55 protein-coding genes (1 of these 55 only partly in view) are annotated in these 56,550 nt (G+C 71.5%); 23 read left to right on the top strand and 32 right to left on the bottom strand.

Features of this window, described 5'->3' with window-relative positions; genetic code table 11:
- From metH to IM767_RS05095, 5 genes are all read right to left on the bottom strand, one after another.
- On the bottom strand, nt 1-2,493 hold the 5' portion of the coding sequence (metH, locus tag IM767_RS05115; RefSeq protein WP_109211382.1) for a methionine synthase. 1,227 nt of this gene lie to the left of the window's left edge; 2,493 of the gene's 3,720 nt are visible here — the first part of the coding sequence; its start codon is at nt 2,491-2,493; its stop codon lies off the left edge, out of view.
- Nucleotides 2,494-2,787: 294 nt separating this feature from the next.
- Nucleotides 2,788-3,585, bottom strand: coding sequence for an LLM class F420-dependent oxidoreductase (locus IM767_RS05110; protein ID WP_109211383.1), 798 nt, complete (start codon nt 3,583-3,585; stop codon nt 2,788-2,790).
- A 72-nt stretch (nt 3,586-3,657) separates the two neighbouring features.
- Nucleotides 3,658-4,605 carry a permease prefix domain 1-containing protein gene (locus IM767_RS05105; RefSeq protein ID WP_109211384.1) on the bottom strand — a complete coding sequence of 316 codons (948 nt, stop codon included), beginning with the start codon at nt 4,603-4,605 and terminating at the stop codon, nt 3,658-3,660.
- A gap of 38 nt (nt 4,606-4,643) precedes the next feature.
- A complete protein-coding gene (locus IM767_RS05100; protein WP_109211385.1) occupies nt 4,644-5,615 on the bottom strand; it encodes a permease prefix domain 1-containing protein in 972 nt (323 codons plus the stop codon).
- A 1-nt stretch (nt 5,616) separates the two neighbouring features.
- The gene (locus IM767_RS05095) at nt 5,617-5,952 is read right to left on the bottom strand and encodes a PadR family transcriptional regulator (protein WP_109211386.1); all 336 of its coding nucleotides are present in this window, start codon (nt 5,950-5,952) and stop codon (nt 5,617-5,619) included.
- A 98-nt stretch (nt 5,953-6,050) separates the two neighbouring features.
- Here IM767_RS05095 and IM767_RS05090 point away from each other — a divergent pair, with 98 nt between their 5' ends.
- A complete protein-coding gene (locus IM767_RS05090; RefSeq protein WP_162564353.1) occupies nt 6,051-6,215 on the top strand; it encodes a hypothetical protein in 165 nt (54 codons plus the stop codon).
- Nucleotides 6,216-6,242: 27 nt separating this feature from the next.
- Nucleotides 6,243-7,244 (top strand): o-succinylbenzoate synthase, encoded by a 1,002-nt coding sequence (locus IM767_RS05085; RefSeq protein WP_109211387.1) that lies wholly within the window; start codon nt 6,243-6,245, stop codon nt 7,242-7,244.
- 11 nt (nt 7,245-7,255) lie between these two features.
- Here the strand turns inward: IM767_RS05085 and IM767_RS05080 are convergent, their stop codons facing one another.
- Both IM767_RS05080 and IM767_RS05075 read right to left on the bottom strand, forming a co-directional pair.
- The gene (locus IM767_RS05080) at nt 7,256-8,131 is read right to left on the bottom strand and encodes an oxygenase MpaB family protein (protein ID WP_109211388.1); all 876 of its coding nucleotides are present in this window, start codon (nt 8,129-8,131) and stop codon (nt 7,256-7,258) included.
- Between the two features lie 61 nt (nt 8,132-8,192).
- Entirely contained in the window at nt 8,193-8,822 is a 630-nt protein-coding gene (locus IM767_RS05075; RefSeq protein ID WP_109211389.1) for a TetR/AcrR family transcriptional regulator, read from the bottom strand.
- Nucleotides 8,823-8,954: 132 nt separating this feature from the next.
- Here IM767_RS05075 and IM767_RS05070 point away from each other — a divergent pair, with 132 nt between their 5' ends.
- The 3 genes from IM767_RS05070 to IM767_RS05060 all read left to right on the top strand — a co-directional run bounded on the left by IM767_RS05070 (nt 8,955) and on the right by IM767_RS05060 (nt 14,662).
- Nucleotides 8,955-11,963, top strand: a complete 3,009-nt coding sequence (locus IM767_RS05070; RefSeq protein WP_109211390.1) for an MMPL family transporter — start codon at nt 8,955-8,957, stop codon at nt 11,961-11,963.
- Complete coding sequence (locus tag IM767_RS05065; RefSeq protein ID WP_109211391.1) at nt 11,960-14,029, top strand: YhgE/Pip domain-containing protein; 2,070 nt, start codon at nt 11,960-11,962, stop codon at nt 14,027-14,029. The genes IM767_RS05070 and IM767_RS05065 overlap by 4 nt, the downstream gene beginning before the upstream one ends.
- Before the next feature lie 135 nt (nt 14,030-14,164).
- Nucleotides 14,165-14,662, top strand: a complete 498-nt coding sequence (locus IM767_RS05060) for a nitroreductase/quinone reductase family protein (protein WP_109211392.1) — start codon at nt 14,165-14,167, stop codon at nt 14,660-14,662.
- 40 nt (nt 14,663-14,702) lie between these two features.
- Here the strand turns inward: IM767_RS05060 and ccsB are convergent, their stop codons facing one another.
- The 6 genes from ccsB to IM767_RS05030 all read right to left on the bottom strand — a co-directional run bounded on the left by ccsB (nt 14,703) and on the right by IM767_RS05030 (nt 20,480).
- Entirely contained in the window at nt 14,703-15,812 is a 1,110-nt protein-coding gene (gene ccsB, locus IM767_RS05055) for a c-type cytochrome biogenesis protein CcsB (RefSeq protein WP_109211393.1), read from the bottom strand.
- Nucleotides 15,813-15,817: 5 nt separating this feature from the next.
- Nucleotides 15,818-17,560 carry a cytochrome c biogenesis protein ResB gene (gene resB, locus IM767_RS05050; RefSeq protein WP_109211394.1) on the bottom strand — a complete coding sequence of 581 codons (1,743 nt, stop codon included), beginning with the start codon at nt 17,558-17,560 and terminating at the stop codon, nt 15,818-15,820.
- A gap of 28 nt (nt 17,561-17,588) precedes the next feature.
- On the bottom strand, nt 17,589-18,467 hold the full coding sequence (locus IM767_RS05045; RefSeq protein ID WP_109211395.1) for a cytochrome c biogenesis CcdA family protein: 879 nt from the start codon (nt 18,465-18,467) through the stop codon (nt 17,589-17,591).
- Entirely contained in the window at nt 18,464-19,063 is a 600-nt protein-coding gene (locus IM767_RS05040) for a TlpA family protein disulfide reductase (protein WP_109211396.1), read from the bottom strand. Before IM767_RS05040 ends, IM767_RS05045 begins: the two co-directional genes overlap by 4 nt.
- A gap of 44 nt (nt 19,064-19,107) precedes the next feature.
- Nucleotides 19,108-19,737: a histidine phosphatase family protein gene (locus tag IM767_RS05035; RefSeq protein ID WP_109211397.1), complete on the bottom strand. Its 630-nt coding sequence runs from the start codon at nt 19,735-19,737 to the stop codon at nt 19,108-19,110.
- Between the two features lie 68 nt (nt 19,738-19,805).
- Complete coding sequence (locus IM767_RS05030; RefSeq protein ID WP_109211398.1) at nt 19,806-20,480, bottom strand: DedA family protein; 675 nt, start codon at nt 20,478-20,480, stop codon at nt 19,806-19,808.
- A 166-nt stretch (nt 20,481-20,646) separates the two neighbouring features.
- Between IM767_RS05030 and aspS the strand changes: the two genes are divergently transcribed.
- Nucleotides 20,647-22,005, top strand: coding sequence for an aspartate--tRNA(Asn) ligase (gene aspS / locus IM767_RS05025; protein ID WP_109211432.1), 1,359 nt, complete (start codon nt 20,647-20,649; stop codon nt 22,003-22,005).
- Nucleotides 22,002-22,817 carry a tyrosine-protein phosphatase gene (locus tag IM767_RS05020; RefSeq protein WP_162564354.1) on the top strand — a complete coding sequence of 272 codons (816 nt, stop codon included), beginning with the start codon at nt 22,002-22,004 and terminating at the stop codon, nt 22,815-22,817. Before aspS ends, IM767_RS05020 begins: the two co-directional genes overlap by 4 nt.
- A 54-nt stretch (nt 22,818-22,871) precedes the next feature.
- Here the strand turns inward: IM767_RS05020 and IM767_RS05015 are convergent, their stop codons facing one another.
- The 5 genes from IM767_RS05015 to IM767_RS04995 all read right to left on the bottom strand — a co-directional run bounded on the left by IM767_RS05015 (nt 22,872) and on the right by IM767_RS04995 (nt 24,950).
- Nucleotides 22,872-23,123, bottom strand: coding sequence for a glutaredoxin family protein (locus tag IM767_RS05015; protein ID WP_109211434.1), 252 nt, complete (start codon nt 23,121-23,123; stop codon nt 22,872-22,874).
- Nucleotides 23,124-23,136: 13 nt separating this feature from the next.
- Nucleotides 23,137-23,430: a rhodanese-like domain-containing protein gene (locus IM767_RS05010; RefSeq protein WP_109211399.1), complete on the bottom strand. Its 294-nt coding sequence runs from the start codon at nt 23,428-23,430 to the stop codon at nt 23,137-23,139.
- Nucleotides 23,431-23,548: 118 nt separating this feature from the next.
- Nucleotides 23,549-23,647, bottom strand: coding sequence for a 30S ribosomal protein bS22 (locus IM767_RS05005; RefSeq protein WP_003792170.1), 99 nt, complete (start codon nt 23,645-23,647; stop codon nt 23,549-23,551).
- A gap of 83 nt (nt 23,648-23,730) precedes the next feature.
- Nucleotides 23,731-23,922, bottom strand: a complete 192-nt coding sequence (locus IM767_RS05000; protein WP_019182077.1) for a helix-turn-helix domain-containing protein — start codon at nt 23,920-23,922, stop codon at nt 23,731-23,733.
- A gap of 98 nt (nt 23,923-24,020) precedes the next feature.
- Nucleotides 24,021-24,950: a TetR/AcrR family transcriptional regulator gene (locus tag IM767_RS04995; protein WP_109211400.1), complete on the bottom strand. Its 930-nt coding sequence runs from the start codon at nt 24,948-24,950 to the stop codon at nt 24,021-24,023.
- A 105-nt stretch (nt 24,951-25,055) separates the two neighbouring features.
- Between IM767_RS04995 and IM767_RS04990 the strand changes: the two genes are divergently transcribed.
- The gene (locus IM767_RS04990) at nt 25,056-26,000 is read left to right on the top strand and encodes an ATP-binding cassette domain-containing protein (RefSeq protein WP_109211401.1); all 945 of its coding nucleotides are present in this window, start codon (nt 25,056-25,058) and stop codon (nt 25,998-26,000) included.
- Complete coding sequence (locus IM767_RS04985; RefSeq protein ID WP_109211402.1) at nt 25,997-26,809, top strand: ABC transporter permease; 813 nt, start codon at nt 25,997-25,999, stop codon at nt 26,807-26,809. The genes IM767_RS04990 and IM767_RS04985 overlap by 4 nt, the downstream gene beginning before the upstream one ends.
- 170 nt (nt 26,810-26,979) lie before the next feature.
- Here IM767_RS04985 and IM767_RS04980 read toward each other — a convergent pair whose 3' ends face one another.
- The gene (locus IM767_RS04980) at nt 26,980-27,387 is read right to left on the bottom strand and encodes an ArsR/SmtB family transcription factor (RefSeq protein ID WP_109211403.1); all 408 of its coding nucleotides are present in this window, start codon (nt 27,385-27,387) and stop codon (nt 26,980-26,982) included.
- A gap of 162 nt (nt 27,388-27,549) precedes the next feature.
- Between IM767_RS04980 and IM767_RS04975 the strand changes: the two genes are divergently transcribed.
- Together IM767_RS04975 and IM767_RS04970 are read left to right on the top strand one after the other, a co-directional pair.
- A complete protein-coding gene (locus IM767_RS04975) occupies nt 27,550-28,929 on the top strand; it encodes a TrkH family potassium uptake protein (RefSeq protein ID WP_109211435.1) in 1,380 nt (459 codons plus the stop codon).
- A 4-nt stretch (nt 28,930-28,933) separates the two neighbouring features.
- Nucleotides 28,934-29,593 carry a potassium channel family protein gene (locus IM767_RS04970; RefSeq protein ID WP_374226639.1) on the top strand — a complete coding sequence of 220 codons (660 nt, stop codon included), beginning with the start codon at nt 28,934-28,936 and terminating at the stop codon, nt 29,591-29,593.
- Nucleotides 29,594-29,609: 16 nt separating this feature from the next.
- On the opposite strand, the gene proC is transcribed toward IM767_RS04970, so the two are convergent.
- The gene (gene proC / locus IM767_RS04965; protein ID WP_109211404.1) at nt 29,610-30,455 is read right to left on the bottom strand and encodes a pyrroline-5-carboxylate reductase; all 846 of its coding nucleotides are present in this window, start codon (nt 30,453-30,455) and stop codon (nt 29,610-29,612) included.
- 78 nt (nt 30,456-30,533) lie between these two features.
- Here proC and IM767_RS04960 point away from each other — a divergent pair, with 78 nt between their 5' ends.
- The 4 genes from IM767_RS04960 to IM767_RS04945 all read left to right on the top strand — a co-directional run bounded on the left by IM767_RS04960 (nt 30,534) and on the right by IM767_RS04945 (nt 33,981).
- A complete protein-coding gene (locus IM767_RS04960) occupies nt 30,534-30,926 on the top strand; it encodes an ArsR/SmtB family transcription factor (protein WP_109211405.1) in 393 nt (130 codons plus the stop codon).
- Between the two features lies 1 nt (nt 30,927).
- Nucleotides 30,928-31,593 carry an SRPBCC domain-containing protein gene (locus IM767_RS04955; protein WP_109211406.1) on the top strand — a complete coding sequence of 222 codons (666 nt, stop codon included), beginning with the start codon at nt 30,928-30,930 and terminating at the stop codon, nt 31,591-31,593.
- A gap of 157 nt (nt 31,594-31,750) precedes the next feature.
- Nucleotides 31,751-32,863 carry an alpha/beta hydrolase gene (locus tag IM767_RS04950; protein WP_109211407.1) on the top strand — a complete coding sequence of 371 codons (1,113 nt, stop codon included), beginning with the start codon at nt 31,751-31,753 and terminating at the stop codon, nt 32,861-32,863.
- A gap of 188 nt (nt 32,864-33,051) precedes the next feature.
- Nucleotides 33,052-33,981 (top strand): LLM class F420-dependent oxidoreductase, encoded by a 930-nt coding sequence (locus IM767_RS04945; RefSeq protein ID WP_109211436.1) that lies wholly within the window; start codon nt 33,052-33,054, stop codon nt 33,979-33,981.
- Between the two features lie 19 nt (nt 33,982-34,000).
- Here IM767_RS04945 and IM767_RS20720 read toward each other — a convergent pair whose 3' ends face one another.
- Together IM767_RS20720 and IM767_RS04935 are read right to left on the bottom strand one after the other, a co-directional pair.
- Nucleotides 34,001-34,726, bottom strand: coding sequence for a DUF2306 domain-containing protein (locus tag IM767_RS20720; protein WP_109211437.1), 726 nt, complete (start codon nt 34,724-34,726; stop codon nt 34,001-34,003).
- Between the two features lie 133 nt (nt 34,727-34,859).
- Nucleotides 34,860-35,291 (bottom strand): nucleoside deaminase, encoded by a 432-nt coding sequence (locus IM767_RS04935; protein WP_109211438.1) that lies wholly within the window; start codon nt 35,289-35,291, stop codon nt 34,860-34,862.
- A 169-nt stretch (nt 35,292-35,460) separates the two neighbouring features.
- Here IM767_RS04935 and upp point away from each other — a divergent pair, with 169 nt between their 5' ends.
- The gene (upp, locus tag IM767_RS04930; protein WP_109211408.1) at nt 35,461-36,093 is read left to right on the top strand and encodes a uracil phosphoribosyltransferase; all 633 of its coding nucleotides are present in this window, start codon (nt 35,461-35,463) and stop codon (nt 36,091-36,093) included.
- A gap of 60 nt (nt 36,094-36,153) precedes the next feature.
- Here upp and IM767_RS04925 read toward each other — a convergent pair whose 3' ends face one another.
- The 4 genes from IM767_RS04925 to IM767_RS04910 all read right to left on the bottom strand — a co-directional run bounded on the left by IM767_RS04925 (nt 36,154) and on the right by IM767_RS04910 (nt 42,444).
- Complete coding sequence (locus IM767_RS04925) at nt 36,154-37,449, bottom strand: type III PLP-dependent enzyme (protein ID WP_109211409.1); 1,296 nt, start codon at nt 37,447-37,449, stop codon at nt 36,154-36,156.
- A complete protein-coding gene (locus IM767_RS04920; RefSeq protein WP_109211410.1) occupies nt 37,446-38,012 on the bottom strand; it encodes a hypothetical protein in 567 nt (188 codons plus the stop codon). Before IM767_RS04920 ends, IM767_RS04925 begins: the two co-directional genes overlap by 4 nt.
- A 243-nt stretch (nt 38,013-38,255) precedes the next feature.
- Nucleotides 38,256-38,576 carry a DUF3467 domain-containing protein gene (locus tag IM767_RS04915; RefSeq protein ID WP_109211411.1) on the bottom strand — a complete coding sequence of 107 codons (321 nt, stop codon included), beginning with the start codon at nt 38,574-38,576 and terminating at the stop codon, nt 38,256-38,258.
- 94 nt (nt 38,577-38,670) lie between these two features.
- A complete protein-coding gene (locus IM767_RS04910; protein WP_109211412.1) occupies nt 38,671-42,444 on the bottom strand; it encodes a TM0106 family RecB-like putative nuclease in 3,774 nt (1,257 codons plus the stop codon).
- A 409-nt stretch (nt 42,445-42,853) separates the two neighbouring features.
- On the opposite strand from IM767_RS04910, the gene IM767_RS04905 reads away from it, so the two are divergent.
- Nucleotides 42,854-44,932, top strand: a complete 2,079-nt coding sequence (locus IM767_RS04905) for an NAD(+) synthase (RefSeq protein WP_109211413.1) — start codon at nt 42,854-42,856, stop codon at nt 44,930-44,932.
- Nucleotides 44,933-44,977: 45 nt separating this feature from the next.
- Here IM767_RS04905 and IM767_RS04900 read toward each other — a convergent pair whose 3' ends face one another.
- The 3 genes from IM767_RS04900 to IM767_RS04890 form a co-directional block, all read right to left on the bottom strand.
- Nucleotides 44,978-45,556, bottom strand: a complete 579-nt coding sequence (locus tag IM767_RS04900; protein ID WP_109211414.1) for a hypothetical protein — start codon at nt 45,554-45,556, stop codon at nt 44,978-44,980.
- 160 nt (nt 45,557-45,716) lie between these two features.
- Nucleotides 45,717-46,145: a hypothetical protein gene (locus IM767_RS04895; RefSeq protein ID WP_194398817.1), complete on the bottom strand. Its 429-nt coding sequence runs from the start codon at nt 46,143-46,145 to the stop codon at nt 45,717-45,719.
- Nucleotides 46,146-46,255: 110 nt separating this feature from the next.
- A complete protein-coding gene (locus tag IM767_RS04890) occupies nt 46,256-47,425 on the bottom strand; it encodes a phosphotransferase (RefSeq protein WP_162564355.1) in 1,170 nt (389 codons plus the stop codon).
- Nucleotides 47,426-47,515: 90 nt separating this feature from the next.
- Here IM767_RS04890 and IM767_RS20980 point away from each other — a divergent pair, with 90 nt between their 5' ends.
- The 4 genes from IM767_RS20980 (at nt 47,516) to IM767_RS04870 (ending at nt 52,857) form a co-directional block, all read left to right on the top strand.
- Nucleotides 47,516-49,018, top strand: a complete 1,503-nt coding sequence (locus tag IM767_RS20980; RefSeq protein ID WP_109211417.1) for a sensor histidine kinase — start codon at nt 47,516-47,518, stop codon at nt 49,016-49,018.
- A gap of 9 nt (nt 49,019-49,027) precedes the next feature.
- Nucleotides 49,028-49,684 (top strand): response regulator transcription factor, encoded by a 657-nt coding sequence (locus IM767_RS04880; protein ID WP_109211418.1) that lies wholly within the window; start codon nt 49,028-49,030, stop codon nt 49,682-49,684.
- Between the two features lie 98 nt (nt 49,685-49,782).
- Nucleotides 49,783-51,249 carry a phytoene desaturase family protein gene (locus IM767_RS04875; protein WP_109211419.1) on the top strand — a complete coding sequence of 489 codons (1,467 nt, stop codon included), beginning with the start codon at nt 49,783-49,785 and terminating at the stop codon, nt 51,247-51,249.
- Nucleotides 51,250-51,366: 117 nt separating this feature from the next.
- Complete coding sequence (locus tag IM767_RS04870) at nt 51,367-52,857, top strand: lipase maturation factor family protein (protein WP_109211420.1); 1,491 nt, start codon at nt 51,367-51,369, stop codon at nt 52,855-52,857.
- Here IM767_RS04870 and IM767_RS04865 read toward each other — a convergent pair.
- Nucleotides 52,829-54,367 carry an MFS transporter gene (locus IM767_RS04865; protein ID WP_239453427.1) on the bottom strand — a complete coding sequence of 513 codons (1,539 nt, stop codon included), beginning with the start codon at nt 54,365-54,367 and terminating at the stop codon, nt 52,829-52,831. The two genes, IM767_RS04870 and IM767_RS04865, sit on opposite strands and share 29 nt — an antisense overlap.
- Before the next feature lie 121 nt (nt 54,368-54,488).
- Here IM767_RS04865 and IM767_RS04860 point away from each other — a divergent pair, with 121 nt between their 5' ends.
- Nucleotides 54,489-55,046, top strand: coding sequence for a phosphorylase family protein (locus IM767_RS04860; RefSeq protein ID WP_109211422.1), 558 nt, complete (start codon nt 54,489-54,491; stop codon nt 55,044-55,046).
- Nucleotide 55,047: 1 nt separating this feature from the next.
- On the opposite strand, the gene IM767_RS04855 is transcribed toward IM767_RS04860, so the two are convergent.
- Complete coding sequence (locus IM767_RS04855) at nt 55,048-55,227, bottom strand: hypothetical protein (protein WP_109211423.1); 180 nt, start codon at nt 55,225-55,227, stop codon at nt 55,048-55,050.
- A gap of 9 nt (nt 55,228-55,236) precedes the next feature.
- On the bottom strand, nt 55,237-56,265 hold the full coding sequence (locus IM767_RS21145; RefSeq protein WP_339327384.1) for an SbcC/MukB-like Walker B domain-containing protein: 1,029 nt from the start codon (nt 56,263-56,265) through the stop codon (nt 55,237-55,239).
- A gap of 6 nt (nt 56,266-56,271) precedes the next feature.
- On the opposite strand from IM767_RS21145, the gene IM767_RS20705 reads away from it, so the two are divergent.
- Nucleotides 56,272-56,550 (top strand): hypothetical protein (locus IM767_RS20705; protein ID WP_242061422.1); only part of this gene is annotated, 279 nt, incomplete at its 3' end.

Here is a 56,550-nt window from a genome sequence, read left to right as displayed (position 1 = left end):
GCCGTGCTCCTCGGCCGCCGCGATGATGTCGGCGATCGGCTGCTTGATGCCGAGGTTGATGACGTCGTAGCCGTTGTTGGTGAGGATGATGTCGACGAGGTTCTTGCCGATGTCGTGCACGTCGCCGCGAACCGTCGCCAGGACGATGCGCCCCTTGCCCGAGGCATCCGACTTCTCCATGTGGGGTTCGAGGAGGGCGACCGCGTTCTTCATGACCTCGGCCGACTGCAGCACGAACGGCAGCTGCATCTCGCCGGCGCCGAACCGCTCGCCGACGACCTTCATGCCCTCGAGCAGGTGGTCGTTGATGATCTGCAGCGGCGCGAGCCCGCCCTCGCGGGCGAGGTCGAGGTCGGCCTCCAGCCCCTTGCCCTCTCCGTCGATGATGCGGCGCTCGAGGCGCTCCCCGACAGGAAGCGCGGCGAGCTCGGCGGCGCGCTGGTTGCGCAGAGCCGCCGTGTCGACACCGGCGAAGAGGTCGAGCATGCGAGCGAGCGGGTCGTAGGTGACGTTGCCGTCGGCGTCGTACTCGCGGCGGTCCCACACGAGGTCGAGGGCGACTTTGCGCTGCTCCTCGGAGATCGACGCCAGCGGCACGATCTTCGCGGCGTCGATGATGCCCGAGGTGAGGCCGGCCTCGACCGCCTCGTGCATGAAGGCGGAGTTGAGCACGCTGCGGGCGGCCGGGTTGAGGCCGAACGACACGTTCGAGACGCCGAGGGTCGTGTTGATGCCCGGGTACTTGGCGGTGATCTGCCGGATCGCCTCGATGGTCTCGATGGCGTCGCGGCGGGTCTCCTCCTGGCCAGTGGCGATCGGGAAGGTCAGGCAGTCCACGATGATGTCGCTGACGCGCAGGCCCCACTCGCCGACGAGCTCGTCGATGAGGCGCGAGGCGATCGCCACTTTGCCCTCGGTCGTGCGCGCCTGGCCGTGCTCGTCGATCGTGAGGGCCACGACCGCGGTGCCGTGCTCCTTGACGAGCGGCATGATGCGGCCGAAGCGAGAGGTGGGGCCGTCGCCGTCCTCGTAGTTCACCGAGTTGACGACCGGGCGCCCGCCGATCAGCTCAAGGCCCGCGGCGATCACCGCGGGCTCGGTCGAGTCGACCACGAGCGGCAGCGTCGAGGCGGAGGCGAAGCGCGAGACGACCTCGCGGATGTCGGCGACCCCGTCGCGCCCGACGTAGTCGATGCACACGTCGAGCAGGTGCGCGCCGACGCGGATCTGCTCCCGCGCGATCTCGACGCAGTCGTCCCACCGCTCCTCGAGCATCGCCTCGCGGAAGGCCTTCGAGCCGTTCGCGTTGGTGCGCTCGCCGATCGCCAGGTACGAGGCGTCCTGCTGGAACGACACGTGCTGGTACAGCGACGCGACACCCGGGTCCTCGGTCGTTGAGCGAGGGAGCGCCAGCGACCGAGACGAAACGCCCTGGACGTCCGACGGTGCTTGGGGGCGTTTCGTCTCGCTTCGCTCGCTCGACGAACGGGAGGGGACCGCTCGGAACTCAGCCAGGCGCTCGACGACCGCGGCGAGGTGCTCGGGCGTCGTGCCGCAGCATCCGCCGATCAGTCCCAGTCCGAACTCGCGCACGAACTGCTCGTGCGCGGTCGCGAGCTCGACGGGCGTGAGCGGATAGTGCGCGCCGTTCGCGCCCAGCACCGGCAGCCCCGCGTTCGGCATGCACGCGACCGGCACCGTGGCGTGCTTGGAGAGATGCCGCAGGTGCTCGCTCATCTCGGTCGGCCCCGTCGCGCAGTTGAGGCCGATCGCATCGACCCCGAGCGGCTCGATCGCGGTGAGCGCCGCGCCGATCTCGGACCCCATGAGCATGGTGCCGGTCGTCTCGACGGTCACCTCGACGAAGATCGGAAGACGGATGCCGCGGCTCACGATCGCCTGCCGGCACCCGTTGATGGCGGCCTTGGTCTGAAGAAGGTCCTGGCTCGTCTCCACCAGGAACGCGTCGGCGCCGCCGTCGATGAGGCCCTCGGCCTGCAGCGCGAACGTCTGCTTGAGGTTGTCGTAGGTCGTGTGACCGAGGCTCGGGAGCTTGGTGCCGGGACCCATCGAGCCGAGCACCCAGCGCACGCGCCCGTCGGCGGCCTCGGCCGCCTCGACCCGCTCGCGGGCGATGCGGGCGCCCACTTCGGCGAGCTCTGCGATGCGATCGACGATGCCGTAGTCGTCGAGGTTCGACCAGTTCGCCCCGAACGTGTTGGTCTCGACCGCGTCGACGCCCACCTCGAGGTAGGCGTCGTGGATGGCCGCGACGACGTCAGGGCGGGTGACATTGAGGATCTCGTTGCAGCCCTCGAGGCCCTGGAAGTCACCGTCGACGGTGAGGTCGTACCGCTGGAGCATCGTGCCCATCGCGCCGTCGGCGATGACCACCCGCTCGCGCACGCCGTCGAGCAGCTGCTGCGAGCGCTCAGGACGCGGCACGCCGTCGATGTCGAGGGCGAACCGGGGTGCGGGCGGTGCTGCGGTCACCCCGCGATTTTAGTCGCGGGCTGCCGCGGTGTTCCGGTTCGTGACGGATGCCGCCACCCGGCGTCCGCCCCGGCCTGCGGCATCCGTCCTCCGCCCGACCGTGAGACGACAGTCGACAGACGAGACCCTCGGGGAACCCCCACGGTCTCGTCCGCCCCGTGTCGTCTCACGGGACGGGCTGTGGATCGAAAGGGACCGAACGACCGCGCGGGCGACGTCGCCGGCGACCGCGCGGGCGACGGATGCTGCAGCCCGGGCGCAGCGCGCCGGGTGGCAGCATCCGTCAGCGAAGCGTCAGGCGTTCTTGGCGTCGCGCCAGCGCAGCCACGACCGGATGAGGTCGTAGTCCCAATCGGGGCCCTGGAAGCCGATGGTGAACAGGCGCACGCCGGCGTCGTAGAGCGTGTCGGCGTGGGCCTCGTCGCGCTGGTGCAGCTCGTTCGAGATGACGAGGTTCGAGGTGTCGCGCTGCTCGCGCTCCGCCCAGCGCTCGATGACCTCCAGCTTGTGGGGCATATCGGTCGCGCGCACGTAGCTGTGCCAGATGTCGGCATGCCGCGCGACCAGACGCAGGGTCTTCTGCTCGCCTGCGCCGCCGATCATGACAGGGATGTCGCGGGTCGGGGCAGGGTTGAGCTTCTGCCAGCGCGCCTCGATGCGCTCGAGTCCGGCGGCGAGGTCGTCCAGGCGGGACCCTGCGGTGCCGAACTCGTAGCCGTACTCCTCGTAGTCACGTGCGAACCAGCCGGAGCCGGTGGCGAAGACGAAGCGGCCGACGCCGTCCTTCGCAGAGATGTGGTCGACCGTGCGGGCCATGTCGGCCTGCAGGTCGGGATTGCGGTAGCTGTTGCAGTTGACCAGAGCGCCGAACTCCACGCGCTCGGTCTGCTCCGCCCAGGCGGCGAGCATGGTCCACGACTCGAAGTGGAGGCCGTCGGGCTCGCCCGTCAGCGGGAAGAAGTGGTCCCAGTTGAAGAGGATGTCGACGCCCATCTCCTCCAGTCGGAGAACCGCGTCGCGGAACGCGGAGTAGGGAGCGTGCTGGGGCTGCAGCTGCACGCCGAGGCGCACAGGAGTGTCGAGGAGGGGCATGGCGTTCAGCCTAGGGGCGCACGAGGGACCTGGACGCGGGAGGACGCGATCGCCCGCGCCCTCCCGCGCCGCTCAACGGCGTCGGAGCCGGCGGAACGCGTCGTACACGCTCCACCCGGTCAGGCCGATCGTCGCCGCGACGATGCAGACCGCGATGACGAGCTGCGCGTCGCGGTCGAGGTCGAGGAACTGGACGAACGCGGGATCGAAGAGCTGCCCCGCCATGAGGAGGCCGACGATCAGCGCGGCCCACACCACGGCGATGACGGCGGTGGCCACCGTCACGCCGATCCCCCACCGACCAGCCGCGCGCGCACGCACGTTCACGATCGTGCCGGCGAGGATCAGGATGAGACCGACGATCAGGCTCCACGGCCACAACTGAGGGTTCACCACCGACATCGTTCCCGCCCCCGGCCAGAACCACGGGACGGTGACGATGACGAGGCCGAGAACCGCGGCCGCGACCGCGACGACGCCGATGATCTTCTCGGCCCGGCTGACCGGCGCCCCATCGTCTGAGGTCAGCACCGGCAGGTGGTCGACGGTCCACGGTTCGGCGGCCGCCCCGCCGCGATCGATCGCGGCGAAGACGAGCGTCATGACCGTGAAGATCGCCGAGCCGACACCGAAAGTGACCGCGACGGTCGGTCCGACGACCCCCCAGAACGGCCGGCCTTCGAGCACCATACCGATCGCGACGCCGAGGGCGACGAACGGAAGGGTGCTCCACAGCACGATCCGCATCACGCGCCGCCAGGTGCCGAACCAGCGGGGACCGATGAGCTGCAGCGGCCGGTCGGCGTATCCGGCGGCGAGGCCCTCGGGATCCCCCATGCCGTTCAGCACGGCGACCTCGGCCGCCGCACGCGGCTCGCCGCGGTCCACGCGGTCCTCGATCAGCTCCTCGATCGCGCCACGCAGCTCGGCGGCGTAGTCGCTGCGCTGATCGGACCGCAGCGATCGGGTCGCGACGTCGACGTAACGTTCCGTGTAGTCGCTCGGAGTCAGGGAGTGCATGTCTCGTCTCCTCTCGTGTGTGATGCTGTCGATCCCGCTCAGCGCGCCCGGCGCGCCTTGAGGAACGCGTCGACCGTGTCCCACACCGCGATCGCGACGATGCCGAACCCGAACAGCGCCTGGACGATGCCGGTGACGGTCTCCGACGAGTCGGCGGGCGTGACGGCGGGGAAGAACGCCGGGTTGATCAGCTGCTGCTGCGAAAGCAGCCACAGCGCTCCGCCGGCGACGATGAGGTTGAGGAACAGGTTGATGGTGGCCGAGCGCATGTCCCACCGTCCCTTGGCATAGACGAAGATCGCCAGCAGGGCCTCGAGCACCATGAGGACGAAGAGGGCGCCGACCCACCAGGGCCAGAGTGCCGGGGCGAGGAACGGCATCCACCCGGTCTCGGGCGTGTAGACGAACCCGATGAAGTGGTCCCACAGGATTGCTCCGGCCGCGATCGCGAGGAAGACGAGCGAGGCGACGAGGTCGCTGAGGCCCGCACCCTTCTCGCGGGGTTCGGGAAGGTCGTCGGGCGTCCACCTGCCGACGAGCCCGACGTCGGTGTTCCGCGTCGACCGCTCGACGATGAAGAAGACCAGGGTCGTCCAGAAGCCGATGTGCACGATCACGCTGAGCGCGACGCTGACGACCGAGCCGATGACCTCGCCGACATCGGCGCCGGACAGGGCCTGCCCGATCGCCACGCCGGCGGCCGCGCAGACCGGGACGATGGCCCACAGCAGCTTCGTCAGTCGCCACCAGGTGAGGTAGTAGCGCGGACCGACGAGCCACAGCGGGCGATCGGTGTACTGCGCCGCGAGGATGTCGGGGTCGCCGAGGTCGGAGAGCACCGCGCGCTCGGCGTCATCGGGCGACTCGCCCTGCTCGACGCGAGCCTCGACCTGATCGTCGATGGACGCGCGCAGCTCAGCGGCGAGGTCGTCGCGCTGCATCTCGGGGACGGTCCGCATGGCGGCGTCGACGTAGCGGTCGGTCAGGGAGGCGGAGGTGGTGGCGTGCATGTCAGTTCTCCTCGGGGAGGGCATCGATCGCCGTGGCGATCGCGTGGAATTCGTCGGTGAGGGAGGCCGCGAGGCGCGCGCCTGCGGCACTGGTGCGGTAGAACTTGCGCGGACGCGATTCGTCGGTGTTCCACTCGCTGGCGAGATACCCCTGCTTCTCGAGGCGGCGCAGGAGGGGGTACAGCGTGTTCGCATCGGTCGGGAAGCCCCGACCGCTGAGCTCCTCCAGGAGTCCATAGCCGTATCCCGGCGTCTCGAGCAGCCGGAGACAGGCGAGCACGACGGTGCCGCGTCGCAGCTCCTGCAGGTGCGTCTCGAGGATCTCGGTTTCGCTCATGTCTCACACCATACTGTGTGTCACACAGTATCGTCAATGACACTTTGTAGTTCTGGTCAGACCTGCGATGCTGAGGCCAAGCGCGAGAGGGGTCGATGATGTCCGAGCAGCCGAGCCGCTGGATCCGCCTCAAGTGGGCGCTCTTCGGCAAGCCCGTGAGCCACGAGGAGTACCGGAACGCACAGTCCTCCGTCTATCGCGACGCCCGCGTCGTCGGCCACTACGAGACGCGCGACGCCCGATTCCACGCCGGTGGGTTCTGAGCCGAAGCGGGCGGGCAGACTGAGTACGTGACGACTCCTGCCCCACTCCCCGCGCTCGACGAGATCGTCGCGTCTGCCCACGTCGTGGCGCTGCCGCTTGTGACCCGCTTCCGCGGTGTCGACGTGCGCGAGGCGCTCCTGTTCGAAGGCCCCGAGGGATGGGCGGAGTTCTCCCCCTTCGCCGAGTACGCCGACGGTGAAGCATCGACGTGGCTGGCTGCCGCCATCGAGGATTCGCGGATGCCGCGGCCCGCTGCGCTGCGCGAGCACGTGGGCGTCAACGCCACCGTGCCGGCGGTGGCCGCGGCATCCGTCTCGGCCGTCCTCGAACGCTTCGACGGCTGCCGCACCGCGAAGGTCAAGGTGGCCGAGCCCGGGCAGGTGCTCGCCGACGACGTCGCACGGGTGCGCGCAGCGCGCGAGGCCTTGGGGCCCGAGGGGCGTGTGCGCATCGACGCGAACGGCGCCTGGAACGTCGACGAGGCCGAGCGAGCGCTCCACGCCCTCGCCGAGTTCGACCTCGAGTACGCCGAGCAGCCCTGCGCGAGCGTCGACGAGCTCGCCGAGCTGCGGCGGCGCGTGAAGTACATGGGCATCCCGATCGCGGCGGACGAGAGCGTGCGCAAGGCGACCGACCCGCTCGCGGTGGCCCGGGCGGGCGCGGCCGACCTGCTCGTGATCAAGGCGCAGCCGCTCGGCGGCGTGCGTCGAGCCCTGGAGATCGTCGCCGAGGCCGGGCTCCCGGCGGTCGTGTCGAGCGCTCTGGACACCTCGGTGGGGCTCTCGATGGGCGTCGCGCTGGCAGCCGCACTCCCCGAGCTCGACTACGACTGCGGACTGGGCACGGCCTCGCTGTTCGCAGCCGACGTCGCCGATCCCCCGCTCGTCGCCCGGGCCGGCGCCCTGCCCACCGGTCGCGTGACCCCCGACCCGGAACTGCTCGCCGCGCACGCCGCCCCCGCCGCGCGGCGGGAGTGGTGGCTCGACCGACTCGGACGCTGCCACGCGGCGCTCGCGTCACGGCGCTGAGCACCCACGCATCAGAAGAGCGGACGCCCCGCGGCCAGGCGCCGTCGCACGTCGCGCAGCTGACGTCGCAGCGGCGCCTCGCGCACGGCGGCGGGCGCGACGCGCATGAGGCGCGCCAGACGGCGGTCGAAGCGCTCGAAGAGGCGGGCGTCGGCATCCGTCCAGGGCAGCTGCATCAGCGCGCGGAACTCCGGTCCGAGATAGCCGGCTACCAATCGCTGCCGCAGCCGCAGCACGCGCACCGGGATCCGGCGGCCGAGGTACTCGAGCCGCACGATGCGCGAGAGGTAGTCGCGCGTGCGCTCGTCCATCGTCAGCCCGGCGACCTCGGTGCGCCAGTAGGCCTCGAAATCGTCGCGCGTCGGCGGCCACGACTCGGGCGGCAGCTGGAGCGTCGTGCCGAACACGCGGCCCTGGCGGTAGAAACGCTCCCGGAACTCGCCCTCGAGCGGACCGTTCACGCGCTCGTAGGCGTGCTCGGCGCCGAGGTACAGGCACGCCGTGACCCAGCGCTGCACCGCGGGGTCGAACGCGTCGTAGCCGACCGGATGCCCCGGCTCGGAGCGGACGCGCGCGTGCGAGGCGTTCGTCGCCCGGCGCATCGCCGCACGCTCCTCGGCCCCGCCCAGCATGGTCACCGCGATGTAGGCCATCGTGGTGCGCGCCCGCCGCTTCGGGTTCTTGAAGAGATTGCCCTCGTCGACCTTGCTCTCCATGACGCCGTAGGCGACGGCGGGCCGTGAGAGCTGCATGATCACGTTCGACGTGCCGGCGGCGAGGATGAACCAGTTCGCCGCCTGTCGCAGCGCGTCGTTCTCCATGGCGTCCAGCTGCTGTCGCCGCTGCGCCTTCGTGGTCGAGCCTCCGGCTTCGTCGCCCGTGGTCATGGACGCACCCTAGCGCACCTTGTGAACCATCGTTCACAAATTCGTCGAGGCTCCGCGGCGGTCAGTCGGCGATCGGGTCCACCAGCGCCGTCGCCAGACGCGCGGTGCGCTCGTTGACGAGCCGGTGCATCTCGGTCGTTCCCAGGCCCGTCATGATGGCGAACGCCGACGTGTCCTCCCAGGTCTGCAGGATGAGACCGGCGAACTCCGTCGCCGGCACCCGCAGCCGGAACCGGTAGGTGAGGGCGAGCTCCTCGATGAACGAGCCCACCCGCTCCACCATGCCGGTCTGCCACGCGACGTAGGTCTCGGCGAGCCGCGGATCGCGCATCGCGCGCGTGCGGATCTCGCTGGTCAGGAGGATGCCCTGCTTCTTCTCGAACGCGACGTCGAGCAGCTGACGAACGAGCGCACCGGGTTCGAGGTCCTCGCCGCGCGCCTGCAGCACCGCGACGCGCTCGGCGACCTCGTCGATCTTCTCCCCCGCGACGCGCTCGGCGAGGGCGAGCATGAGCTCGTCCTTGGTCTCGAAGTTCGAGTAGAAGGCGCCGCGCGTGAACCCCGCGCGCTCGCAGATCGCCTCGACGGATGCCGCATCCACGCCCACCTCGGCGAACACCAGAGCGGCGGCATCCAGCAGCTTCTGCCGGGTCGCCTCGCGCCGGGGCGATGTCACGGTCGTGTCGGTCAACGCATCCTCCTTCGTCAGTCTCACACGCACTACTCAGTTTCGGGGCCGTACCGGGCCATACGATACACTCATGTATCCGATACAGCGCTGTATCGACAGATCCCGAACCACTCACCCGTAACCGGAGGCGCTGTGTCGACCCTTCTATATGCGCTCGGCCGCTGGACCTACCGCCATCCCTGGCGAGTGCTGGTCTCGTGGCTGCTGCTGCTCGCGCTCGCCGGCGGCGGCGCCGCGCTGTTCATGAAGGGCACCGACAACTCCTTCTCGATTCCCGGCACGGAGGCGCAGGAGGGCATCCAGCTCCTCGACCGGAGCTTTCCGCAGGCCAGCGGCACCAGTGCCCAGCTGGTGATCGTCGCCGCCGACGGCGACCGGATCGACGAGGACCCCTACGCCGGCGCGATCGACGACACCGTCGCGCACCTCGAGGACCTCGACGGCGTCATCGCCGTGACCGACCCGTTCAACGAGATGGTCACCGGCATGGTCTCCGAAGACGAGTCCGCCGCGATCGTGCGCCTGCAGTTCGACGGGCAGGCGACCGACGTCTCCGACGAGACGAAGTCAGGCCTCGAAGACGTCGCGCACGACTTGCGCGAGACGCTTCCGGAGGGCTCGCAGGTCGCCATGGGCGGCGACCTCTTCTCGACGTCGGTGCCGGCGCTGTCGCTGATCGAAGCGGTGGGCGTGCTCATCGCCCTGTTCGTGCTCATCGTCACCTTCCGCTCCTTCGCGGTGGCGTGGTTCCCGCTGGTGTCGGCGCTCATCGGCGTCGGCCTCGCGATCGCGCTCATCTACGTGTCCACGGCGTTCGCGTCGATCTCGTCGACCACCCCCATGCTCGCGATCATGCTGGGGCTCGCGGTCGGCATCGACTATGCCCTCTTCATCGTCGCCCGGCATCAGGACCAGGTGCGCGCCGGCGTGGAGCCCGAGGAGTCCGCCGCACGCGCGACCGGCACCGCCGGCTCGGCCGTCGTGTTCGCCGGCGTCACCGTGCTCATCGCCCTCATCGGCCTGGGCTTCGCCGGCATCCCGTTCCTCACCACCATGGGCATCGCGGCGGCCGTCGCCGTGGCGATCGCCGTCGTCGTGGCCGTCACCCTCACGCCCGCCCTCCTCGGCTTCGCGAAGGACCGCGTCGCCGGCTGGGGCCACGGCCGCAAGCGCCGCGGCATCGCGCTCCCCTCCCCCCGCCGCGCCGCCGACGCAGCCTCCGACGCGTCTGAGGACCAGACCGTCTCGTCCTCCGTGGACGGACCCGGCGCAGAGCACACCCCCGGGCGCGCGGGAGCGCCCACCGAGGCCGCGGAAACGCGCGGACGGAGAAGCAACGAGGAAAGTCTCGGAACCGCAGCCGGCAACCGGGGCGAGTCCGCGCAGACGACGAGCACCAAGAAGACGAACCGCTGGGTGATGCTGGTCACCCGCCACCCGTGGATCACCACCATCGCGGTCGTGCTGACCCTCGGGGTCATGGCGATCCCCGCCGCGAGCCTCGCTCTCGCGCTGCCGAACGCCGGCCAGCAGCCGGAGTCGAGCCAGGCCCGCCAGGCCTACGACCTCACCGCCGAGCACTTCGGCCCCGGCGCGAACGGCCCGCTCATCATGACGGGCACCATCGTCACCTCGACGGATCCGCTCGGCCTCATGGCCGACCTCGCGGACGAGATCGAGCAGGTGCCGGGTGTCAAGGAGGTCGCGCTCGCGACCCCCAACGAGACCGCCGACACCGGCCTCATCCAGATCGTGCCCGAGACAGCCCCCGACGACCCGGCGACCGCCGAGCTGGTGCGCGACCTGCGCGCGCTCGCGCCGGAGCTCGAGGACGAGTACGGCGTCGACCTGCTGGTGACCGGGTTCACCGCCGTCGGCATCGACATCTCCGACCGGCTCGGCGCCGCACTGCTGCCCTTCGGCGTGTTCGTCGTGGGCCTGTCGCTCGTCCTGCTCATGATCGTGTTCCGCTCGGTGTGGGTGCCCATCAAGGCGGCGCTCGGCTACCTGCTCTCGGTGCTCGCGGCGTTCGGCGTCGTGGCCGCGGTGTTCGAGTGGGGCTGGGGCGCCGACCTGCTGCACGTCGACAAGACCGGCCCCGTCATCAGCTTCATGCCGATCATCCTCATGGGCGTGCTCTTCGGCCTCGCGATGGACTACGAGGTGTTCCTGGTCAGCCGCATGCGCGAGGACTACGTGCACGCGCGTCGCGCCGCTGCGGGGCACGCGACCCGGAGCCGCCGCGACATCGCCGTCGGTGCGGTCCGCTCGGGCTTCACCGCCTCGGCGCGCGTGGTCACCGCCGCCGCGATCATCATGTTCGCGGTCTTCGCGGCGTTCGTGCCCGAGGGCGATTCGTCGATCAAGCCGATCGCGCTCGGACTGGCCGTCGGCATCGCCGTGGACGCGTTCCTGGTGCGCATGACGCTGGTGCCGGCGGTGATGGCCATCCTCGGCGACAAGGCGTGGTGGATGCCGCGCTGGCTCGAGCGGATCCTCCCCCACTTCGACATCGAGGGCGAGGCGGTCGAGCGCGAGCTGTCGCTCGCCGAGTGGCCCGAGCCGAACACGACCGCCGCGGTCGTCGGGCAGGGCGTCGGCGTGCGCGCCGATGCCGGCGGGTCGATGGGCGACGTCGTGCTCTTCGAAGACGCCACCTTCCGGGTCGAGCCCGGGGGCACCCTCATCGCGACCGGCGACCCGCGCGCCGCACGCGCGTTCGCGCTGACCGCTGCCGCACGCATCGCGCCGACCGAGGGCCGGCTGCGCGTCGCCGGGCACCTGCTGCCCGAGCGTGCCGCCTGGGTGCGCGCGCACGTCGGCCTCGCCCTGCTCGGCGATGGAGACGACCCCGTGGCGGCGCTGCGCCGGGCGCTCGCGGGCAAGGCGACGCTCGTGATCATCGAGGGCGTCGACGCACTCGACGCCGCCGAGCGGGATCAGGCGGCCGCGCTGCTGCGCGACGCGGCGAGCGCGCTGCGCACGGGCGACGACAGCGCCCGCCTCACGCTCGTCGTGACCTCCCGCACCGAGAGCGCGGCGCTGGCGCTCCTCGCCGACGCCCACCGCCCCGACGTGACGTCGATCGCGCTGCGCTCCGCGACCACTCCGACCACCACCACCGCAGAGGTGAACGCATGACCGCCCACTGGACCACCGCCCTCGAGCGCTCGCGCTCGCGCCGGCCCATCACCTGGCTCACGCTCATCGGCGTGCTGCTGCTGCCCGTCGTGATCGGCGGCATCCTCGTCGCCGCGCTCTACAACCCGGTCGAGCGGCTCGACAACCTCACCGCCGCGATCGTGAACGACGACGAGCCCGTGACGATCGACGGCCAGATGGTGCCGCTGGGCCGTCAGCTCACCGCCGGACTGGTCGAAGGCTCCGACGACCTCGACAGCAACCTCACCTGGACGCTCTCCAACGCCGAGGATGCGGCATCCGGTCTCGCCGACGGCACATACGCCGCCGTCATCACGATTCCCGAGAACTTCTCGGCCGCCGCGACCTCGACCCAGCCGGGCGAGGTGCCGGAGCAGGCGACGATCGAGGTCACCACTCCCCCCGACAGCCTGATCGTCGACGACGCCATCACGGCGCAGGTGGCCACCGCCGCGGCCTCGACCATGGGCACCCAGCTCTCGACCGTGTACCTCGAGAACGTCTTCCTCGGCTTCACGACGCTCGGCGACCAGCTCGGCACCGCCGCGGACGGCGCGTCGCAGCTCGCCGACGGCGCGACCCAGGCGGCCGACGGCGCCGCGCAGCTGCCCGGCGGCATCTCGCAGCTGGCCGACGGCAGCTCGCAGCTCTCCAGCGGCGCGTCGCAGCTGGCCAGCGGCGCGCGTCAGGTCGCGGGCGGCGTCACGTCGCTGCAGTCGGGGCTCACCACGATCGCCGGCAAGACCCGCGAGGCGGCGGCCGGCGCCCAGCAGATCGCCGACGGGGCGAACGCCGGCGCGGCGGCGCTCGAGCAGAGCGCGCTCGTGCCCTCGCAGATCACCGGACTCGCCGATGCCGCTCAGACCAGCGCGACGACGTCCGCGACGGCGATCGGCACGCAGGCGGCCAAACTGGCACAACTCGCCGCCCAGTGCACGCCCCTCGATTCTGACTTCTGCAAGACTCTGGCGACCGTGTCGCAGGACACCCTGGCGGCGGCGAGCCAGGCGGGCACCGCGGCGAGAGACGCGGGCACCGCGGCCTACGCACTCGACGCGTACAACACCGAGGCGACCGCGGAGCTCGCCGGCCAGTTCCGCCAGCTCGGCGCCGGCGTGGGCGCCCTCGCCGGCGGCATCGGCCAGCTCGCGGGCGGCATCGACCAGTCCGCAGCCGGAGCCGGCCAGCTGGCCACCGGTGTGACCGGTCTGCAGAGCGGTGCCAGCGGCCTCGCCGACGGCGCCTCGCAGCTCGCCTCCGGCGCCACGCAGGCGGCGGACGGCGCCACGAGCCTCGCCGACGGCGTCGCCCAGCTGGCGGACGGCACCGGCGAGCTCGCGAGCGGGCTGGCGACGGCATCCGACTCCATCCCGTCGTACACCGACGACGAGGCGACCGATCTCGCCTCGGTGGTCTCCGACCCCGTCGCCGCCGAAGGCGTCGGAACGTCGCTCTTCGGCGCGTCGGCCGTGCCGCTGCTGGCCACGCTCGCGCTGTGGTTCGGCGCGCTGGGCACGTTCATCGCGCTGCAGGCGGTCTCGCGCCGCGCGCTCACCTCGCGCCAGCCCTCCGCCTTGCTCGCCCTGCGCTCGTACGCGCCGGCCGCGGCACTGGGGGCGCTCCAGGGTCTCCTCGTCGCGGGGGTGGTCCAGCTGGCCGCGTCGTACTCGTGGAGCGAGTGGTCGGTGTTCGCCGTGGTCTGCGTGGTCGCGGGCATCGCGTTCGCGGCCGTCAACCAGGCGCTGGTGGCGGTCTTCAGCGGCGCGGGCCGCTGGATCGCCGCCCTGATCGGTGTGTTCGCGGTCGCCACCGGGATCGTCTCGACGGTTCCGGGCGTGCTGTCGGGCCTGGCCGGACTCATGCCCACCACACCCGCCTACAACGGCATGGTGGCAGCGCTCACCTCGGCGTCGGGGCTCGGCGCCGCGATCGCGGGGCTCGTGATCTGGACGCTGCTGGCGCTGGCCGCCACCATGCTCGCCGTCGCGCGGCGGCGCACCACCACCGCGCGTGCGCTGCTGAAGGCGACGCCGGTCACCGCCTGACCGCTCACGACAGAGCCCCGGACGCCCTCGGCGCCCGGGGCTCCGTCGTGCGGCGGGCGCCTCGTCCGATCGGCCGACCGACTCGGGCCGATCGGCCGATTGCCGCGCGCGGCCTGGACGGTCAGGATCGGAGTCGTGAACGCCACCGAGCCCTCCTCGCGTCCGTCTCCGGCGCCGAGCGCCCCGGCGCGGATCCCCCCGCGCTGGTTCATCCGCACCGCGTGGGTCGTCCATCGTGCGCTGTACCGCGTGACCGGCGGACGCGTCGGGCTGCGGCATCCGTCGCCCACCGTCTACGGCATGATGCGCCTGCACACGATCGGCCGCCGCACGGGAAGCCCGCGGGTCGCGATCCTCGGCTACTTCGAGGACGGGCCCGATCTGGTGACCCTCGCGATGAACGGGTGGGGCGACCCGCCGCCGGCGTGGTGGCTCAACCTCCAGGCCCGGCCCGCAGCATCGGTCGATCTGCCCGACGGCACGCGCGCGGTGGTCGCCCACGAGGCGACCGGCGCGGAGCGCGAACGGCTGTGGGCGGTGTGGCGCACCCTCGAAGGCGACGCGGACCTCGATGCTTTCGCGGCGCTCCGCAGCCGCGAGACCCCCGTCGTGGTGCTCTCTCCGGCGCCGTAGGCGCCATGTCCGGCGGGGCGGGTCGTCACCGAGGGGCGGGTCAGCTCAGTCCGGAGTAGGCGTGCAGGCCCTTGAAGAACATGTTCACGATGGTGAAGTTGAAGATCACGGCGGTGAAGCCGATGATCGACAGCCACGCCGAACGCGCACCCCGCCAGCCGCGCGTGGCGCGGGCGTGGATGTAGCCGGCGTACAGCACCCAGATCACGAAGGTCCACACTTCCTTCGTGTCGAAACCCCAGTAGCGGCCCCACGCGTCGTTCGCCCAGATTGAGCCGGCGATGAGGGTGAAGGTCCAGAAGATGAACCCGAGGATCGCGAACCGGTACGCGAGCGACTCGAGAGCGTCGGCGCTCGGAAGGGTCTGCAGGAAGGCCGGACCGGTCTTCGCGGGCGCGGCGGCGCGGGCCCCGGCATCCGTCTCCGCGTTCCCCGCGTCATCGTGCGCACGCGCCGCGATCGCGACCCGGCGCTCGCGTCGCGCCTGCATGAGCTGCAGCACTGAGAGGCCGAAGGCGAGGGCGAACAGGGCGGTCGCGAGCGACGCGACGAAGACGTGGATGACGAGCCAGACCGACTTCAGGGGGTCCATCAGCGGCACGATGTCGGTGTAGAACCAGATGGCCGTGCCGCCCAGCAGCACCACCACGAGCCCCGTGATGAAGGTGCCGAGGAATCGCAGGTCGTAGCGGAAAAGCACGCCGAGGTACACGGCGACGATGAGGAGCGTGCCGGTGAGGGCGAACTCGTACATGTTCGACCAGGGAACGCGGCCGGCGGCGATGCCGCGCGTCACGTCGGCACCGAGGTGGAAGAGGAAGCCGAGCACTGTGAGCGAGGTGCCGATGCGAGCCCAGACCAGGCGGGCGCGACGACCCACGGGAGCCTTGAGCGCCTCTTCGGAGGCTGCCTCCTGAGCGCGCAGCTGCTCGACGATGCCGGCGCGCGACGACGCCCCTCCGGCGTTGACCAGCTCCCGCTGGCGCACCCCGGCGCCCTTGGCCGCGGCGTCCTTCTCGTCCACGGCCACGGCGCCGCGCCGGGCCAGGTCGACCGCGTACGCGACGAACGCGAGCGCGTAGATCGCGATGGCCGTCCAGACCAGCAGCACCGAGACGTCGTCGAGGGTGAGGGGGGTGGCGTCGGGCATGGCTCTCAGTCTACGTCGGGGGTCGATTCGGGATTCGAGTCGCGCACGCGGCCGTTGTCCGCCACGGGATCCTGCGCCGTGCGCGAGTCGAGGCGGGAGGGGTCGGCGAGCGAAGCCAGGTGCCGCTGCGCGAACTGCTCGACGGCGGCGTCCAGCGAGGGGTCCTCGCCGCGCGCGAGACCGGCGTACTCGAGGTGCACGGTGTGCCCCTGCGTCGTCGCCTTGACCCACATGCGCCGGCGCGGCACGAACAGCGCGGCGAGCAGGCCTGCCAGAGCGAGCACCGCGAACACCAGCACCCACGTGGCCGAGGCGTCGCGGTGGATCGACAGCGAGACATAGCGCTTGACCGAGTCCTGGAACCCGGCCGCGCCGTCGGGCGCCTCGTTCTCGAACGTGATCGTGCCGAGCCCGTCGGGGAGGTCGACGGTCTCGCCGGGCTTCAGCTCCAGCGAGTCGACGCCGGAGTCGCCGCCTGCCAGCTGCGTCATCTCGCTCGGGTCGAGCGTGTAGACCGACCGCGGGACGCCGTCGTTGATCCCGAGGTCGCCGGAGTAGACCCAGAACGTCAGCATCGGGTACTCGAGGTCGCCGTACACCGAGGTGAAGGCACCGTTGGTGAGCTCCTGCGCGGTCGGATAGAAGAAGCCCACCAGGCCGACCTGGTCGCGGAGGCCGTCGGGCACCTTGACGACGCCCTGCGAGGTCATGTTGTTGTCCTGAGGGAGGAACGGCACGGGCTCGGAGAAGACGACCTCGCCGTCGGCATCGCGGATCGTGATGCTCGGGGCGTAGCCGTTGCCCATCAGGTAGACGCGGTCGCCCGCGATCTCGAGCGGGTGGTTCACCCGCACCTCGCCCTGCGAGGCGTCGGCGTCGGGGAACTGCGTCGTGAGGTGCGCGACGAAGTCGCCCGCCTGGCCCGCGCCCTGCTGTCCGGGCGTGACATACGACAGCGAGAAGTCGTCGAGCGTCAGCGCGTACGGCTGCAGCGCCTCCTCATCGACGAACCGGCCTGGATTGAAGGAGGTGTAGTCGAGCATCGTGTTGACCCACGTGCGGCCCTCGATGATGACGGTCTGCCCTGTGTAGGTGAAGCCGCCGCCGATGCCGACCGCGAGCAGCACGCCGACGAGCGAGGCGTGGAAGACCAGGTTGCCCGTCTCGCGAAGGTAGCCGCGCTCGGCCGAGACCGAGAGCGCCTTCGCGGTGTCGTACCGCGCCACGCGGTACCCGGCCTTGCGCAGCTGCTGCTGCGCGGCCTCGATCGCAGCCGCCGCGGTGGCTGCGGCATCCGTGTCGTCCTGGGATTCCAGGATCTCGGACCGGTGCGCCTCCAGCCGCGACAGGCGGGCGGGCGTGCGCGGCGGCTGGGCGCGCATCGCCTTGTAGTGGTGCTTGGTGCGCGGGATGACGCAGCCGACCAGCGAGATGAACAGCAGGATGTAGATCGCCGAGAACCACGGCGACGTGTACACGTCGAACAGGCTCAGGTTGTCGAGCACCGGCGCGAGGTCGGGGTTGTCGACGAAGTACTGGCGCACCCCGTTGGGGTCGGCGCTGCGCTGCGGCACGAGCGATCCGGGCACCGCGGCGATGGCGAGCAGCAGCAGGAGAACCAGCGCCGTGCGCATCGAGGTGAGCTGACGCCAGCCCCAGCGCAGCCACCCGACGACGCCGAGTGCGGGCTGCGTGATGCCGGCCTCGTCGGCGTCGGCGTGATCTGCGGGGCGGAGCGGGTCGGTCATGTCGGCGGTCGACGGTCCTTCCGGGGCGTCAGAGCGGGGCCGGGACACTGGCGAACACCCCCTGCAGCTGCGCCATGACGGCGGTCCAGACGCCGGTCACCATGAGCAGGCCGAGCACGATGAGCAGGCTGCCGCCGACGAGGTTGACCACGCGGATGTGCCGGCGCACGAACGAGACGGAGCGGGTGGCCCAGCCGAACCCGAGGGTGAGGAGGAGGAATGGGATGCCGAGACCGAGCGAGTAGGCGACGCCCAGCAGTGCCGCACGCGCGGCCGAACCCGAGTCGAAGGCCATCGTGAGGATCACCGCGAGGGTCGGGCCGATGCACGGCGCCCAGCCGATGCCGAGCGCGATGCCCAGCAGCGGTGCCCCGATGAGCCCGAGGTTGCCGCGCACCTGCGGGCGCGCGATGCGCTGCGCGAGCCCGAACCAGCCGATGAAGACGAGCCCCATCGCGATGATCACGACGCCGAGGATGCGGGTGATGAGGTCGGCGTACTCGAGCAGGAATCGGCCGAGGGTCCCCCCGAGCATCGCCATGCTCACGAAGACGACCGTGAACCCGGCGATGAACAGGAGCACCCCGAGCACGAGGCGCCCGCGCCCAGGCCCTTCGACAGGCTCAGGGATCGCGGTGCGGTCCGCGACCGCTCCGGTCGCCGAGCTCGTCGAAGCTCCGGTCGCTGAGCTCGTCGAAGCGCCGGTCGCCGCTGCGCCCGCTGTCCGGGCAGAAGCGCCGGCCGGCACCGCGGCCGGCCGCGGGCTCACGGCCCCGCCGATGAAGCCGAGGTAGCCGGGGACCAGCGGCAGCACGCACGGCGAGAGGAACGAGATGGCGCCGGCCAGGATCGCGATGGGGATCGCGATCAGGAGGGATCCGTCGGCGACGAGCGCGCCGAGGTTCACGACTCCTCCAGCGTCTCGCGGACGATCGTCTCGAGGATGGAGGCGTCCTCGATCTGCCCGACCAGGCGCGCGGCGACACGCCCCTCCTTGTCGAGCACGAGCGTCACGGGCACGGCGTTCAGCGGCGTCTCGCCCGCGAAGGCCAGCTTGATCGAGCCGTCCTCGGTCGCCAGCGCGCTCGGATATGTGACGCCGTAGGTGTCGGCGAACGCGCGCGAGGCCTCGGCGCCGTCGTACAGGTTCACGCCGAGGAACGAGACGTCCTGGCCCTCGAACGAGGCGTCCGCGGCGGCGAGCTCGGGAGCCTCCACCCTGCAGGGGGCGCAGCCGGCGTACCAGAAGTTGACGACCAGCACGTCTCCGGCGTAGTCGGCGCTCGACGTGGAGCCCCCGGTGTCGAGCACGCCTTCGAAGTCGACCGGATCGGTGCGCTCGGCGGCGGGGATCGGGTCGACGCGGAAGCCGTCGGCGGCCACGAAGCCCTTGTTGTCACCGGAGCGGTACTGCTCTGCCAGCGGATCGTTCGTGCATGCCGCGAGGCCGCCGATCAGCCCGACGATGAGCAGAGCGGATGCCGCGGCCCGCGCCCTCCGCATGCCCCGTACCCGTGCTTCGACAGGCTCAGCAACCGACTTCCGGGTCATACCGCTCCCACATCCACCGCGCCGGCCGTCGATGCCGGTTCGGCGTACGCCGTCTCGGTCCACTTGCCGTCGACCATCTCGAAGCTCGTCACGCTCGACAGCGCGCAGCGTCGCGCGCGGGGGTCGTGCCGGAGCGGGAGCCCGGCGACCGCGAGGTGGGTGATCCAGATCGGGAGCTGATGCGAGACGATCACGACATCGCCCGAGTCCGCGGCATCCCACGCCTCCGTCATGGCCTTGTTCATGCGGCCCACGACGTCCGCGTACGGCTCGCCCCAGCTCGGAAGCGCCGGCTTGCGCAGGTGCCGCCAGTTCCACGGGTTGACCAGGGCGACCGCCATGCGCTTGCCCTCGAACACGTTGGTCGGCTCGATGACCCGGTCGTCGATGACGGGCTCGAGGCCGAAGATCTCGGTGAACGGCTTCGCCGACTCCTGCGTGCGCTGCAGCGGCGAGCAGATCAGGGAGGTGACGGGACGCTCCAGCGACTCCACGTACTCGGCGGCCTGCCATGCCATGTGGTTCCCGTCGGTGCTGAGGCCGTATCCCGGGAGTCGCCCGTAGAGCACGCGGGCGGGGTTGTGGACCTCCCCGTGGCGCACGAGATGAAGGCGAGCGGCGGGCACCCGCCCAGTCTACGTGGGCGAGTTCTGTGGACCGGCTGAGCGTTCTCCCAGCCGCGGCCCGACCGCGATCAGTCGAGCTCGGGCTCGGGGCCGCCGGACCCGCGGGACTCGAGGAGCGCACGCACCCTCACGTAGAGGAACCAGGCCACACCGAGCACGGCCGCCGCGATGACGACGTACTGGAGGATGTCGGCGTAGCGCTCGACGACGTGCCACGACTCCCCCAGGAAGAACCCCGAGAAGACGAAGATCGAGTTCCAGATGAGGCTTCCTGCGGCCGTCAGCAGCGTGAACCGCCACACCGGCATCCGGGTGATGCCCGCGGGGATCGAGATGAGGCTGCGGAAGATCGGGATCATCCGCCCGAAGAACACGGCCTTCCCGCCGTGCCGTGCGAACCACGCGACGGTGCGATCGATGTCCTCGGGGTGCAGCAGCGGCACCTTCGTCGCGATGGCCCGCAGCCTCGCGACGCCGAGCCAGGCGCCCAGACCGTACAGCAGCAGCGCACCGACGATGGAGCCGGCGGTCGTCCAGAAGAGAGCCTCGACGAGCGAGAACGAGCCTCGGCTTGCCGCGAGTCCCGCCATGGGCAGGATCACCTCGCTCGGCAGGGGCGGAAACAGGTTCTCCATCGCGATGGCGATGCCGGCGCCCGCGGGGCCGATCACGTCCATCAGGGAGACTGCCCAGTCCGCGAGGGTGCTCAGCCACGAACCGTCGGTCGTCGTCGCAGCGGTCATTCGTCGGGGTCCCGTCCGTCGTCGTCACCTGGCGGCGGCCGCGACCGTCCGGCGCGACGTGTCCACGTTACGGGCCGAGGATGAACGAATCCCGGGTGCAGACCCCCCGAAGCCGGTGGGGCTTGCACGACGGAGGCCGTCGCGGCTCGACGTAGACTTGTCGCTCGTGAGTGAACGCGTCCTCGTCAAGCAGCTTCAGGACCTCGCCGACGGTCCCGTCTCCGTCTCCGGATGGGTCGAGACGGTCCGCGATCAGAAGAAGGTGCAGTTCGTCATCCTTCGCGACGAGACGGGTGCCGTGCAGCTGGTGAACCCGGCGACGCGTCCGGCAGACCCTTCGGCAGCCTCAGGGACCGAGTCCTCGCAGGATGCCGCCGCGCTGGCTCTCACGGACCTGATCTCGAACCTCGCCACCGGCACGTTCCTCACGGTCACGGGCGAGCTCAAGCACGACGAGCGCGTGAAGCTCGGCGGCGTCGAGGTCAAGATCGGGGCTCTCGACATCGCGGCGGCCGCTCTCCCCGAGACGCCGATCGCCGCCGACTCCGGTCTGGACAAGCGCATGGACTGGCGCTTCCTCGACCTGCGCCAGCGCCGCAACAATCTCATCTTCCGCGTGCAGACCACGCTCGAGCATGCGTTCCGCTCCTACTGGATCGAGCGCGACTACATCGAGGTGCACTCGCCGAAGCTCATGGCCTCGGCATCCGAGTCCAACGCAGAGCTCTTCTCGCTGGAGTACTTCGAGGACAAGACCGCCTACCTCGCGCAGTCGCCGCAGTTCTTCAAGCAGATGGCGCAGGTCGCCGGCTTCGGCAAGATCTTCGAGATCGCGCCCGCCTTCCGCGCCGACCCGTCGTTCACCTCGCGCCACGCGACGGAGTTCACGTCGGTCGACGCCGAGATCAGCTGGATCGACTCCCACGAGGATGTCGCGCGCATGCAGGAAGAGCTCCTGCAGACCGCGTTCCAGGCCGTCAAGGACAAGCACGGCGCCGAGATCGAAGAGCTCTTCGGCCTCGAGGTGCAGGTTCCCGCCATCCCGTTCCCGCGCATCCCTCTGGCGGAGGCGCGCGAGATCGTGAAGAGCCGCGGCTACGAGGTCCCCCGCACCGACGGCGACCTCGACCCCGAGGGCGAGCGCCAGATCTCGGCGTACGTCGAGGAGACGTACGGGCACCAGTTCGTCTTCATCACCGACTACCACCCCGAGATCCGCGCGTTCTACCACATGCGCGACGAGAAGACCGGGCTCACCAAGTCGTACGACCTCCTGTTCAAGGGCGTCGAGATCACGACCGGCGCACAGCGCGAGCACCGCGTCGACGTGCTGATCGAGCAGGCCCGGGAGAAGGGTCTGGGTGCCGAGCACCTCGACTTCTACTTCGACTTCTTCCGCTACGGCGCCCCGCCCCACGGCGGATTCGGCATGGGCCTCGCGCGCGTGCTGATGCTCCTGCTCGGCGAGTCGTCGATCCGCGAGGTGACGTACCTCTTCCGCGGGCCGACGCGCCTGGCGCCGTGATCACCTCGATCGACGGGCTGCAGAACTTCCGCGACACCGGCGGCACGCCGCTGGTCGCGGGCGGCGAGACGCGCTCGGGCGTGCTCTACCGGTCGGAGGCCCTGAGCACGCTGACGCCGACGGGTGTGGCCGAGCTGGCAGCCACGGGCATCGGCGTGATCGCCGACTTCCGCACCGACATGGAACGGCGCATGGCGCCCGACGTGCTGCCCGACTCCCGGCCGTTCCACGTCGTCCAGCTCCCCCTCCTCGAGGGCGCGATGACCGGTTTCGCGCAGTCGGCGATGCAGGCGAAGGATCCGGATGCCGCGAAGGCTGCGATCGGCGCCGCACTGGCGCAGCTTCCCAGCCTGGGCGACCTGTACGTGTCGATGCTCGAGCACGGTGCGGGATCGTTCGCCGAACTCGCGCGACTGGTCGCGAACGGCGCAGCCGTCCCCGTGGGGACGACCGCGGGCGACGACCACTCCGCTGTACTCGTGCACTGCACCGCCGGCAAGGACCGCACGGGCGTCGCCGTGGCGCTGCTGCTGGACGCGGTCGGCGCCGAGCGCGCCGCGGTGGTGTCGGACTACGCCTCGTCGGCGGCTCACCTGGAGGGTCCGTGGGCGGACCGCATGCGCGGAATGATCACGGCGATGGGCGTTCCGCTCACGCCCGAGCTGGACGCGCTCATCACCGACACCCCGGCGTCGGCGATCGAGCTGGCGCTCGCGTGGACCGATGCGCACGGCGGCGCGGCGGCCTATCTGCAGTCGGGCGGACTCGCTGACACCGAGCTCGAAGCCCTCCGCGCACGCCTCGCCGGCTGAGCGCGACGTCAGCCCGCCGCGCCGAGCGACGTCAGCGCGCGGCCCCGACCGGCGTCAACCCGCGGCGCCGAGCGCCGCGCGCAGGCGGTCGGGCGAGACGCGCCAGTGGCCGTGCAGCTCGCCGTCGATGAGCACGACGGGGATCTTCTCCCACCACTGCGCGTAGAGCGCGGGGTCGTCGGCGATCGATAGCTCCTCGACCTCGACGGCGTCCTCGGGGAGGTCGGCGACGACGGTCTCGACCACCTCACGCGCCACGTCGCAGAGGTGGCAGTCGGGCTTGCCGATCAGCGTGAGGGTCGTCACGGCCATCGCGGGCTCAGGCCTCGACGGGGTAGCCGGCGGCGACCCACTCGTTCGTGCCGCCGTCGACGTTGGTGACGTCGTACCCGCGTGCCTGGAGAGCCTCCACCACGCGGCCCGACCGGCCGCCGACCGCGCAGATGACGTCGAACGCGCCGTCGGGGAGCTCGTCGAGCCGGCCGCCGATCGACGACATCGGGATGTTGATCGCACCGGGCACGTGACCCGCGGCGAACTCGTCGACCTCGCGGACGTCGATGAGCGGCGTCTCGACGCGCTCGCGCAGCTGCTGGACGGTGATGGACTTCATGCCATGCCTCTCGGGATGGGGGCTCGGGGTCGCGGCATCGGCATACACGAAGCGCCCCCTGCGAAGGGCTGCGCTCGATGAAGCGCAGAACCCTGGGGGCGCTTGGTGCGGATGCCGCTTACTTCTTGTTGCGGCGCTGGTGGCGAGTCTTGCGAAGCAGCTTGCGGTGCTTCTTCTTCGCCATGCGCTTGCGGCGCTTCTTGATGACAGAACCCACGGAAAACCTCACTATGTCGGGGTCTGGGCGCGGCGTGTGCGGCGCCCGGGAACGGGCAGATACGGAAAATGCCTCGGAACAGTCTAGCCGACGTCGGCGATCGGCCGTTGCAGGGCCTCGGTGACGGCCGACTCGGGCACGCGGTAGCTGCGACCGAAGCGCACTGCGGGCAGTTCGCCGGAGTGCACCAGGCGATACACCGTCATCTTCGAGACGCGCATGAGCTCGGCGACCTCGGCGACGGTGAGGAAGCGCACGTCCGGCAGTTCCGCCATGTCGATCCCCTTTCCCCAGTGGTGCTGAAGTCACTTTAGAACGCCGCGGGTGCGCGTGTAAACCGGTGTGACCCGTGAGACCGATGGGAATATCGTGCTCAGCCGCTCGCCGCCTGCCGAGCGCGCCGGTCGTGCGCCTCCCGGGCTGCCTGGCGCTCGAGCTTGCGCGCGTCGCGCAGCGCCTTCTCCGCCGCGCGGACGGCCTTCTGCGCCTCGCGGAACCTCTTGTCGTCGGTGATCTCGGCATCATCCAGCCCGAGCCACGGGCGGGCGGACGGCCGATCCGCGTCGCCGACGGCGGCGATGTACGCGGCCACACCGTCGAGTCCCCGCTCGAGGGCGAACGTGAACGGGTCCGAGTCCTCCAGGAAGACCCCTTCCTCGATGGCCGCGCGCAGATCCGGGTAGGCGTCCTCGGTGATGAGCGCGCGGAAGAGGGCGTCTTCATTTCGGGCGATGGCATCTCCGTCGAGCCCCTGCTCCCGCTCGGAACGCGAGTAGCCGGCGAGGATCGTGCCCGCCCAATGCGCGGTTCCGGTGACAAGGAGCATCACAGCCAGCCGCTCCCCGTAGCTGAGCGGCGTCTCCGCCAGAGCGCTCAGGCCGGCATCCATCCACGCCGCGCTGTTCGGCGTCGCCGGCACGCCGGTGATCGGGATGTCGAGGACCCACGGGTGGCGCAGGTAGTGCTGCAGCTGCTCCCGGAAGAGCGCCTCGAGCCGCTCGCGCCAGTCGCCCGCGGTGCGGGTCGCATCCGACGGCGCACCGGTGGCCTCCTCCTGCATCAGCAGGATCAGGTCGTCCTTGGCGCTGACGTAGCGGTACAGCGACATCGGCGTGAACCCCAGCCGCGACGCCACCGCTGCCATCGACACGGCGCCCAGGCCCTCGGCATCCGCGATCTCGACCGCCGCCTCGACGATGCGCTCGACGCTCATCTCGCGTTTCGGCCCGCGCTGTGGATTGGCGGCGACGCCCCATGCGAGCGCGATGCCGCGCGGAAGTTCGGGCTCCGGTGCATCGGTCATGGCGTCAGTCTAGGTCTGTTTATTACGTAAACAGTGTGTTACCGTCATAAACAGTTAGTGCTGTAAACAGTTTCCCACCTACACGATTGCACGAAAGGATGCCCCATGTCAGATCGCACTGCTCCCCCGGTCATCGTGGTCGACGGCCTGCGCAAGGCCTTCGGCCGCCAGCAGGTGCTCGATGGCCTCGACTTCACCGTCGCCCGCGGCGAGGTCTTCGCCCTGCTCGGCCCGAACGGCGCCGGCAAGACGACCACGATCAATGTGCTCACCACGCTCGTCCGCCCCGACTCGGGCACCGCCACGGTCGCGGGCATCGACGTCGTGCGCGACCCTCAGCAGGTCAAGCGGCGCATCAGCCTGACGGGCCAGTCCGCCGCCGTCGACGACGCGCTCACCGGCACCGAGAATCTCGTGATGCTCGGCCGCCTCTCGGGTCTCACGCGGCGCGGGGCGCGCGCCCGCGCGGCCGAGCTGCTCGACCGGTTCGGATTGACGGATGCCGCGACCCGCCGCGTCGGCGCCTACTCGGGCGGCATGCGCCGCCGCCTCGACCTCGCGCTGAGCTTCGTCGTCGCCCCCGAGATCCTCTTCCTCGACGAGCCGACCACGGGCCTGGACACCCGCAGCCGCCGCGAGCTGTGGGACGTGATCCGCTCACTCGCCGATGCCGGCACGACCGTGTTCCTGACCACGCAGTATCTCGAAGAGGCGGACCAGCTCGCCGACCGGATCGCGGTGCTCGACGGCGGGCGCGTGGTCGCCAGCGGCACCGCTGCTCAGCTGAAAGCGCGCATCGGCGGCGACGCGGTCGAGCTCCACGACGCGCACGGCACCCTCCTGCGCGAGGTCCCGACCGACGGCTCGGTGTCGGGCGTCCGCCGCGCGCTCGACGTCCTCGACGAAGCCGGGGCCGAGGGCGTCGTCACACTCCGTCGCCCGAGCCTGGACGACGTGTTCCTCGCGCTCACCTCGCCCGACGGCCAGGGCGGCGCACATGCGGACGCCCGCCGACGCGAGTCGGCCGACACCCTGAAGGAGCTCGCATGACCACCCTCGCCCCCGCGGCCCCCGCCGGCGCCCCTGCGCTGCGACCGCGCATCACGGGCCTCACCGCCGAGAGCGTCTTCGTCGGGCGGAGCCTCCTGCACTCCCTGCGCGACGGGGAATCGCTGCTCATGGCGATCATGCTGCCGGTGCTGCTGATGGTCCTCTTCACCTACGTCTTCGGCGGGGCCATCGACCCCACGGGCGGCTACGTGAACTACGTCGTCCCCGGCATCATCCTGCTCTGCGCCGGCTTCGGCGCGGCGTCCACCGCCGTCTACGTCGCCAACGACATGCGAGCGGGCATCATCGACCGGTTCCGCACGATGCCGCTGCGAGCCAGCGCGGTGCTGACCGGCCATGTCGTGGCGAGCCTGCTGCGCAACCTCCTGGCGACCGGAGTCGTCATCGGCGTGGCGCTGCTCGTCGGATTCCGGCCGACCGCAGACCTGTGGGGCTGGCTCGGCGCCGTGGCGCTCATCGCGCTGTACATCCTCGCGATCACCTATCTGTTCGCCGCGATCGGGCTTGCCGCCGGCAGCCCCGAGGCGGCCAACGGCTACGGCTTCATCATTCTTTTCCTGCCGTACCTGTCGAGCGCCTTCGTGCCGGTCTCGACGATGCCCGAGTGGCTGCAGTGGGTCGCCGAGAACCAGCCGGTGACCCCCATCATCGAGGCGCTGCGGAGCCTGCTGATGGGCACGCCCATGGGCGACGCGGCGTGGTGGGCCGTCGGCTGGTGCGTCGCGATCCTCGTGATCTCGTTCGTGTGGGGCGCATGGTTGTTCCGGCGCAAGGCGGGGCGACGTTAATTCGGGGCCACCGCTGCGCGGGTCGTCCTCCGGCGTGCTTACCCGCGGCGTCGGCTTCGCCGGCGGCGCCCGCCAGTCCCGAGCCCGCACGCTCTCCGGACGACCCGCTCCGCTCTGTCGGCGGAAACGTCGGCTGCGCTGTTGCTGGGTGGGTTGAGAGAAGGGAGGGGTCAGCGGCCGGGGAGGCGCTTGAGCGCGTTCTCGAGGGCGTGCTTGGCCGATGCGGCGGCCCGGCCGACGACCTCGGCGGCGTGAGCGGCGGAGTCCGGGAGCGCCGCCGCGGCGAGGTCGGGCTCGACATCGCCGTCGTCGAGGAACGGCACGAGCCAGTCGTCGACCTCGTCCAGCGGCGCGGCGGAGAGGCTGTAGTAGCGGTGCTGCCCCTCCTCGCGCACCGACACGAGGTGGGCGTCGCGCAGCACCTTGAGGTGCTTCGACACGGTCGGCTGGCTGGCGCCGAGCTCGGTCACGATGTGCGACACGCTGGTGCCGCGGTCTCCGGCGGATGATCGATCGAGCAGCAGTCGCAGGATGTCGCGACGCGTTCCGTCTGCGATCACGTCGAAGATGTCCGCCATGTGCTCAGATTAGTCGGGAGCCCTGCGGAGTACCATGAGCACGACCGCCGGGCCGCCCGCACGAGGACCGTTTCGCATCAGGAGGAACCCCGTATGACGGATGGCAGGCGCGCCGCCCCCGTCTCAGTCTCGGGACGCCTGCGCGCGCTGGGCCACGCCTTCATGGAGTTCTTCCGCGACCTGACGCAGCGCTCCCCCGCCCGGTTCGCGATCCTCATCTTCCTGTCGCTGATCCTGGTCTTCACGGGCCTCTTCTCCCTGCCCGTCGCCTCGGCGACCGGGCAGGTGACCCCCTTCGCCGACGCCTTCTTCACGGCGGTGTCGACGATCTGCGTCACCGGCCTCGCCACCGTCGACATGGCGACGCACTGGTCGGCGTTCGGCCACGTGCTGGTCTTCGTCGGCGTCCAGATCGGCGCGCTCGGCGTGCTGACCCTGGCGTCGATCCTGGGCCTGGTGATCTCACGACGTCTCGGCCTCCGTGCGAAGCTCATCGCGGCGAGCGACTCGAACCCGCTCCGCACGCACGGCGGGCCGGTCAACGAGGGCCAGACCGTGCAGCTGGGCCAGATCGGCAGCCTGCTCGCGACTGTCGCGCTGTCGACACTCGCCATCGAGACGATCATCGCGATCCTCCTCTACCCCGGGCTGATCGTCGCGGGCGTCCCGTGGAACGTCGCGCTGTGGGAGGCGCCGTTCTACGCGGCGATGTCCTTCACGAACACCGGCTTCACACCGAACGCCGAGGGGCTGGAGCCCTTCCGCCACGACTACTTCTTCCTGACCGTCCTGATGGCGGGCGTCTTCCTCGGCTCGATCGGATTCCCGGTCATCTACACGCTGCTGCGGCAGCGGTGGCGCGTGCGGCGCTGGTCGCTGCACGCGAAGCTCACGATCATCACCACGGTCGCGCTGTTCTTCCTGGGCGGTGTCGTCTTCCTCGTCCTCGAGTACGACAACCTCCTGACCCTCGGCACCGAGGACGCGTGGGACACCACCTTCCAGGCCTTCTTCCTGTCGGCCATGACGAGATCCGGCGGCTTCGCGATCCTCGACATCGGCGAGCTGAACCAGTCGAGTCTGCTCGTGGCATGCATGCTGATGTTCGTCGGCGGCGGCTCGGCGTCCACGGCCGGCGGCATCAAGGTGACGACGCTCGCCGTGATCGCGCTCGCCGTGGTGTCGGAGGCGAAGGGCCGCGCGTCCAACCAGGTGTTCGGACGGCGCATCCCGAGCGACGTCCTGCGGGTCGCACTCTCGGTCGTGGCCTGGGGCGCGACCATCGTGGCGATCTCGACGATCATCATCACGCAGATCACGAAGGCCGACCTCGGCGACGTCCTTTTCGACGTGATCTCGGGCTTCGCGACGGTCGGGCTGTCGACGGGACTGACGGCGAACCTCCCCGATCCGGCTGTGTATGTGCTGGCGATCACGATCGTCATGGGTCGCGTTGGTACAGTGACTCTCGCCGCGGCTGTGGCCGCGTCGTCACGATCGCAGCTGTACTCGCTGCCGGTGGAAAGGCCGATCGTTGGTTGAGCGGATGAGGGGCGATGCGCCCGTTCTCGTGATCGGACTCGGGCGCTTCGGCGCCGCGTGCGCGGGCGAGCTCGACCGGCTCGACCGCGAGGTGCTCGCGATCGACGACAACCTCGATCTCGTGCAGAAGTGGTCGGAGCGGGTCACCCACACAGTGCAGGCCGATGCGCGCAACATCGACGCGCTGAAGCAGATCGGCGCCCAGGACTTCTCGGTCGCCGTCGTGGCGGTCGGCTCATCGATCGAGGCATCCGTTCTCATCACGGCCAACCTCGTCGACCTCAAGGTGCCGCAGATCTGGGCGAAGGCGGTGTCGCAGTCGCACGGCAAGATCCTCGCCCGCGTCGGCGCCAATCACGTCATCTATCCCGAGCGCGAGGCCGGCGAGCGCGTCGCGCACCTGGTGAGCGGCCGCATGCTCGACTTCATCCGGTTCGACGACGACTTCGCCCTCGCCAAGCTCTACCCGCCGAAGTTCATCCGCGGCGTGGGCCTCAACGAATCCGGCGTGCGCACCAAGTACAACGTCACGGTCGTCGGCGTGAAGAGCCCGGGCAAGCCCTTCCGCTACGCGGAGGCCAACACGGTCGTGACCAACCACGACCTCATCATCGTGTCGGGGACCAACTCCGACATCGAGCGCTTCGCGTCGCTCGAGCGCTGAGCCGGCCGCAACCGCCCTACGCCCCCGCCGCCAGTTCCCTGGCGCGCGCCAGCGCCGCGTCCGTCGCCTGTCCGAAGACATCGTCCAGGCGCGCGTCCTGCAGCACCGCGATGGCGCGCTCGGTCGTCCCCTTGGGGCTCGTGACACGGCGGCGCAGCTCTGCCGGCTCGTCGGCGGATGCCTCGAGCAGCGCCGCAGCGCCGATGAAGGTCTGCTCGGCCATGACCCGGGACTCCGCCTCGGAGAAGCCCTTGCCGACGGCCGCCTTCGTGAACTCCTCCACCAGCAGGAAGAAGTAGGCGGGGCCCGAACCCGAGATCGTCGAGAGGGCGTCGATCTGCTCCTCCGGAACCTCGACGACGGTGCCGACCGTCTCGAACAGCCGTCGCGCGGTCGCCACGGCGGACTCGTCGGCCCGCGTGCCGGCTGCCAGGCCCGTGACGCCGCGGCCGACGAGCGCCGGCGTGTTCGGCATCGAGCGCAGCACCGCCACGTCGGCGCCGAGGATCTCCTCAAAAGTCGCGACCGTCACGCCGGCCGCGAGGCTCACGACGACGGTGCCCGGCCGCAGCACCGGTGCGATCTCACGGAGGAGATCCGGCACCATGGCCGGCTTGACGCCGACGAGGACGACGTCGGCCGCGGCCGCGGCATCCGTGTTCCCGGTCGGCTCAGCCTCCAGCGCGACGCTCGTGACCCCTTCGAGGCCGTCCAGCTCGGCGGCTTTCGCGCGCGAGCGGTTCGTCGTCGTCACGCCGCCCGCCGCGAGGCCCGACCGCGAGAGGCCGCGGGCGATGGCGCCGCCCATCGATCCGGCGCCGAGGATCGCGATGGGCGGGAGTGCGGGGATGTATGCAGGCATGGCGTCATCCTACGAGCGGCGCCGGAGGCTTACGATTCAGCATTGACTTATATAAGTCAATACGCAATCATTGGTCACGTGCACGCACTCGACATCCTCGGAGACCCGGTCCGCCGGCGCATCCTCGAACTCCTCGCGGGGGGCGAGCGCAGCGCGGGTGAGATCGGCGAGGAGGTGCAGCGCGAGTTCGGCATCTCACAGCCGGCCGTATCGCAGCACCTTCGTGTGCTCCGCGAATCGGGGTTCACTACAGTGCGCCCTGACGGCGTCCGCCGGCTGTACGCCATCGCACCGGAGCCCCTCGAGAACGCGGCGGCCTGGTTCGACCCGTTCCGGCGGTTCTGGCAGCCGCACCTCGACGCACTCGGCACCGAGCTCGCACGAGGCCGCCGCGAGCGCCGACTCGCGGCCGAGCGCGAGAAGGACGCCGAGGAAGGCGAATCCGATCCGACCGAACCCCAGGAGGACTGACATGGTCGATGTACAGACGCAGCTCGGCGCCGTGCGCCGCGAGGTCGCGAGCGAGGAGGTCGACGGTCACCCGTCGCGGGTCCAGACCCTCGCGCAGACCTACCCCTCCCCCATCGACGACGTGTGGGATGCCGTCACGAGCGCCTCGCGCATCGCGCGGTGGTTCCAGCCGATCTCGGGCGAGCTGGCCCTCGGCGGCCGCTATCAGATCGAGGGGAACGCCGGCGGCGAGATCCTGGAGTGCGCGCCGCCTGCCGATGGTTCCGCGCACTACCGGGCGACGTGGGAGTACGGCGGCGGGGTGACCTGGCTGACCGTGCGCCTCGTGGCCGAGGGCGAGGACGCGACGCGGTTCGAACTGGAGCACGTCGCGCGCGTGGACGACGTGCCGGCGGAGTTCTGGGACATCTACGGTCCGGGCGCCACGGGCGTGGGCTGGGACGGCGGACTGCTAGGGCTTGCGCTCCACCTCGCGGGCGGCGGCGACGGCCCCTCGCCGGCAGAGGCGGAGGCTTGGGCGAACACCTCCGAAGGGCGGGCGTTCTATCGCGGAGCCGCGGACGCGTGGGGCGCCGCACACGCCGCCGACGGCGCAGACGCCGAGGCCGCCGCACGCGGCGCCGACAACACCTACGCCTTCTACACGGGGCAGACCCCCTCGGCCTGACGGCGGCGATGCCGGCGCGTGCCGGACGAACGGGAGGGTGACGGATGCCGGGTCCACCGGCATCCGTCACCCTCTCGTCCTCCGCACGGACACGAGCCGGTCTATCGTGGGGAGTGCGGGGGCGCAGGTGCTCCCGGAGGATGTGGGAGGCATTCGAATGACGCTCTTCGACGGCATCACCGCGCGCAGCGTGGAGATCCCCCGCCTGACCGTGAACGTGCTCGAGCGCGCGGGCGACGACCCCGCGACGCCGACCGACCGCACGGTCGTGCTGATCCACGGCAATGTCTCGTCGGCCGTGTTCTGGCAGGAGACGATGCAGGATCTGCCGACCGACATCCGCGTCATCGCGATCGACCTTCGCGGCTACGGCGGCACCGAGCACGCGCCGATCGACGCGACGCGCGGGGTGCGGGACTTCAGCGACGACGTCCACGCGACGCTCGAGGCCCTCGGCATTCCGACCGCGCACCTCGTCGGCTGGTCGATGGGGGCAGGTGTCGCGATGCAGTACGCCCTGGACCACCCCGTGCTGAGCCTGACGCTCGAGGCGCCGATCTCGCCGTACGGCTTCGGAGGCACCCGACGCGACGGCTCGCGGATCACCGACGACGATGCCGGCTGCGGCGGCGGCGCCGCCAATCCGGATTTCGTGCAGCGGATGATCGATCACGACACCACCGCCGACGCCGCGACGTCGCCCCGCACGGTGTTCCGCTCGCAGTACGTGAACGCGGACTACCGGACCGAGCACGAGGACGTGTGGGTCGAGTCGATGCTCACGACCTCCACGGCGACCGGCAACTACCCCGGCGACTCGGTGTCGAGCGAGAACTGGCCCGGATTCGCTGCCGGCACGATCGGCGTGCTCAACACCATGGCGCCCGGCAACTTCGACGTGTCGGGCATCGTCGACCTGGCCGAGAAGCCGCCGATCCTGTGGATCCGCGGCGTGCTCGACCCCATCGTGTCGGACGCCTCGCTGTACGACTACAACAACCTCGGCAAGCTCGGCTTCGTGCCGGACTGGCCCGGCGAGGACGCCGCCCCGCCGCAGGAGATGGTGTCCCAGACGCGCGACGTGCTGGCGCGCTACGCGGCTGCCGGCGGAGAGGTGAAGGAGATCGCCCTCGAGGGCACCGGTCACACCCCTCACCTCGAGCGGCCGGCCGAGTTCCGCCACGCGCTCCTGGAGGCGATCGGGTACGTGGGGCACCCGCACGACCCCGCCCCGCCGACCGAGGCGATCATCCTGCGCTCGTCCGACTGACACCCGCGGCGTCGTCGCGCAAGAGGCGCGGAGGACGGCCCACCGCATCCGTAGACTCGTCCGCATGAGTGCTTCCGGCGTCGGCAAGGCCAGCATCGCGGCGTTCCTCGGGAACATGGGCATCGCGGCGGCGATGGGGCCCACACCGCAGTCCGTCATCACGCCGGCGGGCTGAGCACCCCATGACGATCGAGTACTGCATCTTCACCGAGCCGCAGCAGGGTGCGAGCTACGACGACCAGCTCGCGTTCGCGCAGGCGGCCGAACGCCTCGGCTTCGACGGGTTCTTCCGCTCGGACCACTACCTCCATATGGGCGACGGCGACGGGCTGCCCGGACCCACCGACGCGTGGACGACGCTCGCCGGGCTCGCGCGGGAGACCTCGCGCATTCGGCTGGGAACGCTCGTCTCGTCGGTGACCTATCGCGTACCGGGGCTGCTGGCGATCCAGGTCGCGCAGGTCGACGCGATGTCGGGCGGGCGCGCCGAGCTCGGCCTCGGCACCGGCTGGTTCGGTCGCGAGCACGAGGCGTACGGCATCCCGTTCCCGGCCAAGCGGTTCGACCTGCTCCAGGAGCAGCTCGAGCTGGTGACCGGCCTGTGGTCGACGCCGGTCGGTGACACCTACAGCTTCCACGGCGCGCACTACCGCCTGACGGATGCCCCGGCCCTGCCCAAGCCGGTGCAGGAGCGTGTTCCCGTGATCGTGGGCGGCGGCGGGCCGAAGCGCACGCCCGCGCTCGCGGCGCGCTTCGCGACGGAGTTCAACATCGGATTCCGGTCGGAAGAGGAGTCGGCGGAGAAGTTCGCCGTCGTGCGTGAGGCGTGCGTGCGCATCGGCCGCGACCCCGAGTCGCTCAAGCTCTCGGTCGCGCTGCCGACGCTGGCTGCGGCATCCGTTCCCGAACTCGACCGACGAGCGGCGAACATCGGCCGCACCGTCGACGAGCTGCGCGGCGACGTGAACATCGTCGGCGACCGCGACGAGATCGTCGCCAAGGTCGAGCGGCTCGTCGCGCTCGGCGCCCAGCGGGTCTACTTCCAGCTGATGGACCTGCAGGACGTCTCGCACGTCGAGTACCTGGGCGCCGACGTGCTCCCCCACCTCCCGCGCTGACGCCGCCGGGGTGCCGGGCTCACACCGGGAGGCGGTACGACGGCAGGCCGCGGCGGCGGATCAGCCACTCCGCGAACACGAGGTTGGGCAGCCAGCACAGGAACGGCACGGCCGCATAGGCGTTCGCGAACGCGGTGTCGAACTCCCAGGGCTGCCCCATCACGAGCGGCGCCAACAGCAGCAGCGGCAGCCAGATGCGCAGCGTCACGCCGGAGTATGTGAGTGCGTAGTTGCGGATCATCCAGGCCCGGTGGCCCGGCACGTCGCCGCGCCGGATCGCCCGGTACGCCCGCCAGCCCGTCACGAGCCACAGCACCGCGAGGGCGCCGAAGCCGAAGAACCCGACGTAGCCGGCCGGGCTCGAGGGCGCGATGATGAGGCCGCCCACCCCGCCGATCGCCACGGCCCCGAGGTAGACGCGCCCGATCCAACGGTGGGCGCGCGGCGCGCGGGTGCGCAGTCCGCGCCAGAACTGCAGCGGTCCCGCGACGAGGGCGATCGCGCCGCCGACGATGTGGACGTAGAGGGCGCCCTGCACGAACGGCGGCGCGGCCGCGTACGTCGGAGCAAGGCCCACGTCGTCGCCCGCGAGGTCGGCGAGCGTGGCCGTGAAGTACGGCACCGCCGAGTAGGCGACGATGGCGATCGCCGTGAGCACGACGAACGTCCAGCCGATGCGGGAGCGGATCCCGCCCGGACGCGCGAGGGCGGGAGCGGTGCGGACGGGTTCGATGAGGCGGGTCACGAGCGTCACGCTAGGCCCGTCGGCAGCGCGTGAGCAGGGTGCTGTCCCCCCGGCCGGCGCGGGCTGTCCCCCGAATCGCGAAGGGCCCGTTTCGCGCGCCGCCGGCGCCGAGATCTCGTCCGCGTCTCCGGGATCAGCGGCGGGCGTCGAAGAAGGCGCGCAGGAGAGCGGATGCCTCGTCCTCGCGCACGCCGGCGACCACTTCGGCGCGGTAGGGCAGACGCCGGTCGCGCACGACGTCGTACATCGATCCGGCCGCGCCGGCCTTGTCGTCCCACGCGCCGAAGACGAGCCGGCTGATGCGCGACTGCAGCACCGCCCCGGCGCACATGAGGCAGGGCTCGAGTGTCACGAGGAGGGTGCACCCCTCGAGGTTCCATGAGCCGATCGCGCCGGCGGCGGCACGCAGCGCCACGACCTCCGCATGGGCCGTCGGGTCGTGGTCGCGCTCGCGCAGGTTACGGCCTTCGCCGATCACCGCGCCCGCGGCATCGGTCACCACCGCGCCCACCGGCACGTCCCCCGCGTCGCCTGCGGCCGCGGCCAGCGCCAGTGCGCGGTCCATCGCGACGAGATCGGCGGTGACGAGGTTCACAGCACGAGGCTACCCCCGGTGCCGGAAGCCGAGTCGGTCGCCGGACACGCCGCGCCGAGGCATCCGTCAGCGGCGTGTCGGCGCGACCGACCAGGTTTTCGGCCACGGCGAAGACGGGAGGCGGCACTAACCTGTCTCTATGCGCCTGCACGTCGCCGACCACCCCCTCATCACGCACAAGCTCACGGTGCTGCGCGACCAGCGCACCCCGTCGCCGGTGTTCCGTCAGCTGACCGAAGAGCTCGTCACGCTGCTCGCCTACGAGGCGACTCGCAACGTCCGCGTGGCTCCGATCGAGATCCAGACGCCCGTGACGACCACGACCGGCGTGCGGATCGACGACCCGCGTCCGCTCGTCGTTCCGATCCTCCGCGCCGGGCTCGGCATGCTCGAGGGCATGGTCAAGCTCATCCCCACCGCCGAGGTGGGCTTCCTCGGCATGGTGCGCGACCACGAGACGCTGGCGCCCTCGACCTATGCCGAGCGCCTTCCCGACGACCTGAGCGACCGGCAGTGCTTCGTGCTCGACCCGATGCTCGCGACCGGCGGTTCGCTCGGCGCGGCGATCGACTTCCTGTTCGCCCGCGGGGCGCAGGACGTCACGGCGATCTGCATCCTCGGCGCGCCCGAGGGCGTCGCCGCCATCGAGAAGCAGGTGGCCGGTCGCGACGTCACCCTGGTGCTCGGGGCGCTGGACGAGCGGCTCAACGAACACGGCTACATCGTGCCGGGTCTCGGCGACGCCGGCGACCGCCTCTACGGCACGGTCTGACCAGGGCACGGGCTGAGCGGCGCGGCGGCATGAGCCCGCGCGGCGGCGTGAGCCGTCGCGTCAGACGATCGGCACGCGGCGCACGTCGGACGGCACCGCGACCTGGCCGGCCGTCGGCCCCCTGCCGACGATGGCGACCGGCGTGAACGGCCGTCCGTTGAACCGCGTCGCGGTGACCGTGGTGTACGCGCCCATCGTGGGGCTCACCAGGAGGTCCCCGACGTGGAGGTCGGGCAGCAGCACCTCGCGCGCGACCACATCCGACGAGTCGCACGTCGGGCCGGCGAGGGTGGCCCAGCGGTGCTCCGCCGTGCGCGCGCCTGCCGAGACGCGCCCCGTCCATGGATCTGTCGCGGCGAGGTCGCGCGCGGCGAAGATCAGCGGGTGGACGTCTTCGGTGAGGACGTTCGAGTACGAGCCGTACAGGCCGTCGTCGAGGTAGTACCACCGGCCGTCGGCGCGCTCGGCGATGCCCACCACGCTCGTCACGAGCGTCATCGCGTCGGCCACCATCACCCGACCGGGCTCGGCGATGATGTCCAGGCGCCGGGCGTGCGGCTCGAGCACGGGTCGCAGCACCGCCGCCAGGTCGTCGATCGCGGCCGACTCGGCGTCGTATGAGGCCGGGAATCCGCCGCCGATGTCGAGCGTGTCGAACTGGACGTTGAGCCGCCGCTCGAGGATGCCCATCAGCTCCAGCGTGTCGGCGGCGGCCGCGGCGAACCGGCCGGGATCGTCGAGCTGGCTGCCGACGTGGTAGCTGAAGCCGGCCACCGTCACGCCGGCGGCGAGCGCGCGCTCCACGAGGTGGGCGGCCTCGAACGGGCCGACGCCGAACTTGCTCGACAGGTCGCTCTTCGCGTGCGGGCTGCGATACGCCAGCCGCACCAGCAGTCGCGTGTCCGCCGGCGCGCCGCGGAACTTCTCGATCTCGACGTCGTTGTCGACCACGAAGGTGCGCGCGCCCGCGGCGAGCGCCTCGGCGATCTCGGCGGGCTTCTTGATCGGGTGCGTGTGGATGATGCGCGACGCGTCGACGCCTCGCCGCGTCAGCAGCGCGAGCTCCTCGCTGCCGGCGACATCGAAGCCGCAGCCGGCCTCGTCGAGCACGTCGAGCACCGTGTCGTGGGCGAGCGCCTTGACCGCGTAGTGGAATCCGACGAACGGCAGCGCGTCTCGCAGATGCCGGTACTGCCGGCGCACCCGGTCGGGATCCAGGAGCAGCAGCGGAGTGCCGTGGAGCGCGATGGCCGCACGCGCGGCGACGGACGAGAGGAGAGCGGATGCCTCTGCCCGGCGCCGATCCTCGTACGACCGCGTGGTGCGGGGCTCACGGCGGAGGGCTGCGAGGTTCACGGCGTCACCTCGCGCTGCCGGGCGCGACGTCCGTCGCGCAGACCGGTCTTCGCGGTGACCGTGAAGGATCCGGCGGCGATCGCGTAGAACACGATGTCGGCGGCGATCTTGCCCACGAGCATGCCGAGGAGGGCGTCGGGGATCAGCCAGACGCCCAGCATGAGAGTCGCGGGACGGATGAGGAACGTGTCGAGAAGCTCGGCGGCTCCGAACTCGGCGACGAGCAGCCCGAGCGTGCGCGCGGCCGCTCGGCGGCGCGAGCGGGTCACCCGCGACTGCTCGAGGTAGACGGTGACCGCGAGCACCGCATAGAAGCCGACGATCTCGCCCACGAGCGCGGCCAGCGCGATCAGCGGCGGCGCGTCGGTCCAGAGGGCCGCGAGCAGCCCGGCGATCAGCATGGCGGCGGTGCCGGCGACCTCGGCGGGGAGGTAGCGGATGATCCAGAAGACGACGCCGCGTCGGCGGGTCGCGGGCGCCTCGTCTCCGGAGGCCGGGTCCGCCGGCGCCGTCGGCGGCTGGGTCGGCGCCGCTGCGGTGAGCGACTGCTCGATCGTGGCCATCTCGACCTCCTCCGTGTGACAGAGGAGATCGCGCCCGCGGTGATACCGGATGGCGTGCGGCCGCGGCCTTGGGGGCCGGGAAAGGAAACGGCGCGACATCCGCCCCTCGCCGAACGGATGTCGCGCCTACGCGCCTCTGGGGGCGCTGATTCAGGGTACGTGGCCCGAAAATCTCTCCCAACGGGGTTGACATCCCAGAGGCGGGAGTTTATCTGCGGGCGCCTCGCATATCCGGGTCCGGGCTCAGTCGCCGAGCGGAGGCTCCTGCGGGTTGCGGCGGCCCGTCTCGCGCTCCCAGAACTCCAGCTGCTGCGTCAGCGCCTTCGCCAGCTCGAACACCTGGTCGGGCGGAATGCGGATCCGGCTGACCACGCGCGCCGGCACGACAGTGTGGCGCTGGCCGGTCTCGGCGTCCACCTGCTCGCGCGGCGGCTGCGCCAGAGTGAGGAAGTCCATCACGAACACCGTCGGGGTGTGCCAGACGTTCGCGAAGTCGGCGTAGGCGCCACCGATGAGCTCGGGCGGAAGGTCGATCTCGAACTGCTGCGATGCGTCGTCGGCCATGCGGGCTCCTGTTCGGGCGGGCGTCTCGCTCGGATGACCCGGGCGCGACGCCCGGGGCTGTCGTGTACGACGTGAGCGCGAGTCTACGCGGCGCTCAGGCGTGACCGGCCAGCCGGGCGAAACCGCTCAGCCGCGCGACTCCCTCCGGCGTGTACGGGAGGTCATCGAGCAGCCCGGGCGAGTACACCAGGAAAGCCGTGTGCATCGCGCGCGAGATCGCGACGTTGAGCCGGTTGCGCAGCAGCAGGAACTCCAGTCCCCGTGGCGCGTCGCGCCCGCTCGACGCCGCGAGCGACACGATGGCGACGGCGGCCTCCTTGCCCTGGAACTTGTCGACCGTCCCGACGGGGACGTCGGGGAACCCCGCCGCGGCGAGCGCGGCTTCGACCGCGACCTGCTGCGCGTTGTAGGGCGTCACGACGATGAGGTCGCGGGGCTCGAGCGGTCGCGGCGGCAGCGCCCTCGACGACCCGTCGCCGTCGTCGGTCACGACGTCGGTCCACTCGCGGCCGATGAGGTCGGTCACCAGCCGTGCGACCTCGGCCGCCTCGGGAAGCGACTGCGTCGCGTTGCCGTGGTGGCGCAGCGGAATCGGGATGAGGCCCGGACGGATGCCCTCGATGCGGCGCAGCGCCGTGGAGGGGTGCGCCTCCAGCGCGCCGCGGTACGACAGCGTCGAGACGGGGGCAGCGACCTCGGGCCGCATGCGCCGCGTCTGCGCGAGGAAGTAGCCGTACTCGGGCGGGATGACGTCGGCGCCGTCCATGACCCAGCCGAGCGCCGCGGTGTCGACGGGCGCCGGATGGGTTCCCTGACTCACCTGCGGCAGCTGCTGCGGATCGCCCAGGAGCAGGAGCCTCGGCGCGGCGAGCGACACCGCGATCGTCGACGCGAGCGAGAACTGCCCGGCCTCGTCGACGACGAGGAGGTCCAGGCTGCCGCGGGGCACACGCCCCTCGTGGCTGAAGTCCCACGCGGTGCCGCCGATGACGTAGCCGGATGCCTCGTGCTCGGCGGTGAACGCCGCCACGCCGTTCTTCGTCAGCACGGTGAACCCGTGTGCGGCAGCGGCATCCTTGGGCGCCTTGCCGACCTGCGCGGCCGGGACCCCTGCCGCGATGACGCGTTCCAGCAGTTGCTCGATCGTGGCGTGCCCCTGAGCGACGACACCGACCTTGTAGCCGTGCTCGCGCACCAGCCGCGCGATCACGTGGGAGCCGACGTAGGTCTTGCCCGTGCCGGGCGGCCCCTGCACGGCGAGATAGCTGCGATCGAGGTCGCGCACTGCGCGCGCGATGGCATCCACCACGTCGTCGGCCGCGACGGGCAGGGCGCCCGCCATGGTGCGCGGCGGGCGGCGGCACAGGATGTCGGTGGCCGGGTCGGCGGGAACCGCGGGCGCTGCGTCGATGACGGCATCGGCCCATGCGTCGATCGCCGCCTGCTGGTTGCCCGCCGGCGGCGGGGCGGCCGGCGTCAGGGCGATCGGCAGCCCGCTCCACGTGACGCCGTCGACCGCCGTCTCCTCGATGACGGCACCGTCGTCGAGGACCTCGAGCACGGTGACCGAGCGGTAGGAGTGGATCCAGCGGGGCGAGGCCTCGAAGGGGTACGGCGCCGGCAGCTCGTACAGCACGAACGGATTGGTGCCCTCGCTCAGGCGGGTGCCCGGTGCCAGGTCGCCGCGCAGCTCGACGATGCGCCGCTCGCCGCCCCTTCCGCTCTCGGAGAAGTGCCAGTCCTCGCGGACGCGGCTGCGGGCGGGGTCGATCGTGACGACGTCGCGGGTCTCGTCCCACAGCGACACCGGCTCGCGCAGGCGCAGGAAGTGCGTCGCCCAGAACGACTTCGCCTCGCGCGGGTAGTAGTCGATCGCGGCGGCGCCGAGCCGCAGCATCCGCCCCGCGACGGACTCCTCGGGGTGATGCAGGGCAAGCGCGTCGAGCATCGTCGCCCGCCGCGACGGCTCGTACGCGCGCTCGTCGGGTTCGGGGTTCGGCGACGGCACCAGCTGCGCCTCGCGCGCGCGGTCGACCAGCCAGTCCCGCAGGCGACGCGTCGAGACGCAGTCGTAGCGGTTGTAGTCGGCGAGGTCTTCCAGCACCAGCGCGGCCTCGGCCGCGGCGCCGTCGGCCTGGAGCGCACGCGCCTCGACGTAGCGGACGATGGAGTCGTCGCCCTTCTGCACGTCGCTGGTGCGCACCTCGTCGCCCATGTAGAGCGGCTCGAGCTTCTTGATCGAGTACGAGCGCGACCCGACGCGCAAGGCGCGACGCACGATCGGGTACAGGTCGACGAACACGCCGTCGCGCAGCAGCCGGTCGACATCGGCCTCGCGCACGCCGTGCCGCGCGGCCATCGCGAGCAGGTGCGTCGGCTCGTACGGCGCGTAGTGGTAGATGTGCATGCCCGGGAACTGCTGCCGGCGCAGGTTGACGATGTCGAGGAAGGTCTCGAGTGCCCGCTTCTCTTCGGCGAACGAGTGCGCCCACAGCGCGGTGTACTGCTCGCGCGTGTCGACCCAGCCGAAGAGGTAGTCGATGCCCCACTGCGTGGGCTCGCCGGGCACGGGGGGCTCGGTGTGCAGCGGGTCGCCCTCGAAGTCGAAGAACAGGTCGCCGTGGTCGGGACGCGGCAGCGCGCCCAGCGCCTTCGGCGCGACGACCTCGAACACCGGGACGGGCGGCGCTTCGGCGGCCGCGTCGCCGTCCAGGGCGGCCGGCGTCTCGAGCACCGCAGCGACCGTCGCCTGGGCGGCCGTGGCGCCGTCGGCGACGATGACGCTCTCGGTCACGACGACCTCGAGCGCCGCGGTCGGCTGCTTCTTCGGCGCGATCAGCGGCGGCGTTCCCGCCGGGCTCTCGAGCTGCAGCCGCGCCTGCGTGCGCAGCGACGAGAAGACGTCGGGATTCATGCCGGCCGGGCCTCTCGGAGCCGCGGCGAGCTGCTCGATCGTCTCAATGCCGGCCGCGCGCAGCCGCTCGCGCTGCACGGGTCGCATGCCCGCCACCAGCAGCAGGTCGCGCGACGCCACGACCTCGGCGTCGCAGGTGGCGCAGCGCCCGCACGCGACCACTCCGAGCTCGCCCCGCGGGTCGCCCCACGCGATCGGCGCTCCCTCCGCGCCGAGATCGAGGCGGCGGTCGGCGATGAGGGCGGCGAGCCGCTCGCGGCGCAGCGAGAAGACCGGAAGCAGGTCGTCGACCTCGTGCTCGCTGACGCTGCCGTCGCCGAGAAGGAGCTGCACGCGGTGCGAGCGCGGCACCCCGAGCCGGTCGAGCTGGTCGACATAGGCGGCGAGCTGCATGAGCGCGGTCACCCGCGCGTGGCGCGCGAGCTTCGTGTCCTGCACGATCCACGGCCGGTCCGCACCGGTCGCCCCGAACGAGGCCGCGGTCCCGGCCCCTGAGCCTGTCGAAGGGTCGCCGAGTCCCGACTCCCCGGCCCCGAACGAGGCCGTGGTCCCGGTCCCGGAGCCTGTCGAAGGGTCGCGCACCAGGAAGTCCGCGAAGCCGACGAAGTCCGCCGTGGCGAAAGCCGCCTGGTAGACGACCTCGGCGCCCGAGGCGAGTGCGGCGTTCGTGCGGGCGACCGCGTCGGCGAGGGCGGCGGCATCGGACGACCGCGTCTCGGGGATCTCGACCACCTTGTCGCCGAATCGCGCGACGTAGTCGGCGAGCACCTGGCGCTCGTGCACCGTGCCCAGCCGGCCGGCTCGTTCGAGGGTGAGGTCTTCCGGCTCCTCGACCGCCGCGATGCGCCCGAGCCGGGCATCGATCGCGCGCAACCACGCGAACTCGCACTCCGCAGCCGTCTTGAGATCGCTCGCGCTCCAGACGATCCGGCCTTCGTCCTCGATGTATCGCATGCCCTGCCTTTCCTGAACGACGATAGCCGCGGCATCCGACACCTTCCCCCACCGCGCGAACCCACCCTTTCCCCGCGAACCCACCCGTTTCGTCGCGCCATCGGGTGTGGGTTCGGCGAGAAAGGGTGGATTCGGCGAAATGTGGTGGGTTCGGCAAGAAGGTGTGGGTTCGGCAGGAAGGTGTGGGTTCGGCGAGAAAGGGTGGGTTCGGCGAGAAAGGGTGGGTTCGGCGAAATGTGGTGGGTTCGGCAAGAAGGTGCGGGGTCGGCGGAAGTGGTGGGGTCGGCGAGAGAGTGTGGGTTCGGTGAGAAGGGGTGGGCTCGGCGAGAAAGGGGTGGGTCGGGCGGGAGACGGCAGGTCCGCGCAACCCCTCGACAGCGCCGGCGGGGCACCTGACAGACTGGAGCCCATGAGCCTCCCCTTCGAGAGCGCGTACCGGCACGGGTTCGCCCGCGTCGCGGCCTGCACGATCCCGGTCTCGATCGCCGACCCGGCCGCCAACGCCGACGCGGTCCTCGAGGCTGCCCGCGAGTGCGACGCCGACGCGGTCGCCGTCGCGGTCTTCCCGGAGCTGTGCCTCACCGGCTACGCGATCGACGACCTCTTCCTGCAGGACCCGGTGCTCGACGCCGTCGTCGCCGCGGTCGAGCGGCTGGTCGAGGCATCCGTCGATCTCGTCCCGGTCCTCGTCGTCGGCGCCCCGCTGCGCCACCGCAACCGGCTCTACAACTGCGCCGTGGTCATTCACCGCGGCGAGCTGCTCGGCGTCGCGCCGAAGGCGTATCTGCCCAACTACCGCGAGTTCTACGAGCGCCGCTGGTTCGCGCCCGGCGACGACCAGGGCGACCAGGACATCCGCGTCGGCGAGCTCGAGGCGCCCTTCGGCCCCGACCTGCTCTTCGAGTCGCTCGACGTCCCCGGCCTCGTCGTGCACGCGGAGATCTGCGAGGACGTCTGGGTGCCGATCCCGCCGTCCTCCAGCGCCGCCCTCGCCGGGGCGACGGTGCTCCTCAACCTGAGCGGCAGCCCGATCACGATCGCGCGCGCCGAAGACCGCAAGGACCTCTGCCAGTCGCAGTCGCTGCGGTGCCTCGCCGCCTACGTCTACGCGGCGGCGGGCCAGGGCGAGTCCACGAACGACCTGTCGTGGGACGGCCAGACGATGGTGTACGAGGGCGGCAACCTGCTCGCCGAGACCGAGCGGTTCCCCGACGGGCCGCGCCGCTCCGTCGCCGATGTCGACCTCGACCGCCTGCGCCAGGACCGGCTCCGGCAGGGCACGTTCGACGACAACCGCCGGGCGACGGGGGCGGATGCCGCCTTCCGCACCGTGCACTTCCGGCTCGACCCGCCGCAGACCGACGTGGGGCTGCGCCGCACGCTCGACCGGTTCCCGTTCGTGCCGGACGACCCCGAGCGGCTCGCGCAGGACTGCTACGAGGCGTTCAACATCCAGGTGTCGGGACTCGTCCAGCGCATGCGCTCGATCGGCGGCCCGAAGCCCGTCATCGGCGTCAGCGGCGGCCTCGACTCGACTCACGCGCTGCTGGTCGTGGCGCGGGCCATGGACCTGATGGGCCGGCCGCGCAGCGACATCCTCGCGTACACGATGCCGGGGTTCGCGACCAGCGACCACACGAAGTCGAACGCCATCGCCCTTGCGGAGTCCATCGGCGCCTCGATCGAGACGATCGACATCCGGCCGCTCGCGATCGAGATGCTCGAGCGCCTCGGTCACCCGTTCGCCGACGGCGAGCCGGTGCACGACATCACCTTCGAGAACGTGCAGGCGGGTCTGCGCACCGACTACCTCTTCCGCCTCGCGAATCACCACGGCGGCATGGTCATCGGCACGTCCGATCTTTCGGAGCTCGCACTCGGCTGGGCGACCTACGGCGTCGGCGACCACATGAGCCACTACGCCGTGAATGCCGGCGTGCCGAAGACCCTCATCCAGCACGTCATCCGCTGGGTGATCTCGCACCGCGGCCACGAGGGCGGGTCCACCGATCTCAGCGACGACGCCCGCGCGGTGCTGCAGTCCGTGCTCGACACCGAGATCTCGCCCGAGCTGGTCCCCGCAGGCCAGGACGGCAAGATGCAGTCGACCGAGGACCGCATCGGCCCGTACGCCCTCCACGACTTCGCGCTGTACCACGTGCTGCGGTTCGGCTTCCGGCCGTCGAAGATCGCCTACCTCGCCGCGGAGGCGTGGAAGGACGCGGATGCCGGAGCCTGGCCTCCCGGCTTCCCCGCCGAGGACCGCTACGCCTACGACCTGCCGACGGTCGCGAAGTGGCTGCAGGTGTTCCTCAAGCGCTATTTCGCGTTCGCGCAGTTCAAGCGCTCCGCGATCCCCAACGGCCCGAAGGTGTCGCCGGCCGGCTCCCTGTCGCCGCGCGGCGACTGGCGCGCACCGTCCGACGGCAACGCACGGGCGTGGCTGGCCGAGCTCAAGGCCGCCCTGCCGGAGCTGGTCGAGGAGTAGGAAGACGGATGCCGCGGCCCGCGGCATCCGTCCCCGCCGTCCGCGTCAGGCGGGCGGCTGCGTGTAGGCCAGCGTGATGATCCAGCTGTCGCGCGACAGGTCGGCCAGCTGGTAGTACACCTTGCGGTCGGGGATCCAGCCACGGGTCAGCGGGCTGTCGAGCCGCACGTGGTCGGCGGCGACGCGCGCGCCGCGGCCGTCGGCGTCGCGCACGGCCTGCACGCGGGTCCAGTGCGCGAGGAGCTTGCCGAGGTCGTTCTCGTCGAAGAGGTGCGAGTGCCGCTTCATGAGGTGCAGCTCGGCGTCGTCGGGGTGCGAGTCGCGCAGATCGAGACCGAGCGAGACGTCGGGATCGGTGACTGCGACCACGGTGGCTGCCCGGAAGTTGACGTTCCGGATCTTCAGGGGCACCTCCTGACCGGCGACCTCGGCGATGAGCTGGGTGTGGAATCCGAACGTTCGCGGGGCCTCGCGCTCGACACGGACGTCTTTGACGTCGACGCCGAGCTTGGAGGCGACGATCTCCTTCGCGAGCACGCGCTTGCGGTCGTGGTCCGAGAGCTTCGGCTCCCACCCGAGCCGCGCCGTGATCCCCGCCGGAGTCTCGAGAAGCACCGATTGCATGATCCACCTCATCTCCGCGGGCCGTCCGCCCCTCCATCCTGTCCCGGGCCCGGCCGGTGAGAAAGCCCACACGCGGCCGCAGCTGAAGCTCGGACACGACCGGGGCGGCACGCGAGAGAGGGCGGAGCCCGCAGGCTCCGCCCTCTCCCTTCTGTCGGGCTCAGTCCGACCAGGCCGAGGCGACCGAACCCGCCGACGCGGGCGAGTCGGCTGCCGGGGCCGGGGCCGGGGCAGGCGCAGGCGCGGCGGGTGCCGGCGCCGGGGGCGGCGGCGAGACGGGCGTGGCGGCGCTCACCGCGGTGACCGGCGAGACCGGCGAGGCCGCGGTCGCGGGCGACGGCACGGCAGGCGACGGCGCGGGCGAGACCGCGGTGACCACCGACGCCGACGTGTCGGTGACACGGAGCGTGACGCCCGCCGGGTCGATCGTCTTGCCCTGCGGCCCGACGAGCGCACCGCCCGGGATCACCGTGCCGTCGGAGGTCTGCAGGTTCATCGTCGCGGCCGTCGCCGCAGCCGCGCCGCCCACGAGCGTCAGCCCGACGGCGCCGGCGACTCCGAACCCGATCCACTTCTTCTTGCTCATCATGTCTTTCTCCTCTCGAAACCGCCGGGGCTCCGGGGGGACGAGGGCCCCGGCGGTGATTCCATCGTGGCGACGGCGGCTAAGCCGCTTCGAAGTCGCGGATGAGACGGCTCTTAGGGGCCGAGGGTGTCGGCGGGCTGGTCGATGACGGATGCCGCCGCCCGCAGCAGTGCGGCGGCCCGCTCGTCGTCCCGCATCTCGGCGGCACCGAGCGCGTGGCCGAGGAGGTGCGTCGCGGCGCGCGCGCGGAACCCCTGTGCCCGGCCCGCCTCGTCGTCCCACCGGCGCAAGGCGGCGCGCGCGAGCGCCCAGACCTCTCCGTCGCGCGGCGCCGGCGTGAGCACCGCGCTGGCGACGGCGTGCGCGAGGAAGGCCGCGGTGTCGTCGGCCGGGACGCCGACGCCGGCGGTGTCGACGTCGATGACGCCGGTGAGCCGGCCGTCGTCGTCCTGGAACAGCTGCCCGAAGTGCAGGTCGCCGTGGATCACCGTCGTCGGGGCCGCCTCCCGCCAGGCCGCCCTGACGCGGCGCTCGAGCGCGCCGAACGCCGCGTCGTACTCCCCCAGCCGGCTGGCGTACCAGTCGAGGCGGCGCTTCAGGCCGGTCCGCGCCTCGTGGGTCACGGCGACGGCGGCAACGCGGCCACGCAGGGCGTCGACCTCGTCCAGGAGCGCCTCCGCATCGTCGAGAGCCTCGGCGACCGGCGCGCCTGCGGCCGGTGCGAGCACGAGGAGGCCATCCCGCGACCAGCCGTGGATCGCAGGCAGCGGGATGCCGGCATGCAGGAACGCGGAGTGGACGCCCACGATCTGCGCGGTCCTCGAGGGCGGCAGCACCTTGATCCACGCGTCGCCGGTGGCGGTCGGCACGCGGACGACGCCCCGGCGCCCCGGTCGATAGGCGACGAAGACCGGCCGGCCGGACGGGGCGAGGCCGAGGCGGGCCAGCAGCACACTCGCGGCGTCGGCGAACGCCACGGGCGCCAGCGCGGGGAGATGAGGATCGGCCGGGTGCAGCCACACGCGCGCGTCCGGCGCATCGGACGGTCCCGTCGCGAACCCGGTCTCGCGCTCGACCGCCCGCCGCGACGTGTCGACGAAGTACGTCACGCCGGTCGCGGGGCTGCCCGGCTCCGCGGTCGCGCGGGGGTCCGTCACCTCGAATCCGGTGACGGACCCCGAGCCCAGCGGCTCGCGACTGACAAGACGCACCCCGGCGTCGGGGGCGAGCTCGAGAGCGTCCCGGAGCATGTCGGCCTCGGGTGGGGCGGGGGGCGCGTGCATCCTTCGATCCCAGCACGGCCGCGGGCCGCAGGGCATGAGACCTCTCTTATGGTGTGGGGCGCGGCATCCCCTCGCGGGAATACTGGAAGAGTGGACGATCCCGCGCACGCCCCGAAACGCCGACTTCCGGCGCTCTCGGTGCGGACGCGGCTGATCGCCGTCATCACGATCGTCTCGGCGATCGGCATGCTCGCGGTGGGCTTCGTCGTGTATCTCGAGGAACGCGGACGCATCCTGCAGCAGGTGGATCAGCTTCTCGAGGCCAACCTCGAATCGGCCGGCTACCTCGTCGAGCGGGGCGACGACGACACCGGAACCTGGGACTCGACCGCGCAGGCGCTCGCGGTCGTCGTCCAGCGCGCAGCGCCGGACGACAACACGGGCACGATCGGGGTCATCGACGGCGCTCCCGCCCTCGTGCCCGGTGTCCCGCTCGACGTCGACCTGCTCGCGGTCGACGGCTTCGTGCCGCACGTGGTGGCGGGGACGCAGGAGGGCGAGCCGGTGATCGGCACGTACGCCGAGCAAGGCGTCACGTGGCGCTACCTCGGCGCCCCCATCACCGTCGGCGATGCACCTGAGGACGCGGGCCTGTTCGTCATCGCGTACGACATCGAGGCCGAGCTCGCCGAGATCAACGAGGCCGCCCGGGTGTGGGCGATCGCCTCGGCGCTCACGCTTCTGGTCATCGCGGCGGTCGCGGCGCTCGTCACCACACGACTTCTGCGCCCGCTCCGCCAGATGCGCGAGACGGCCGAGCGCGTGTCTGCGCAGTCGCTGTCGGAGCGCCTCCCGATCGTCGGCCGCGACGACGTCTCGGAGCTCGCGGCCACCATGAACGACATGCTCGACCGGCTCGACGAGGCGCTCGACTCGCAGCGCCGGCTCCTGAGCGACGTCGGGCACGAGCTGAAGACCCCCATCACCATCGTGAGCGGCTACCTCGACGTCGTCGACCCCGACGACCCGCGAGATGTGCGCGAGACCCGCGACCTGGCGGTCGACGAGCTCGCGCGTATGGCACAGCTGGTGCAGGATCTCGCGTCGGCCGCGGCCCTGCACGGCCCGGCACCGGTGAAGCCGGTCGCCGTCGACGCCGCCGACCTCGTGCAGCAGATCGTGCGCAAGGCGCAGGGCATCGAGGGCGCGGGGATCGAGCCCGGCCCGATCGCCGAAGTCGTGACGGCACTCGACCCTGGCCGCGTCACCCAGGCGGTGCTGCAGCTCGCGCAGAACGCGGTGACGCACGGCGGCGGGCGCATGGTGATCTCCAGCGCCGTCGCCGCGGACGCGCTCGAGATCTCGGTGCGCGACTTCGGCCCGGGGGTCCCGCCCGACGCCCGGGCGCACGTGTTCGACCGGTTCGTGCGGGGCGCGGACGCCGACGGCCGCTCCGGCAGCGGCCTGGGCCTGAACATCGTCCAGGTGATCGCCCGCGCGCACGGCGGCGGGGCGCGCGTCGAGGATGCTCCCGGCGGCGGCGCGGTCTTCACGCTCTGGCTGCCGCTCACCGCGGCGCGCCAGTCCGTGCCGGCGGGTCTCGTCGTTCCGCCTCGGCCGCCGCTGCCCACCACCGACCTGGCAGCCGATTGAGGGGTACCCGTGGCATCCATCCTGATCGCCGATGACGAGGCGCGCATCTCTGGGTTCATCGACAAGGGCCTGCGGTCGGCGGGCTTCGCCACGCGCGTCGCCACGACCGGACCGGACGCGCTCGACCTCGCGCTCAGCGGCGAGTTCGACCTGCTCGTGCTCGACGTCAACCTTCCCGGGATGGACGGGTTCGCGGTGCTCGAGAACCTGCGCGGGTCGGGATCGCGGATGCCGGTGATCATGCTCACCGCCCGCGTCGAGCTGCACGACACCGTCGCGGGCCTCGAGGGCGGCGCCGACGACTACCTGGGCAAGCCGTTCCGGTTCGACGAGCTGCTCGCCCGGATCCGCCTGCGCATGCGGCGCGACGAGACCGTCGGCGGCGCACAGCTCACCCACCGCGACCTCACCCTCGACATCCGCACGCGGCGCGCACACCTCGGGACGACCGCCGTCGAGTTGTCGGCACGAGAATTCGCGCTCGCGGAGGAGCTCGTGCGCAACGCGGGCCAGGTACTCAGCCGTGAGCAGCTGCTGAGCCGCGTGTGGGGCTACGACTTCGACCCCGGCTCCAACGTCGCCGACGTCTACGTCGGCTACCTCCGCCAGAAGCTCGGACCCGGCCGCATCGAGACGGTGCGCGGCGTGGGATACCGGCTGGTCTGACGCCCGCCGGGGGGCCGTCCCGCGCTCGAGCGGATCTGCGGCTTCCGGCGGCCCGTCAACCCCCTGCCGCGACCGGGGCGCGCCGGAAAGGATGAGGCATGGCCAGGCGCGCGACGGTGATCGGCAGCGGGCCGAACGGGCTGTCCGCGGCGGTCGCGCTCGCGCGCGCGGGCTTCGAGGTGCGGGTGCTCGAAGCCGCCTCGGTCGCCGGTGGCGGCGTCCGCACCGCGAACCTCACGCTTCCGGGCTTCCGGCACGACGTGTGCTCCGCGGTGCACCCCGCGGCGCTGTCGTCGCCGTTCCTCCGCGCGTTCGGCATCCACGAGCGGGTGGGCTGGATCCACCCGCTCGCATCGTACGCACAGCCGCTCGACGGCGGCCGGGCCGCGATCGCGTGGCGTGACCTGGAGCGCACCGCCGACGGCCTCGGCGCCGACGGGCCCGCGTGGCGTGCGCTGCTGCGGCCCCTCAGCAGTCGCCTGGGCGGGGTGGTCGACTTCACCGGATCGCAGCTGCTGCGGTGGCCGCGGCATCCGATCACCGCCGCACGATTCGGGCTGCGCACGCTGCGGCTCGGGACGCGTCTGGGGCGCGACACGTTCGCCACCGAGGAGGCGAACGCGCTGCTGGCAGGCGTGCTGGCGCATGCGAACACGCCGCTGCCCTCGGTCGGCGCCGCCGCCTCGGGGCTCTTCCTCGCCGCGCACGCGCACTCGGCCGACGGCTGGGCCTTTCCGCGCGGCGGTTCCCAGGCCATCGCCGACGCCCTCGTCGCCGACCTCCACGCCCACGGCGGGGTCGTCGAGACGGGGGTCCGCGTAGACACGCTGGACGGGCTGGACTGGGGGGACCCGGATGCCGGCGACCTCCTGCTGCTGAACACCACGCCGCGGCTGCTGCTCACGCACCCGCGGCTGCCGGCGCGCTACGCGCATGCCGTGCGGCACTACCGGTACGGGCAGGCGGCCGCCAAGGTCGACTTCGCGCTGGACGGCCCGGTGCCGTGGGCGCACCCGGAGGTGGCGCTGGCCCCGACCGTCCACCTCGGCGGGACGCGTGAGGAGATCGAGGCGAGCGAGAACGCGGTGGCGCGCGGCGGCACGACCGAGCGGCCGTACGTGCTGGTCGTGCAGCCGAGCGTGCTCGACGGCACGCGCGCGCCCGAGGGCAAGCACGTGCTGTGGACGTACATCCACGTCCCGGCCGGCTCGACGTCCGATCCGACGCAGGCGATCGTGCGGCAGATCGAGCGCTTCGCGCCGGGCTTCCGTCGTCACATCCTCGCGAGCCACGCCACGACCGCGGCCCAGCGCGCCGCGGAGAATCCGGCCGACATCGGCGGCGACATCCTCGGGGGCGCTTTCACGCTCGCGCAGGCGTTCCGCCGGCCTGTCCTCTCGCGCACTCCATGGCGCACGCCGCTGCGCGGCGTCTATCTCGCCTCGGCCGCGACACCGCCCGGGCCGGGCGTCAGCGGCATGCCGGGCTGGCTCGCCGCGCGGCAGGCGCTCCGCGACCGCCGTCGCGGCGAGCGCCTCGAGCTCGAGGACCTCTTCGGGAGCTGACATGCGCCCCGGGCTGCGACTCCAGAGCGTTGCCGGGCGTCGGCCTGGCGGCGCGAATCCGCCGGGCCGGCGTCTGTTCGGAGGAGTTGCCTCTCACCCCGTCGGGGAGACAGGCTGATGGACGGGTTCGCGGCTGTCGATTTCGAGTTCGCCCGGCAGGTGCTGCAACGGGGCATCGCGGCGCTGTTCGTGGTCGCCTTCATCTCGACGCTGAACCAGTTCCGTCCACTGCTCGGCGAGCACGGCCTGCTGCCCGCACCGGAGCTGCTGGAGTGGGCGCACACGTCGAAGCGAGGTCGCCGGCTCCTCCGCCCGACGCTGTTCCGGTACGTGCGCTACACGGATCGCCGGCTCGTCGTGCTGTGCGGGGTGGGCATCACGGTCGGCGCGGCGCTGGTGGCCGGCATCCCGCAGCTGGCTCCCCCGTGGGTGCCGATGGTGTGCTTCCTCGTACTGTGGCTCGGATACATGTCGGTCACGAGCATCGGGCAGACCTTCTACGGCTTCGGATGGGAGATGCTGCTCCTCGAGGCGGGATTCCTCGCGGCATTCCTCGGGTCGGACGACCAGCCGCCGTCCACCGTCGTCGTCGTGCTGTTCTGGTGGCTCGTGTTCAGGCTCGAGTTCGGCGCGGGCATGATCAAGATCCGCGGCGGTCGGGAATGGCGCGACCTCACCGCGCTGACGTACCACCACGAGACGCAGCCCATGCCGGGGCCGCTGAGCCGACAGGCGCACCTCCTCCCCCGCTGGTTCCACCGGGGCGAGGTGCTCGGCAACCACTTCGCGCAGCTCGTGGTGCCGTGGTTCCTCTTCGTCCCGCTGCTCGGCCTCGTCGTGCCCGGTCCCGTGCCCGCGATCATCGGGGCCGTCGCCGCGGCGGTCGTCATCGCGACGCAGGTCTGGCTCGTCATGACCGGCAACTTCGCGTGGCTCAACTGGATGACGATCGTCCTGGCGTTCTCGGCGATCGGCCTGCCCCTTCGTCAGGCTGAGGGATCGGTCCCCGCGTCTGTCGAGGGGGCGCCGTCGATCGTCGACGGGATCCCGCTGTACTGGGTCGTCGTCACGTCCGCGGTCGGCGCGCTCTACCTCGTGCTGAGCTGGTGGCCGCTGCAGAACCTGTTCGCAAGGCGCCAGCTCATGAACGCGGCGTTCAACCGGTGGCAGCTCGCCAACGCGTACGGCGCGTTCGGCACGGTGACGAAGGAGCGGATCGAGATCGTCGTCGAGGGCACGATGGACGAGGATCCGGATGCCGCGACCTGGCGCGAGTACTCGTTCAAAGGAAAGCCCGGCGACGTGCGGCGCGTGCCGCGCCAGTTCGCGCCGTACCACCTGCGGCTCGACTGGCTGATGTGGTTCCTGCCGCTCGGACGGTCGCTCGAGGACTGGTTCACGGCGTTCCTGGTGCGCCTCCTGGAGGCGGATGCCCCCACCCTGCGACTGCTCGCGCGCGATCCTTTCGAGGGGCAGCGGCCGCGGTGGGTGCGCGCGGTGTCGTACCGCTATCGCTTCAGCACGCGCGCGGAGTTCCGCACGTCCCGCGCGCGGTGGGTGCGCGACCGCCGTCGCGCGGTCATGGGACCCGTGGCTCTTCGCCGCTGACGTCGCGGCCGCGTGCGCGCCGCGCCGTGAGGTCGACGATGGCGACGATGAACGCGAGGCTGAGGAAGATCCCGACCGACAGCATCCCGAACGCATATGCGTCTTGGTAGACGACCAGGCTGTCGTGCGTGCCGGACTCGCGGTAGATCGTGGCGTAGAACAGCGACAGGGCGACCGCGGTGCCCACGGCGGCGCCGACGCGCTGGCCGAGCTGCCCCACGGAGCCCGCCAGGCCGCCCTGCTTGACCGGGATGTCGCCGAGGGTGAGCGCCTGGTTCGGGGCGATCACGAGCCCGCCGCCCGCGCCGCCCAGCGTCATGACGGCTGCGGCGATGTACGGCGTCCACGCGGGATCGGTGTACAGCGCCGCGAGCACGAGGCCGATCACGCTGACGAGCACGCCCGCGAGTCCCCACACCACGACGACGCGCCCGTGCGTGCTCACGAGGTTGCCGCCGACCCACGAGGTGACGGCGCTGGCCAGCGCGAACCCGATCGAGACCATGCCGGCGTACACGGGCTCCAGGCCCAGGCCGATCTGCAGGAACAGCGTCGTGGTGAGGAACATCGCGGGCGCGGCCGTGAAGTACGCCGTCTGCAGCAGCGTGCCGTTGCGGTACGACGAGATGCGGAAGAGGCCGAGCGGAATGAGCGGGTTGCGCCCGCGCCTGGCATACCGGCGCTCCCAGGCGATGAACGCCGACACGAACAGGGCGAATGCGACGAGCAGCCACCAGCGAGCGGGGTTGTCGGTGGGCGCCCCGGTGGTGAAGAGGAAGGGCCACATCAGCGAGACGATGCTGGCGCCGAACAGCAGCACGCCGATCGGGTCGAGCTGCACGGGCCGTTGCGAGCGGGTGCGGGTGTCGGGCAGCAGCCACAGCGCGAGGCCGATGGCGGCCAGGCAGAGTGGCACGTTCATCCAGAAGATGAGCCGCCATCCGTCCGTCGGCCCGCCGAGTGCGATGAGGAGCCCGCCGATCGTGGGGCCGAAGGCGGTCGCGATGCCGATCGTCGCGCCGAACAGCCCGAACGCCCGGGCGCGCTCCTTGCCCTGGAAGAGCTCCTGTGCCATGCCCAGCACCTGCGGCATCTGGATGCCCGCGGCCACGCCCTGCAGCAGCCGCCCCACCAGCAGCACGGCGGCGGTGGGCGCCAGCGCGCAGACGACGCTCGTGACGGTGTAGAGCGAGAGACCGACCACGAACAGGGTGCGTCGCGAGCGCTGGTCGCCGAGACGGCCCATCGGCACCAGCACGAGCCCGAACGTGAGCACGAAGCCCGACACGATCAGCTGCAGCTCGGTCGATCCCGCGTCCAGCACTTCGCCGATCGACGGCAGGGCCACGTTGACCTTCGTCATGTCGAGGATCGTGATCGCTGCGACCGACACGCACACCCAGAAGGCGCGCCACCGCGCAGCCGGCGAGATCGGGATGACGGCTGTCGTGGCCGGCACGACCCGGGCCGTGCTCGAGGTCTTCATCGGTCTCGGCTCGGACTCAGGCATCCAGCCCAGGCTACTGCGGTCCCGCGGGGGCACGGCCCGTCCGGGGCGGGAACATGTCGCGGCTGCGGCGGTTCTGGAGGCCTCGGAATCCGCGCGGGAGGAACCGGGGGATGATGGAGAGGTGAGACTCCTCGTCGCCGCCCTCGCCTCCGAGCTTGTCGCCTTCCCCGAGCCGCTGCCCGGCTTCGACCGCCTCGTCACCGGTCCCGGCAAGCTCCAGGCCACGTATGCACTGACCCGGGCGCTGGATGCCGCCTCCTACGACGAGATCGTGGTGGTCGGCACGGCAGGCGCCATCGACGCGCGGCTCGACGCATCCGTCTATGAGATCTCGGGTGCGCTCCAGCACGACGTCACCGACATCGACGGCATCGTCGGCCAGCACGTGTCGCTGCCGCCCCTGGTGGAGCTTCAGGCCGACGGCGTCGTCATCGCGACCGGTGACCACTTCGTCGACGACGCGGAGGCGGTGGCCGTGATCCGTCCGCTCGGCGCCGGTCTCGTCGACATGGAGACCTACGCGTACATCTGGGTGGCGCAGCAGTTCGGCGTGCCGATCCGCGTGCTGAAGGCCGTGTCGGACCGCGCCCAGGACGGCGCCATCACCGACTGGCACGCGGCGGTGACCGCCTGCAGCCATCAGCTGCGCGACCGCGTCCGCGCCGACTACGGCGTCTGACTCAGTCCCGGTCCCGGGCGAACAGGCTGCGCAGCACGACGAAGACGATGACGGCGACGATGGCGACGATCACGAGCTTGCCGATGAACCACAGCAGTGAGAACAGCACGTCCACCAGGAACCACGCGATCACAACCGCCGCAATGACGCCGAGGATGGTCCAGAGAGTGCCCTTCTTCACCGTTCCAGCCTAGGCGGCGCCGGCGGAGACGCCCGCGCCCTGCCGGACCACGCTCGGGCCCTCCGGCGTAGACTCCACCGCGAGCTGCGCGGGCAGCTGTTCCTTCATGGCCGCGACGTGGCTGATCACGCCGACAGTGCGTCCGCCCTGGCGGAGCTCGTCAAGTGTGCGCATGGCGAGATCGAGCGTCTCGTCGTCGAGCGAGCCGAATCCCTCGTCGACGAAGAGCGTGTCGAGCCGTACGCCGCCGGCGCGGGAGGTGACGACCTCGGCCAGTCCTAGAGCCAGCGCGAGCGAGGCGAGGAACGTCTCGCCGCCGGACAGCGAGTGCGCCGGCCGGGCCTGCCCGGTGAAGGCGTCCATGATCTCCAGGCCCAGGCCAGAGGCGGCGCCCCGGGCCGCGCGCGCGTCGGTGTGCTGCAGGCGGTAGCGCCCGGACGACATGTCGCCCAGCCGCAGGTTCGCCGCGGCCACGATCTCTTCGAGCTCGGCGGCCAGCACGAACGTCTCGAGGTCCATCTTCATCGTGTTGGGGGCGCGACCGGCCACGGTATCGGCGAGGCGCGTGATGACGGCGGCGTCGGCGGCGCGCGCCGCCACACCCGCATACGCGTCGTCGATCTGCATCGAGAGGTCGCGCAGCGACGCGACCAGCGTGTGCGCGTCGCGCTCGGCGCGGAGGGCGACCGTGCGCGCCGTGTCGGCGGCCTCGAGGACCGCCTGCGACGCCGCCGCGTCGGCGGGCTCGTCCGGTGCTCCCGCCAGCTGCAGCTCGAGCTCGAGCATGCGCGCCCGCGTGGCAGCGAGCTGGGCGTCGTGCGTCGACACCCGCTGCGCGACCACCTCGACACGGTCTGCCGGCATGAGGGCGGCTGTCGCCTCCTCGGCACTGTCGAAGACGGATGCCGCGATCCGCGCGTCCGCCTCCGTGCGCGCCTGTGCGGCCTGCTCCTCGGCGCGGCGGGCCTCGGCCCGGGCTTCCAGCGCGGCACGCGCGGCGTCGCGGACGCCGGTGACGGCGGCGACGCGGTCGGCCACGCTGGCGTGATCGCCGCGCGCGGCCTCGACCGCCTGCCGCGCCGCGTCGACGGTGGCAGCGAGCGACGCGATCCGCGATCGTGCGGCGCCTGCCTGTTCGGCCAGTTCGGCCCGCGACGCCTCCGCCTCGGCGTCGAGCGCCACGAGCCCCGCGCGCCGCTCCGCGAGGGCGCCGCCGTCAAGGACCCGAAGGCCGCGACCACCGAAGAGACCACCGCCACCGAGGAGGAGGACGGCGCGGGGGCGCGCGCCAAGGCCGCCCGCCCCCAGCCGCGCCCCCCCCGC

This window comes from Microbacterium ureisolvens, from assembly GCF_015278315.1.
GTDB classification, from domain to species: domain Bacteria; phylum Actinomycetota; class Actinomycetes; order Actinomycetales; family Microbacteriaceae; genus Microbacterium; species Microbacterium ureisolvens.
The sequence above is the reverse complement of the archived record's forward strand: the minus strand, read 5'-3'. Positions and strand labels throughout refer to the sequence as shown.

Bases quoted from the DNA above. Each gene is read 5' to 3' on its own strand.
- IM767_RS05110 (WP_109211383.1), bottom strand. From the start codon at position 3,585: ATGCCCCTCCTCGACACTCCTGTGCGCCTCGGCGTGCAGCTGCAGCCC.
- IM767_RS05105 (WP_109211384.1), bottom strand. From the start codon at position 4,605: ATGCACTCCCTGACTCCGAGCGACTACACGGAACGTTACGTCGACGTC.
- IM767_RS05100 (WP_109211385.1), bottom strand. From the start codon at position 5,615: ATGCACGCCACCACCTCCGCCTCCCTGACCGACCGCTACGTCGACGCC.
- IM767_RS05095 (WP_109211386.1), bottom strand. From the start codon at position 5,952: ATGAGCGAAACCGAGATCCTCGAGACGCACCTGCAGGAGCTGCGACGC.
- IM767_RS05090 (WP_162564353.1), top strand. From the start codon at position 6,051: ATGTCCGAGCAGCCGAGCCGCTGGATCCGCCTCAAGTGGGCGCTCTTC.
- IM767_RS05080 (WP_109211388.1), bottom strand. From the start codon at position 8,131: ATGACCACGGGCGACGAAGCCGGAGGCTCGACCACGAAGGCGCAGCGG.
- IM767_RS05065 (WP_109211391.1), top strand. From the start codon at position 11,960: ATGACCGCCCACTGGACCACCGCCCTCGAGCGCTCGCGCTCGCGCCGG.
- ccsB (WP_109211393.1), bottom strand. From the start codon at position 15,812: ATGCCCGACGCCACCCCCCTCACCCTCGACGACGTCTCGGTGCTGCTG.
- resB (WP_109211394.1), bottom strand. From the start codon at position 17,560: ATGACCGACCCGCTCCGCCCCGCAGATCACGCCGACGCCGACGAGGCC.
- IM767_RS05040 (WP_109211396.1), bottom strand. From the start codon at position 19,063: ATGCGGAGGGCGCGGGCCGCGGCATCCGCTCTGCTCATCGTCGGGCTG.
- IM767_RS05030 (WP_109211398.1), bottom strand. From the start codon at position 20,480: ATGACCGCTGCGACGACGACCGACGGTTCGTGGCTGAGCACCCTCGCG.
- IM767_RS05010 (WP_109211399.1), bottom strand. From the start codon at position 23,430: ATGAAGTCCATCACCGTCCAGCAGCTGCGCGAGCGCGTCGAGACGCCG.
- IM767_RS05000 (WP_019182077.1), bottom strand. From the start codon at position 23,922: ATGGCGGAACTGCCGGACGTGCGCTTCCTCACCGTCGCCGAGGTCGCC.
- IM767_RS04995 (WP_109211400.1), bottom strand. From the start codon at position 24,950: ATGACCGATGCACCGGAGCCCGAACTTCCGCGCGGCATCGCGCTCGCA.
- IM767_RS04990 (WP_109211401.1), top strand. From the start codon at position 25,056: ATGTCAGATCGCACTGCTCCCCCGGTCATCGTGGTCGACGGCCTGCGC.
- IM767_RS04985 (WP_109211402.1), top strand. From the start codon at position 25,997: ATGACCACCCTCGCCCCCGCGGCCCCCGCCGGCGCCCCTGCGCTGCGA.
- IM767_RS04980 (WP_109211403.1), bottom strand. From the start codon at position 27,387: ATGGCGGACATCTTCGACGTGATCGCAGACGGAACGCGTCGCGACATC.
- IM767_RS04975 (WP_109211435.1), top strand. From the start codon at position 27,550: ATGGAGTTCTTCCGCGACCTGACGCAGCGCTCCCCCGCCCGGTTCGCG.
- IM767_RS04970 (WP_374226639.1), top strand. From the start codon at position 28,934: ATGAGGGGCGATGCGCCCGTTCTCGTGATCGGACTCGGGCGCTTCGGC.
- proC (WP_109211404.1), bottom strand. From the start codon at position 30,455: ATGCCTGCATACATCCCCGCACTCCCGCCCATCGCGATCCTCGGCGCC.
- IM767_RS04955 (WP_109211406.1), top strand. From the start codon at position 30,928: ATGGTCGATGTACAGACGCAGCTCGGCGCCGTGCGCCGCGAGGTCGCG.
- IM767_RS04950 (WP_109211407.1), top strand. From the start codon at position 31,751: ATGACGCTCTTCGACGGCATCACCGCGCGCAGCGTGGAGATCCCCCGC.
- IM767_RS04935 (WP_109211438.1), bottom strand. From the start codon at position 35,291: ATGGACCGCGCACTGGCGCTGGCCGCGGCCGCAGGCGACGCGGGGGAC.
- upp (WP_109211408.1), top strand. From the start codon at position 35,461: ATGCGCCTGCACGTCGCCGACCACCCCCTCATCACGCACAAGCTCACG.
- IM767_RS04920 (WP_109211410.1), bottom strand. From the start codon at position 38,012: ATGGCCACGATCGAGCAGTCGCTCACCGCAGCGGCGCCGACCCAGCCG.
- IM767_RS04915 (WP_109211411.1), bottom strand. From the start codon at position 38,576: ATGGCCGACGACGCATCGCAGCAGTTCGAGATCGACCTTCCGCCCGAG.
- IM767_RS04910 (WP_109211412.1), bottom strand. From the start codon at position 42,444: ATGCGATACATCGAGGACGAAGGCCGGATCGTCTGGAGCGCGAGCGAT.
- IM767_RS04905 (WP_109211413.1), top strand. From the start codon at position 42,854: ATGAGCCTCCCCTTCGAGAGCGCGTACCGGCACGGGTTCGCCCGCGTC.
- IM767_RS04900 (WP_109211414.1), bottom strand. From the start codon at position 45,556: ATGCAATCGGTGCTTCTCGAGACTCCGGCGGGGATCACGGCGCGGCTC.
- IM767_RS04895 (WP_194398817.1), bottom strand. From the start codon at position 46,145: ATGATGAGCAAGAAGAAGTGGATCGGGTTCGGAGTCGCCGGCGCCGTC.
- IM767_RS04890 (WP_162564355.1), bottom strand. From the start codon at position 47,425: ATGCACGCGCCCCCCGCCCCACCCGAGGCCGACATGCTCCGGGACGCT.
- IM767_RS04875 (WP_109211419.1), top strand. From the start codon at position 49,783: ATGGCCAGGCGCGCGACGGTGATCGGCAGCGGGCCGAACGGGCTGTCC.
- IM767_RS04870 (WP_109211420.1), top strand. From the start codon at position 51,367: ATGGACGGGTTCGCGGCTGTCGATTTCGAGTTCGCCCGGCAGGTGCTG.
- IM767_RS04865 (WP_239453427.1), bottom strand. From the start codon at position 54,367: ATGCCTGAGTCCGAGCCGAGACCGATGAAGACCTCGAGCACGGCCCGG.